The sequence below is a fragment of the Streptomyces sp. NPDC001443 genome, from assembly GCF_053597355.1.
Map to the genome: position 1 here is coordinate 1 of NZ_JBSFIA010000039.1, position 55,114 is coordinate 55,114.

General features: G+C 72.2%; 51 protein-coding genes. 29 read left to right on the top strand and 22 right to left on the bottom strand.

Features of this window, described 5'->3' with window-relative positions:
* Positions 1-59: 59 nt before the first annotated feature.
* From ACWC24_RS32100 to ACWC24_RS32110, 3 genes are all read right to left on the bottom strand, one after another.
* Complete coding sequence (locus tag ACWC24_RS32100) at positions 60-575, bottom strand: hypothetical protein (protein ID WP_450666409.1); 516 nt, start codon at positions 573-575, stop codon at positions 60-62.
* Complete coding sequence (locus tag ACWC24_RS32105; protein ID WP_450666410.1) at positions 559-2,169, bottom strand: multicopper oxidase family protein; 1,611 nt, start codon at positions 2,167-2,169, stop codon at positions 559-561. Before ACWC24_RS32105 ends, ACWC24_RS32100 begins: the two co-directional genes overlap by 17 nt.
* Positions 2,170-2,525: 356 nt before the next feature.
* Positions 2,526-4,511, bottom strand: a complete 1,986-nt coding sequence (locus ACWC24_RS32110; RefSeq protein WP_450666411.1) for a fibronectin type III domain-containing protein — start codon at positions 4,509-4,511, stop codon at positions 2,526-2,528.
* A gap of 235 nt (positions 4,512-4,746) precedes the next feature.
* On the opposite strand from ACWC24_RS32110, the gene ACWC24_RS32115 reads away from it, so the two are divergent.
* The 3 genes from ACWC24_RS32115 (at position 4,747) to ACWC24_RS32125 (ending at position 7,178) form a co-directional block, all read left to right on the top strand.
* Complete coding sequence (locus ACWC24_RS32115) at positions 4,747-5,418, top strand: HEAT repeat domain-containing protein (protein WP_450666412.1); 672 nt, start codon at positions 4,747-4,749, stop codon at positions 5,416-5,418.
* 3 nt (positions 5,419-5,421) lie between these two features.
* Entirely contained in the window at positions 5,422-6,426 is a 1,005-nt protein-coding gene (locus ACWC24_RS32120; RefSeq protein WP_450666413.1) for a HEAT repeat domain-containing protein, read from the top strand.
* 119 nt (positions 6,427-6,545) lie between these two features.
* Positions 6,546-7,178 carry an SMI1/KNR4 family protein gene (locus ACWC24_RS32125; protein ID WP_450666414.1) on the top strand — a complete coding sequence of 211 codons (633 nt, stop codon included), beginning with the start codon at positions 6,546-6,548 and terminating at the stop codon, positions 7,176-7,178.
* 73 nt (positions 7,179-7,251) lie between these two features.
* Here ACWC24_RS32125 and ACWC24_RS32130 read toward each other — a convergent pair whose 3' ends face one another.
* Both ACWC24_RS32130 and ACWC24_RS32135 read right to left on the bottom strand, forming a co-directional pair.
* On the bottom strand, positions 7,252-7,779 hold the full coding sequence (locus ACWC24_RS32130) for an MFS transporter (RefSeq protein ID WP_450666415.1): 528 nt from the start codon (positions 7,777-7,779) through the stop codon (positions 7,252-7,254).
* A gap of 72 nt (positions 7,780-7,851) precedes the next feature.
* Positions 7,852-8,502 (bottom strand): PepSY domain-containing protein, encoded by a 651-nt coding sequence (locus ACWC24_RS32135; RefSeq protein WP_450666416.1) that lies wholly within the window; start codon positions 8,500-8,502, stop codon positions 7,852-7,854.
* A gap of 145 nt (positions 8,503-8,647) precedes the next feature.
* On the opposite strand from ACWC24_RS32135, the gene ACWC24_RS32140 reads away from it, so the two are divergent.
* Complete coding sequence (locus tag ACWC24_RS32140; protein WP_450666417.1) at positions 8,648-9,310, top strand: response regulator transcription factor; 663 nt, start codon at positions 8,648-8,650, stop codon at positions 9,308-9,310.
* Positions 9,307-11,007, top strand: coding sequence for a sensor histidine kinase (locus tag ACWC24_RS32145; RefSeq protein ID WP_450666418.1), 1,701 nt, complete (start codon positions 9,307-9,309; stop codon positions 11,005-11,007). The genes ACWC24_RS32140 and ACWC24_RS32145 overlap by 4 nt, the downstream gene beginning before the upstream one ends.
* Before the next feature lie 27 nt (positions 11,008-11,034).
* Here ACWC24_RS32145 and ACWC24_RS32150 read toward each other — a convergent pair whose 3' ends face one another.
* Positions 11,035-12,426: an SMI1/KNR4 family protein gene (locus ACWC24_RS32150; RefSeq protein ID WP_450666419.1), complete on the bottom strand. Its 1,392-nt coding sequence runs from the start codon at positions 12,424-12,426 to the stop codon at positions 11,035-11,037.
* A gap of 247 nt (positions 12,427-12,673) precedes the next feature.
* Here ACWC24_RS32150 and ACWC24_RS32155 point away from each other — a divergent pair, with 247 nt between their 5' ends.
* On the top strand, positions 12,674-14,536 hold the full coding sequence (locus ACWC24_RS32155) for a glycoside hydrolase family 76 protein (RefSeq protein ID WP_450666420.1): 1,863 nt from the start codon (positions 12,674-12,676) through the stop codon (positions 14,534-14,536).
* A gap of 98 nt (positions 14,537-14,634) precedes the next feature.
* Here the strand turns inward: ACWC24_RS32155 and icmF are convergent, their stop codons facing one another.
* The 3 genes from icmF to ACWC24_RS32170 all read right to left on the bottom strand — a co-directional run bounded on the left by icmF (position 14,635) and on the right by ACWC24_RS32170 (position 19,003).
* Complete coding sequence (gene icmF, locus ACWC24_RS32160) at positions 14,635-17,886, bottom strand: fused isobutyryl-CoA mutase/GTPase IcmF (RefSeq protein WP_450666421.1); 3,252 nt, start codon at positions 17,884-17,886, stop codon at positions 14,635-14,637.
* A gap of 395 nt (positions 17,887-18,281) precedes the next feature.
* A complete protein-coding gene (locus tag ACWC24_RS32165) occupies positions 18,282-18,692 on the bottom strand; it encodes an SRPBCC family protein (RefSeq protein ID WP_450666422.1) in 411 nt (136 codons plus the stop codon).
* Positions 18,689-19,003 (bottom strand): ArsR/SmtB family transcription factor, encoded by a 315-nt coding sequence (locus tag ACWC24_RS32170; RefSeq protein ID WP_384733455.1) that lies wholly within the window; start codon positions 19,001-19,003, stop codon positions 18,689-18,691. The genes ACWC24_RS32165 and ACWC24_RS32170 overlap by 4 nt, the downstream gene beginning before the upstream one ends.
* A gap of 369 nt (positions 19,004-19,372) precedes the next feature.
* Here ACWC24_RS32170 and ACWC24_RS32175 point away from each other — a divergent pair, with 369 nt between their 5' ends.
* The 7 genes from ACWC24_RS32175 to ACWC24_RS32205 all read left to right on the top strand — a co-directional run bounded on the left by ACWC24_RS32175 (position 19,373) and on the right by ACWC24_RS32205 (position 25,656).
* Positions 19,373-19,861, top strand: coding sequence for a sortase (locus tag ACWC24_RS32175; protein ID WP_450666423.1), 489 nt, complete (start codon positions 19,373-19,375; stop codon positions 19,859-19,861).
* Between the two features lie 50 nt (positions 19,862-19,911).
* Positions 19,912-20,601: a class F sortase gene (locus ACWC24_RS32180; RefSeq protein WP_450666424.1), complete on the top strand. Its 690-nt coding sequence runs from the start codon at positions 19,912-19,914 to the stop codon at positions 20,599-20,601.
* Positions 20,602-20,745: 144 nt separating this feature from the next.
* Entirely contained in the window at positions 20,746-21,363 is a 618-nt protein-coding gene (locus ACWC24_RS32185; RefSeq protein WP_450666425.1) for a TOPRIM nucleotidyl transferase/hydrolase domain-containing protein, read from the top strand.
* Between the two features lie 219 nt (positions 21,364-21,582).
* Entirely contained in the window at positions 21,583-23,424 is a 1,842-nt protein-coding gene (locus ACWC24_RS32190; protein ID WP_450666489.1) for a LamG-like jellyroll fold domain-containing protein, read from the top strand.
* A 419-nt stretch (positions 23,425-23,843) separates the two neighbouring features.
* Positions 23,844-24,605, top strand: coding sequence for a sigma factor (locus ACWC24_RS32195; protein ID WP_450666426.1), 762 nt, complete (start codon positions 23,844-23,846; stop codon positions 24,603-24,605).
* Positions 24,606-24,662: 57 nt separating this feature from the next.
* Positions 24,663-24,995, top strand: a complete 333-nt coding sequence (locus ACWC24_RS32200) for a hypothetical protein (RefSeq protein ID WP_450666427.1) — start codon at positions 24,663-24,665, stop codon at positions 24,993-24,995.
* Positions 24,996-25,113: 118 nt separating this feature from the next.
* Positions 25,114-25,656, top strand: a complete 543-nt coding sequence (locus ACWC24_RS32205; protein WP_450666428.1) for a GNAT family N-acetyltransferase — start codon at positions 25,114-25,116, stop codon at positions 25,654-25,656.
* On the opposite strand, the gene ACWC24_RS32210 is transcribed toward ACWC24_RS32205, so the two are convergent.
* Positions 25,595-27,937, bottom strand: a complete 2,343-nt coding sequence (locus ACWC24_RS32210) for an FUSC family protein (protein WP_450666429.1) — start codon at positions 27,935-27,937, stop codon at positions 25,595-25,597. The genes ACWC24_RS32205 and ACWC24_RS32210 overlap by 62 nt on opposite strands.
* A gap of 200 nt (positions 27,938-28,137) precedes the next feature.
* Between ACWC24_RS32210 and ACWC24_RS32215 the strand changes: the two genes are divergently transcribed.
* The gene (locus tag ACWC24_RS32215) at positions 28,138-28,839 is read left to right on the top strand and encodes a DUF899 domain-containing protein (RefSeq protein WP_450666430.1); all 702 of its coding nucleotides are present in this window, start codon (positions 28,138-28,140) and stop codon (positions 28,837-28,839) included.
* A 103-nt stretch (positions 28,840-28,942) separates the two neighbouring features.
* Here the strand turns inward: ACWC24_RS32215 and ACWC24_RS32220 are convergent, their stop codons facing one another.
* Positions 28,943-29,251 carry a hypothetical protein gene (locus ACWC24_RS32220; protein ID WP_450666431.1) on the bottom strand — a complete coding sequence of 103 codons (309 nt, stop codon included), beginning with the start codon at positions 29,249-29,251 and terminating at the stop codon, positions 28,943-28,945.
* 770 nt (positions 29,252-30,021) lie between these two features.
* Between ACWC24_RS32220 and msrA the strand changes: the two genes are divergently transcribed.
* Positions 30,022-30,534, top strand: coding sequence for a peptide-methionine (S)-S-oxide reductase MsrA (gene msrA, locus ACWC24_RS32225; RefSeq protein ID WP_450666432.1), 513 nt, complete (start codon positions 30,022-30,024; stop codon positions 30,532-30,534).
* Positions 30,535-30,602: 68 nt separating this feature from the next.
* Here msrA and ACWC24_RS32230 read toward each other — a convergent pair whose 3' ends face one another.
* The 5 genes from ACWC24_RS32230 to ACWC24_RS32250 form a co-directional block, all read right to left on the bottom strand.
* Entirely contained in the window at positions 30,603-31,118 is a 516-nt protein-coding gene (locus tag ACWC24_RS32230; RefSeq protein WP_450666433.1) for an AMIN-like domain-containing (lipo)protein, read from the bottom strand.
* A 215-nt stretch (positions 31,119-31,333) separates the two neighbouring features.
* Positions 31,334-32,233, bottom strand: coding sequence for a class I SAM-dependent methyltransferase (locus tag ACWC24_RS32235; protein WP_450666490.1), 900 nt, complete (start codon positions 32,231-32,233; stop codon positions 31,334-31,336).
* 130 nt (positions 32,234-32,363) lie between these two features.
* Positions 32,364-32,957, bottom strand: coding sequence for a helix-turn-helix domain-containing protein (locus tag ACWC24_RS32240; protein ID WP_450666434.1), 594 nt, complete (start codon positions 32,955-32,957; stop codon positions 32,364-32,366).
* Between the two features lie 34 nt (positions 32,958-32,991).
* On the bottom strand, positions 32,992-33,636 hold the full coding sequence (locus ACWC24_RS32245) for a dihydrofolate reductase family protein (protein WP_450666435.1): 645 nt from the start codon (positions 33,634-33,636) through the stop codon (positions 32,992-32,994).
* Between the two features lie 127 nt (positions 33,637-33,763).
* Positions 33,764-34,240 (bottom strand): MarR family winged helix-turn-helix transcriptional regulator, encoded by a 477-nt coding sequence (locus ACWC24_RS32250; protein ID WP_450666436.1) that lies wholly within the window; start codon positions 34,238-34,240, stop codon positions 33,764-33,766.
* Positions 34,241-34,297: 57 nt separating this feature from the next.
* Between ACWC24_RS32250 and ACWC24_RS32255 the strand changes: the two genes are divergently transcribed.
* Positions 34,298-35,128, top strand: coding sequence for an alpha/beta fold hydrolase (locus ACWC24_RS32255; protein ID WP_450666437.1), 831 nt, complete (start codon positions 34,298-34,300; stop codon positions 35,126-35,128).
* 181 nt (positions 35,129-35,309) lie between these two features.
* Here the strand turns inward: ACWC24_RS32255 and ACWC24_RS32260 are convergent, their stop codons facing one another.
* The gene (locus ACWC24_RS32260; protein ID WP_450666438.1) at positions 35,310-36,626 is read right to left on the bottom strand and encodes a cytochrome P450; all 1,317 of its coding nucleotides are present in this window, start codon (positions 36,624-36,626) and stop codon (positions 35,310-35,312) included.
* A 37-nt stretch (positions 36,627-36,663) separates the two neighbouring features.
* Positions 36,664-38,019 (bottom strand): glutamine synthetase family protein, encoded by a 1,356-nt coding sequence (locus ACWC24_RS32265; protein ID WP_450666439.1) that lies wholly within the window; start codon positions 38,017-38,019, stop codon positions 36,664-36,666.
* A 337-nt stretch (positions 38,020-38,356) separates the two neighbouring features.
* Here ACWC24_RS32265 and ACWC24_RS32270 point away from each other — a divergent pair, with 337 nt between their 5' ends.
* The 8 genes from ACWC24_RS32270 (at position 38,357) to ACWC24_RS32305 (ending at position 46,421) form a co-directional block, all read left to right on the top strand.
* Positions 38,357-38,545 carry a ferredoxin gene (locus ACWC24_RS32270; protein WP_152890831.1) on the top strand — a complete coding sequence of 63 codons (189 nt, stop codon included), beginning with the start codon at positions 38,357-38,359 and terminating at the stop codon, positions 38,543-38,545.
* Between the two features lie 5 nt (positions 38,546-38,550).
* Positions 38,551-39,759, top strand: a complete 1,209-nt coding sequence (locus ACWC24_RS32275; RefSeq protein WP_450666440.1) for an NAD(P)/FAD-dependent oxidoreductase — start codon at positions 38,551-38,553, stop codon at positions 39,757-39,759.
* A 34-nt stretch (positions 39,760-39,793) separates the two neighbouring features.
* Positions 39,794-40,600, top strand: coding sequence for an acetoacetate decarboxylase family protein (locus tag ACWC24_RS32280; RefSeq protein ID WP_450666441.1), 807 nt, complete (start codon positions 39,794-39,796; stop codon positions 40,598-40,600).
* A gap of 41 nt (positions 40,601-40,641) precedes the next feature.
* The gene (locus ACWC24_RS32285; RefSeq protein ID WP_450666442.1) at positions 40,642-42,105 is read left to right on the top strand and encodes an aldehyde dehydrogenase; all 1,464 of its coding nucleotides are present in this window, start codon (positions 40,642-40,644) and stop codon (positions 42,103-42,105) included.
* Positions 42,098-43,030 carry a 3,4-dihydroxyphenylacetate 2,3-dioxygenase gene (locus ACWC24_RS32290; RefSeq protein ID WP_450666443.1) on the top strand — a complete coding sequence of 311 codons (933 nt, stop codon included), beginning with the start codon at positions 42,098-42,100 and terminating at the stop codon, positions 43,028-43,030. The genes ACWC24_RS32285 and ACWC24_RS32290 overlap by 8 nt, the downstream gene beginning before the upstream one ends.
* 10 nt (positions 43,031-43,040) lie before the next feature.
* On the top strand, positions 43,041-43,889 hold the full coding sequence (locus tag ACWC24_RS32295; protein ID WP_450666444.1) for a fumarylacetoacetate hydrolase family protein: 849 nt from the start codon (positions 43,041-43,043) through the stop codon (positions 43,887-43,889).
* A gap of 104 nt (positions 43,890-43,993) precedes the next feature.
* Positions 43,994-44,632, top strand: coding sequence for a TetR/AcrR family transcriptional regulator (locus tag ACWC24_RS32300; RefSeq protein WP_450666445.1), 639 nt, complete (start codon positions 43,994-43,996; stop codon positions 44,630-44,632).
* Between the two features lie 322 nt (positions 44,633-44,954).
* A complete protein-coding gene (locus ACWC24_RS32305; protein WP_450666446.1) occupies positions 44,955-46,421 on the top strand; it encodes an APC family permease in 1,467 nt (488 codons plus the stop codon).
* Positions 46,422-46,552: 131 nt separating this feature from the next.
* Here the strand turns inward: ACWC24_RS32305 and ACWC24_RS32310 are convergent, their stop codons facing one another.
* The gene (locus ACWC24_RS32310) at positions 46,553-47,263 is read right to left on the bottom strand and encodes a type 1 glutamine amidotransferase (protein ID WP_450666447.1); all 711 of its coding nucleotides are present in this window, start codon (positions 47,261-47,263) and stop codon (positions 46,553-46,555) included.
* A 130-nt stretch (positions 47,264-47,393) separates the two neighbouring features.
* Between ACWC24_RS32310 and ACWC24_RS32315 the strand changes: the two genes are divergently transcribed.
* Positions 47,394-48,884 carry an aldehyde dehydrogenase gene (locus ACWC24_RS32315; protein ID WP_450666448.1) on the top strand — a complete coding sequence of 497 codons (1,491 nt, stop codon included), beginning with the start codon at positions 47,394-47,396 and terminating at the stop codon, positions 48,882-48,884.
* Positions 48,881-49,597, top strand: a complete 717-nt coding sequence (locus ACWC24_RS32320) for a gamma-glutamyl-gamma-aminobutyrate hydrolase family protein (protein ID WP_450666449.1) — start codon at positions 48,881-48,883, stop codon at positions 49,595-49,597. Before ACWC24_RS32315 ends, ACWC24_RS32320 begins: the two co-directional genes overlap by 4 nt.
* A 241-nt stretch (positions 49,598-49,838) precedes the next feature.
* Here the strand turns inward: ACWC24_RS32320 and ACWC24_RS32325 are convergent, their stop codons facing one another.
* Together ACWC24_RS32325 and ACWC24_RS32330 are read right to left on the bottom strand one after the other, a co-directional pair.
* Positions 49,839-50,411, bottom strand: coding sequence for a MarR family winged helix-turn-helix transcriptional regulator (locus ACWC24_RS32325; RefSeq protein ID WP_450666450.1), 573 nt, complete (start codon positions 50,409-50,411; stop codon positions 49,839-49,841).
* 193 nt (positions 50,412-50,604) lie between these two features.
* The gene (locus ACWC24_RS32330; protein WP_450666451.1) at positions 50,605-52,317 is read right to left on the bottom strand and encodes an MFS transporter; all 1,713 of its coding nucleotides are present in this window, start codon (positions 52,315-52,317) and stop codon (positions 50,605-50,607) included.
* A gap of 279 nt (positions 52,318-52,596) precedes the next feature.
* Between ACWC24_RS32330 and ACWC24_RS32335 the strand changes: the two genes are divergently transcribed.
* The 3 genes from ACWC24_RS32335 to ACWC24_RS32345 all read left to right on the top strand — a co-directional run bounded on the left by ACWC24_RS32335 (position 52,597) and on the right by ACWC24_RS32345 (position 54,421).
* On the top strand, positions 52,597-53,388 hold the full coding sequence (locus ACWC24_RS32335) for a TetR/AcrR family transcriptional regulator (RefSeq protein ID WP_450666452.1): 792 nt from the start codon (positions 52,597-52,599) through the stop codon (positions 53,386-53,388).
* A gap of 3 nt (positions 53,389-53,391) precedes the next feature.
* Positions 53,392-53,955: a putative immunity protein gene (locus ACWC24_RS32340; RefSeq protein ID WP_450666453.1), complete on the top strand. Its 564-nt coding sequence runs from the start codon at positions 53,392-53,394 to the stop codon at positions 53,953-53,955.
* 166 nt (positions 53,956-54,121) lie between these two features.
* A complete protein-coding gene (locus tag ACWC24_RS32345; RefSeq protein WP_450666454.1) occupies positions 54,122-54,421 on the top strand; it encodes a hypothetical protein in 300 nt (99 codons plus the stop codon).
* Between the two features lie 10 nt (positions 54,422-54,431).
* Here the strand turns inward: ACWC24_RS32345 and ACWC24_RS32350 are convergent, their stop codons facing one another.
* Positions 54,432-55,043 (bottom strand): hypothetical protein, encoded by a 612-nt coding sequence (locus tag ACWC24_RS32350; protein ID WP_450666455.1) that lies wholly within the window; start codon positions 55,041-55,043, stop codon positions 54,432-54,434.
* Between the last annotated feature and the right edge of the window lie 71 nt (positions 55,044-55,114).

Consider the following 55,114-nt stretch of genomic DNA (forward strand, 5'->3'; position numbering starts at 1 on the left):
GCCAGCCAGGTGACGGGGAGTTGGAGCAGGGCGAGCAGCAGGCCGGTGGGCAGGCCCTGTCATCCCAGCAGGCCGGTCAGCCTGAGCGTCCACACCACCGCCCCGATGACGAGGAGTCCGTCGACGGCCCAGGACCGCCCGCGACCGGACAGGGCACGTACCAGGCACGGCAGCGCGGCGAGCCGCAGGAAGAGCGCCACCGTCGCCAGCGGATCGGCGTTCAGCGGCTCCTCGCGCGGCCCCAGGCTCGTCGCACCGCTGCGTACGGCGACGGCCTGAAGTCCGATCAGCAGCCCCAGCATGAGGACCGCGGACAGGATCTCGGCCGTGCGCTCGGAGACCCACACCCTCCAGACGAGGGCGAGTTGGACCACGGCCGCCGCCAGGAACGGCAGTGACACGGCCAGGCCGTTCGCCAGGTTCTGCTGGAAGACCACCAGGTCCCCGGCGGTCGCGGCGACGCAGAGCAGCGCGCCGAGGCGGCGGTCCGTGAGATACCGGCCGGACCGCGGGTCCGGCACCGCTTCAGCCGCCTCAGCCGCCTCGGCGGGGAGCACCTCAGCCGATGTAGTCATCGTCGTATCCCAGTACCGTCGGGGCGGGGCAGGCCGCGGCGGGCGCCGCGTACACCGGGTGGTGTGCCTCGGCGGGCGGCCCGACCCGGAACTGGGCCATCATGTCGTGGTCCTCGTGCACCAGGTTGTGGCAGTGGATCATGTAACGCCCGGTGTTCGGGCCGAACTTGACCACCATGCGCACGGTCTCGTTCTCGCCGACGTACACGGTGTCCTTGCCGCCGAGCTCCCACGGCCACGGCGCCGCGCCGTTGCGGTCGAGGATCTTGAAGTCGACCAGGTGCACATGGACCGGGTGCCACCAGCCGCCCGACTTGTTCACGAACTCCCAGATCTCGACGTCCCCGAGCCCCGGATCGGCCCAGACGTACTCGTAGTTCGAGGCGATCACGTCCGACCAGGTCTTGCCGTTGACGGTCCACATGCCGTTGGTGCGGATGAACTCGAACCTGCGGGTCTTCGTCGCCATCGCGGCGGTCAGGTCCATCGCCGGAGCGTTCGGGTTCAGCACGTCCGGAATGGAGTTGCCGGACAGGTCGGTGGCATCGCCGGCGACGTCGAAGGCCATCACGTCGCCGGTGGTGTCGAAGTCCTCCGAGTTCGGCACGCCGAGGTTCTTCAGCACCACCCGCTGGCCGACCTTGTACTTGGCGAAGTCGATGATCACCTCGTAGCGTTCGGCGATGCCGTGCCGGTAGCTGGTCACCGAGCGGGGCTGCGGCATCAGGCCCGCGTCGGTGCCGATGAAGACGAACGGATCGCCGGTGCTCAGCGCGAACTTGTAGCCCCGCGAGATCGAGCCGTTCAGGATCCGGAAGCGGTACTTGCGCCGCTCGACCTTCATCACCGGCCAGGGCCGCCCGTTGACCAGGATCACGTCGCCGAAGATCCCGGAGTGGCCGCCGTCGTCGTACAGCAGCTGGCCGTTGCTGTCGAACATGGCGTCGCGGATGATCAGCGGCACGTCGTAGCGGCCGTGCGGGATCGGCAGCGACTGCTCCAGCGCGTCGGTCATCGTGTACATCGCGGCGAGGCCCATGTACGCGTTCTCGGCCGTGTGGTGCACGCCGTGGTCGTGGTACCAGAGGGTGCGCGCGTCCTGGGTGTTCGGGTAGTGGTAGTCCTTGAACTCACCGGTGCGCGTCACGTCGCTGGCGTAGCCGTCGTACTCCGGCAGCGAAGCCGATCCGTGCAGGTGGACCGAGGTCCACGACTCGTAGCCCAGGCGCGGGTGCACCTGGGGCAGCGCGTTGATGTGCCGTACGACGGCCGGCCGGCCCCGGGTGGCCCGGATCGTCGGGCCGCCGAACGACCCGTCGTACGACCAGGTCTCGGTCTTCATGCCGGGCAGGATCTCGGTCATGGCACTGCGCATGGTGACGCTGTAGTAGTCGGTGGTGCTCGACCGCTTGACCGGTACGGCCTCGGGCGGTACCGCGAACGGCACGGTGAACGGCTTCGGGAACTTGCTGATCGCGATGCGGTCCGAAGCCGTCTTGGCGCGGACGACGTGTTCGAGCGGCAGCGCCAGGGCCGCCGACGCGAGGACGCCGTACTTCATCAGGTCACGCCTGGACAGGGCGTTGTCGTGCATGTGTTGGGTTCACCCCCATGGTGGGCCGCCTCGACGGCGGCTCGGGCACCCTGCTCTCCCCCATGGAGTCGCGGATGCCCCGGTCTTCTCGGGTTCTCGGTACTGCGTGGTGCGCCGGTCGTGCTCCTGTGCCGTGGGACGGCTCGCGGTGTTCCTGAATGCACCGCCGAGGAGGGGCGACCGGACAATCGAAAGGGACGGGCGGCCGGCGGAGGGGGGTCCACCGGCCGCCCGGCCGGGACCGGGGTGGCTGTGAAGTAGGGGCTTCCTCCAACCGCGCCGGTCCCGGTGGGCGCCTCGGCGGTCGGCGTTCGCGGGTACGGCGAACGCTCCCCGCCGGGGCGCAGGTCGGACGGCTAGCCGTTCGGCAGGGTCACCTTGTCCAGGACTCCACCGTTGTTGGACGAGATGTAGACCGGGCTCGGGTTCGTGACCGTGCCGAGGCCGGTCCGCAGACGCAGGCTCCAGGTGCCGTTGACGGCACCCGCCGCGGCCGGCTGCACGATCACGTTGGTGGCGAAGACCTGGCCGTTCGGCCCGCCGACGCGCAGCGTCAGCGACGCCCCGGGAATGGACCCGGTGCCTTCGAGCCGCAGGTCTCCGGCCTTCCACTTGGCGAGCGTGACGGCGAGCTTGTCGACCGCGGGCACCGCGGGGGTGACGTCGGCCGACGCGGAGGCGCCCTTGCCGACCGCGTTCACGGCGACGACCGTCACGGTGTACTTCGTGTCGTTCTTCAGCCCGTTCAACAGCAGGCTGGAGGCACTGGCTCCGGCCGTGGTCGTGACGGGCGCGCCGGACGTGGGCGTCGCGGTGATCTCGTAGCCGGTGATCGGCGAGCTGCCCGGGTCCTCGGGCGCCGTCCACCGGACCGTGGCGCTGGCGTTGGAGGCCTGCGCGGTGACCGACTGCGGGGCGCCCGGCGCCCGGGTCGTCCCGAACGTGTACTTCTCCAGCCGGGCCTGTGAGGCGTTGCCGGCCTGGTCGAAGGCCACGAACCGCACGGTCCTGGGTCCGTCGGCCGCCTTCAGCTCGAACGGTCCCCTGTAGAGCGTCGTCGCGGGTCCGGCGGTGCCCGCCTCCAGCGGGTCGGAGCCGTCGAGCGTGTAGTAGATCTGCGAGTCCGGCTCGTCGGCGGTGAGGGTGATCAGGGTGTCGGCCGTGTAGACGCCGCCGGCGGGCGTCGCCGTGACGGTCGGCGGGGTGACGTCGCCGGACACGGTGTCGCCCAGCAGCGCGGGCGGCCAGGACTCACCCGCCTCGCCGAAGGACCTGACCTCGATCCGCTTGCCCTCGATGGAGCCCGGTAGAACCACCGAGGTCGCGTCCGGGTCGTTGACGCGGACGCCGATCTCGCCCTGCACCCCGTTCTTGCTGAGGCGGTCGACGGCGCGCACGGTGTAGCCGAGGATCGGCGCCGTACCCGGGGTCTGCTTCGGCGGGGTCCAGCTCACCAGGGTCGAGTCGCCCTCGGCGCGCACCCCGACACCGGTCGGCGAGGCCGGTCCCTGCTGGACCGCGCCGGCCGGGCAGCCGCCCATCCCGGGCCCGCCCACCTCGCCGAACTCCGAGATCGTCACGCCCTGGGTGTTGCCGTCGGGGTCCTGGTCCTGCCAGGTCGTCACGGTGTACAGACCATCGGCCGCGACGGCCGCCGTCTTCTCGTTCAGGAACTCGTACTTGGCGGTGAAGTTGCCGTCGGCCTTCACCTCCACGCCGGAGGAGTAGCCGCCCTTCGGCGCGTTCGCCAGGGGTCCCGGCACGGCCCGCACGTCGCGCCGGGCCACGTCGGTGTCCCGCAGGGCCGGTTCGATGATCCGGTGCTCCAGGAACGCCGGGTCGACCTCGGGTCCGAGCCGCCCCTGGATCTCCAGGGTGGTCGACGTGGTCAGGGCTCCGCCGGTGATGCCGACGTCGAGGGTCGTGGCGTCGGCTTCCACGGTGCTCCCGAACTTGACCGACACGATGTCGCCGGCCCGGATGTCGGGGGTCACCTGAAGGCCACCACCGGCGCCCCAGCACAGGCCGCCGGGGTGGTTGACCTCGATGGCCGGGTTGCCCGCCGCGATCGAGTCCGCCGACGCCATCTTGCCGGTGGCCGAGCCGATGAGACCGACGTGCGGGCGCTGCACCTCGATGGTCACCTGCTCCCCGGCATGCTTGGAGAAGCCGTCGATCGAGACGAAGTCCCGGTCCGGGAAGATGGTGATGTTGTCCGGGAAGGCCGGAACGGCTGCGTGGGCGGTGACCGGCGCGACCGAGGCACTGATCACCATGCCGGAGATGACGAGACCGGCGGCGGTGGCCTTCCGCCTTCCCCCGCCCCGCGCGAACTTACTCATGACGACTTCCCCTCTTTGGCCGTACCCGGACAGAGCTGCGCCGGGCGGTCGGCATCGATGAGCGGACCCCAGCGTGTCCAACTCCGCGCCGCCCGGGCAGCCTTGTCTTGGGCACCCGGCCATCCCCAATCTGGAGGGGACGTAGCCGCGACGGAGCGTGGTGATCCCGTGGCGCGGCCGTCCTTGACCTTGACACCGTGACAAGGTCTTCACTGTGGCCAGGGAGGTGGTCCCGATGACCATGGCGAAACAGGAGCCGGACGGGTTCCGAGCACTGCGGGGGCTGGAGGACGGCCGCTCGTCGGTGCGGCTGCGGGCGGCACTGGAGATCGGCACGGCCCCGGACCCCCGGTCCGTCGGCAGGCTCGTCGAACGCTGCGCGTTCGAGCCCGAGTTCCAGGTGCGCGAGATGCTGACCTGGGCGCTCACCCGGCACCCGGCGTCGAGTACGGTCCCGGCGCTGCTCGGGGAACTCCGCTCGCCACGGGCACAGGCGCGCAGCCAGGCGCTGCACACCCTGTCCAAGATCAAAGACCGTCGGGCGTGGCCGGCGATCACCCGGGCGCTGCTGTCCGACGCCGACGACGAGGTGGCCCGCAGCGCATGGCGGGCCGCGGTCGCGCTCGTCCCCGAGGGCGAGGAGGCGGAGCTGGCCGGAGCGCTGGCGACGCAGCTCGGGCGCGGCGGACGCGAGACGCAGTTGAGCCTCAGCCGTGCTCTGATCGCGCTCGGCGAGGCGATGCTCCCGGCCCTGCGCGCCGCGGACGGGGATCCCGACCCCCGCGTGCGCCGGCACGCGCGCGCCACGGAACTGCTGGCGCGCGACCCGGACGCCGGTTTCGAGTTCGCGATCGAGGAGACCAAGCGCGTCGCGGTCCTCGGCACGAGCGGCCAGGAGGGCGGATAGGCCGTGCTGATCGGTGACGTGGCACGACGGTCCGGGGTCAGCGCCCGGATGCTCAGGCACTACGAGTCGCTCGGCCTGGTGCGCCCCACGGGGCGCAGCCGGGCCGGCTATCGCGAGTACTCCGACGACGACATCCGGCGCATCTTCCACATCGAGAGCCTGCGGTCGCTGGGACTGTCGCTGCGCGAGGTCGGGCGCGCGCTGGACGATCCCGGCTTCCGGCCCGCGGAGCTCGTGGACGACCTCATCCGCCAGACGCGAGAACGCATCGCGGCGGAGACGGCGTTGCTCACCCGGCTGCGACGGCTCGACGCGGCGGAGCCCGCCGGCTGGGAGGAGGCCCTCCAGATCGTCGCGCTGCTCCAGGCGCTGGCGTCGGAGAGTGCCGGGAAGCGCCAGCGCGCGGCCCTGTCCTCGGCCGCGGAGGTTCCGGTGCCGGTGGAGGCCCTGGTCGAGGCGGCGCTGAGCGAGGCGGACCCGAATGTCGCCGGAGCCCTGCGCTGGGCCCTGGCGCGCTCGGACGCCGACGTGTCGGCGCTGCTGGCGCGGGGCCTCGACGCGCCGGAGGCAGCGGTGCGCGAGCGTGCCGTCCAGGCCCTCGCGGAGATCCCGGACGCCGAGTCGACCGCCCTGCTGCGGGTCGCCCTCGGCAGCTCCGATCTCGTGGTCCGCAGGCATGCGGCCCTGGCGCTCGGGACACGGGGAGTGACCGAGGCCGTTCCGGCACTCGTCGACATGGCCGTCGAGGGGGCGAACGACGTCGACGCGGCCGACGCGCTGGGCGTGCTGGCCGCCCGCCCCGCGCAGGCCGACCGGATCGCCACCGCGCTCGTGGACCGCCTCGCCCACGGCGCCCTCGAACCGGCAGCCCGCCGTCGGCTGACCCAGGCGCTCGCGGACATCCCGGGGAGTACGGCGTCACGGGCCCTGACCGGTCTCACCGAGGACGAGGACCGCGCCGTAGCCCTCACCGCCACCTACGTCCTCACCCTGCGCGACGCACGCTGACGGCCGCCTTCCCGGGGCCGGGTGCGGGCGGGAGCGTACGCCAGAGGACGGTGCCGACGAGGTCCGGGGCCGGGTCGTCCACCTGCGCGCTGCCGGACCGGGAGGGGCAGGATGGCCTCATGGCACAGCAGATCCCGCCCCCGTCCGACTCCTGGCGCCGCATCGACGGCTGGCTGGCGGCACACGCGGCCTCCGACTTCGTACGCCTGGAGCCCCCGGCGGCACCGGACGCGCTGCGGCGGGCGGAGGAAGCACTCGGCACCCCGTTGCCCGGTGATCTCGCCGACTCCCTGCGGTGCCACGACGGCGTGACCGGCTGGACGACCATCCTGCCGGAACAGTCCCCGCTCGCGGTGCGCGGCATCGTGGACCACTGGCAGACCTGCATGGGCGTCGCGAGGGAGAACGACGGTCTGACGCAACGGCCCTGGGACGACGAGCCCTGGTGGCATCCGCTCTGGGTGCCCTGGGCCGAGAGTGCCGACGGCGCGGCCCAGGTGATCGACCAGCGTCCGGGCCCGGACGCGGGGCGCCTGGGGTGGGCGGGCCACAGCGGCGGCGGCGACTTCGCCGACTCCTGGCCCGACCTGGCCACCCTGCTGCACGCGGTCGCGCAGTCGCTCCACGAGGGCACGGAGGTCCGCGGGCTGCGCCCCTACCTCACCGAGCAGGGCCGGGTGTGGTGGGACGACGAGGGCTGCACGGAGCTGAACGGCCACCCGCTGACGGCCGCCCCGGTCGGGCTGCCCTGACCGCCTGACGTCACGGATCACGGACCGGCCGGGAGCGCCGCGACGGCCCGGACCGCCGGGACCCGCCGAGGGGTCAGCGCGGCGGCCGGGCGGTGCGGGACCGTCCGGCCGCGGCGGACAGCGGGCCGAGGGCCAGCAGCACCGCCAGGGCGGCGAAGCCGCCGGTGAGGGAGGTGACGGTGGCGACGGAGGCCACCAGCAGCGGGCCTCCCGCGTCGCCGAGTTCCCGGCCGAGTCCGGCCGCTCCCATGGTCTGGCCCATCCGCTCCTCGGGGGTGCCGCCGGCCAGCGCGGCGAAGCCGATCGGGGTGATCAGCCCGGTACCCGCTCCGATGACCACGGCCGCGGTCAGCACGCCGGTCAGCCCCGGCAGCGTCGCGCAGAGCAGTCCCGCCGCGGTGATCGCGAGTCCCGCGGTGAGCCCGGTGCGGGTGGTCAGGCGTCCGGCGTCCACGGCCCGTCCGGCCCAGGGCTGGACGACGGCCGCGCAGGCGGCCAGGACGGAGACGGCCGCGCCGGTCGCCACGGTGCCCAGACCTGCCGCGGCCCGTCGGGCCGAGCCCGAACTCGTCGACTGTCTGCGCAGGGGCCGCGCGGCCATCGTCCTGGCACAAGCACTGCCCGCCGCCGGGGCCGGGCGTCGGGCCGTCGGCCCGACGCTCGGCTCCCTCCGTCAGTCGTCGTCGCCGTGACCGCCGTGACCCCGGTCGCGGCCGGCGTCGTCACCGCCGTGGTCGTCGCCCGCGTTCAGGTGGTCGTCCCCGCCGACGTGGACACCGTGGTCGTCACCCGGGAGGTCGTCGTCGACGCCCGTGGAGCCACCGCGGTCGTCACCCGGAGCGTCGTCCTGTCCTCGGGTTCCGCGTCCGCGGTCGTCCCCTGACCCGTCACGCCCACCGCGGTCGTCTGCCCCGCCGCGCACTCCGTGGTCGTCGGCTCCGGTGTGCGTGCCGTGGTCGTCACCCGCGCGGTCGTCGCCGCCGCGCCGGTCCAGGACGATGGCGCCGGTACGGACGTCCACGCGCACTTCGCGGCGGACCTGGTCGGCGCCGACGAGGTGCACCTCCCAGAAACCCGGGTGGTCGTCGTCGAGTTCGACCCGGACGACGGTGCCCGGGTACGCCTTGCGCGCGGCGGCCGCCGCCTGGGCGGCCGTCAGGGAGGCCGACGACGGGGACACCGAAGGGGCTGCGGTGGCGGACGGCCGGTCCTCGGGACCGGCCCCGTGCCGGTCGGTGCCGCCCGTGGCGAGCGCCGAGTACCCACCGCCGCCGATGAGTACGGCGGTCACGAGGGCGGTGGCGATGGTCGCGGTGCGCTTCATGTCGAGCCTCCCCGGCCGGACGGCTGCCCGGCCTGTGTGTCGTCTGTGTCCTGCTGTTTGATGACGTCAATGTGCCTGGGGGAAGCTGAAGGGCACCTGAAGCCACCTGAAGATCCCTTCAGGTTCGGTCTGGGAGGCTGGGGTCATGCGCCTGTTGATCGTGGAGGACGAGAGGCGGCTCGCGCTCTCGTTGGCGAAGGGCCTGCGGGCCGAGGGCTTCGCCGTGGACGTCGTCCACGACGGGAACGAGGGTCTGCGGCTGGCCGCCGAGGGCGTCCACGATCTGGTGGTGCTCGACATCATGCTGCCGGGCCTCAACGGCTATCGGGTCTGCGCGGCATTGCGCGCGGCGGGCCACGACGTGCCGATCCTGATGCTCACGGCGAAGGACGGCGAGTACGACGAGGCCGAGGGCTTGGACACCGGCGCCGACGACTACCTGACGAAGCCGTTCTCGTACGTCGTGCTGGTGGCTCGGGTGAAGGCGCTGCTGCGCCGCCGCGGCTCCGCCGGCGCGTCGCCGATCCTGCGCGTCGGGAGCCTCGTCGTCGACACGGCGGCCCGCCGGGTGTGCCGGGACGAGACGGAAGTGACGCTCACCGCGAAGGAGTTCGCCGTGCTGGAACAGCTCGCGACACGGGCCGGACAGGTGGTCGGCAAGCCCGAGATCCTGGAGCACGTCTGGGACTTCGCCTACGACGGCGACCCGAACATCGTCGAGGTGTACGTCAGCACGCTGCGCCGCAAGCTCGGCACGGACACGATCCAGACCGTGCGCGGCGCCGGCTACCGGATGGCGGCCTCGTGAAGCGGCGGCCGTTCGGTTCCGTGAAGGCCACGATGGTGCTGTGGGCCACCGCCGTGGTGACGGTCGCGCTGGTGGCCGCCGGGGTCGCGGTGCTGATGTCGCTGCACACGAACCTCACCGGGCAGGCGCAGAGCGAGGCCAACGACACGGCCCGCAGGATCGCCCTCGGGGTCGCCACCTGGCGTGGGGGTGACGCCCGGCTGACGCTGCCGGAGGGTGCGCGGGAGGGAATCCCGGTGCAGGTGACGGACGAGGGCGGCCGTCTGCTGGCCGTCGGCGGGGGGCTGGAGAGCATCAGCGGCACCGGCGTGACGGCCGTACGCGTGCCACGCGGCGCCGCCTCCCCCACCGCCCCCGCCCCGTCTGCGTCGCCGTCCCCGTCCCCGTCCGTCTCCCCGGCGTCGGACCCGAACCCCGCCACCCAGCTCGGCACCGGAACCGCCGACGACCACGGCCGTGGCCGGGACAGGAACCGCGGGAGCGACGACGGTCCGACCGACAGCGCGTCGGGCAGCCGCGGTTCGGACGACCACGGCACGGACGACGACCACGGTACGGACGACCGCGGCTCCGTCGACGGCTCGACGCCCCGGGCGGACGACCCGGCCATCGGGACCATCGGCGACACCGTCCAGGAGGGCTCCGGGCACGCGGTGGTCGACGGGCGCAGCGCCCCGTACCGGTTCGCCACGGTCAAGGCCACGGATCTCGGCGGCCGGACGGTGCTCGTCCACGCGGGCGCCTCCCTGGCGGCCCGCGAGAGCGCCGTGCGCAGCGCCGCGGTGGCGATGCTGGCGGGACTGCCGCTGGTGCTGCTGGTCGTCGGCGGCGTGACCTGGCTGGTGACCCGGCGCGCGCTGGCGCCCGTGGAGGGCATCCGGCGCGAGATGGCGGCGATCACCGCCTCCGAGGACCTCACCCGGCGGGTACCGGAACCCGCCTCGCACGACGAGGTGGCCCGGCTGGCCCGCACCACCAACGAGACGCTCACCGCGCTGGAGGCCGCCGTCGACCGGCAGCGCCGCTTCGTCGCCGACGCCTCCCACGAGCTGCGCAGCCCCATCGCCTCGCTGCGCACCCAGCTCGAAGTCGGCTCGGCGCACCCGCAGTTGCTGGACGTGCCGGGCGCGGTCAAGGACACCGAGCGGTTGCAGCACCTCGCGGCCGATCTGCTGCTGCTCGCCCGGCTCGACGCCGGTGAACGGCCCGGGCAGGGTCGGGTCGACCTGGGCGAACTGGTCCGCGAGGAGCTGGGTCGCCGCCCCGCCGGCCGCACCCCGGTCTCCCTCCACGCCGACGAGGAACTCCAGGTGGCGGGTTCGCGCGGTCAGTTGACCCGGGTGATCGGCAACCTCCTCGACAACGCCCGGCGTCACGCGCGCGCCGAGGTCGTCGTGCGCGTGACGGCCCGGAACGACCGGATCGTCCTCACGGTCGCGGACGACGGCAGCGGTGTACCGGCCGCCGAACGCGAGCGGATCTTCGAGCGGTTCGTACGACTGGACGACGCGCGCGCCCGCGACGACGGCGGCGCGGGGCTGGGCCTGGCCATCGCCCGCGACGTGGCACACCGCCACGGTGGCACGCTCACCGCGGCCGATTCGCCCTCCGGCGGCGCGCTCTTCGAGTTGAGCCTGCCCGCGGCACCCGCCCCCGCGCACGCCCGCACGACCGCGAAGCGCGCCCAGGAGTCCTGACACGGTCGGCGTCGCACGCGGCGGCGTTCACAGTTCGCCTTCCAGGACCGTCTGGATGATCGGGGGACGGTTCCAGAGGGCCAGGATCTCGTTGGCGAGGGCCACGATCTTCAGCACGTCCTGGGGACCCCGCACGAGGACCGCGGCGGCCGACAGGCTGCGCGGGACGGCTCCCGCGTCGAGCAGGACACGCCATTCGTCCGGGCCGATCTCCAGGAACTCCAGTCCGGTGAGTCCCGCTATCTCCAGAGGGTCGGCGAGCGTGCCGGGACAGGCGCTGAGGGTCCGCAGGCGGGGCAGCCCGACGACCGGTGCGAGGCTCAGCGGCTGCTCCTCCCGGACGCCGACGCACAGGACCTCCAGGCCCGGGTGGGCGGCGGCCTCGATGCTGGGCAGGCGGCGGATGTTGACGTACGCCACCGGCGACGGCCGGTCTCCGCCCGAGCGCCCGCGCCGTTCGCCGCGCCGGTTCGTCACCAGGTCGGTCAGCGAGTTCGCGACCAGGGAAGCCCCGATGTAGTGCTCATGACTGAGGATGACGACCTGCCCCAGGTGTCCGGTCGGGCCGGGGGTGAGGTCGACGGCCAGCCGGTCGCCACCGCCGTTGTCCCCGAAGGCGATCCAGCCGGGTGAACCGACCACGCCCTGCACCGCGGCGTCGGGCGGGGTGTCGACCGCTTCCATCGCCGCGAACTCCCATGGGCAAGGGCGGGACTCCGCGTCGGCGATGTAGAGGTCGTCCAGGCCGAAGAGTTCGCAGCCGACCGCCGTCCAGTGACGTGTCGCGATCTCGTAGTCGTCGTCCCAGTCCTCCCAACGGGACCGTGTCACCCGGTAGATCGCCTTGAGCTCCTCGGGCAGCTTCACGCCGAGGCGTGCCTCCGCGGCGGCGATCTCCGCCTCCGTCGCGCCGATGGCGTCGGGCAGCCGCTCACGGAGCGTCCGCTCCAGCAGTACCGGGTCCGCCGAGGGGGCCGGCACCGCCCCGGGCGCCGGATCGGGCAGAGCGCGCCACGGCTGCGGGAGCGCACCCTCGACCAGCAGGAGCGCCCCCGGGTGCGGGGTGCCTGTACCCGGCTCCACGGCAGGACCGGGCGCGAGCAGGCGCAGCACGGTCCTGCCGCTCGGCGACGTCTCCGCCGAGAACGAGATCTCGTCGACACCGGCGTCCGCGAGCGCTGCCTGCACCCGCTCCGCCGCAGCCAACTCGTCGCGTATGTCCTCGGCCTGGGCTGCGCGCCCGGGCGCCGGCCCGCGTCGCCGCAGCGGCAGACTCCAGCCGTCCCTGCCGATGCTTCCCGCCACGGGGCCGGTGCGGGCGGCCTGCCCGTCGGCGTGGTTGTCCCGCAGCAGTCGCAGCACGGGCGCCCAGGTCGCGAAGTCGTTCAGCGACGGCACCGGTTCGTCTCGATCAACCATGCGCACACCGTACGGGGAGCCACTGACATCGAAGGCGACTGCCGTCCCGCCCTCCGGTCGGCCGTGAATCATGCCCTGAACTGCCTTGCTTCAGAAGCCTGTTGAGGTAATTGACAGGGGCCCGACATGTCGGTTCACTGCCAGGAAGGCAGGTACGGACCAGGATCGGCCCCCGCCCGGCTCGTCGAGGGCCGCCGGCCACGCCCGCCGACCGGCATCCCCCAGCGTGAGATCGAGGCGAGTCCCGATGCCCTTGCGCAATGCCGACATCGTTGTCGGATCACGGTTCCTCGGCTTCCTGGTGGCGGCCGTCCTCGCGTGCGCGACGCTCGTCCCGGCGGCGACGCCCGCGGAAGCCGCCGGCCAGGTGTGCGCCCTGGCCTGCGACACGCTGGACCCGTCGCTGGCCCGGCAGGAGAGCTTTCCGGTGCCGGACAAGAACCTCAACGGCCGCCGCCTGGTACTGCACGTCTCCGACGCGGACGACATGGCGTGGGCCAGCATCGACGAAGGGGTGACCGGCGACTCGGTGTGGCTGGACCGTTCCTGGGACGGCGGCGCCACCTGGGAAGGGCTGCTCGGCAAGGCCTCGATACCGGGGACGTGGACCGGCACCAGAACGCTGATGTACAACCTCACCGACCCGCGCGGCCACCGCCGGGGACTGGTCCGGGCCTGCGGCGACGCGGCCGCCGTCGGCTGCACCGACTGGGCCTACCCCACGGTCTGCGACGTGCTGTGCGACCGTACCGACGCCGCCCGGGCGGCGGGCGACGACCAGCCCGTACCGTCCACCACGCTCTACGGCCGCACCATCCGGCTGCACTTCGACCAGCGGAACTCCATGGCCTGGGCGAGCGTCGAGTCCGGTGCCGGCGGCGACGAGATCTGGCTGGACCGTTCCTGGGACGGCGGCTCGACCTGGCCGGACGGCTCCTCCCTGGGCCGCACCGCAGTCCCGGGCGGTGCGACCGGCACCCGTACGGTCATGTACGCCACCCGCGACCCGCGCGGCCTCCTGTACGGCGGTGCGGTACGCGCCTGCGGCCGTGCGGCCGGACACCAGGAGGGCAGCTGCACCACCTGGGCCAGGCCCGCGCCGACCAGGCCCCGCGCCGCCGCCGACGCGCTGATGTCCGCGTACGACCCCTACAACGGCTGGTGGCCGAGCAGTTGGTGGAACTCCGCCGCCACCCTCACCGCCCTCGTCGACTTCGCCAGGACCACCGGCACCCACGACTACGACTGGGTCGTGGCGCGCACCTACGCGCAGAACAAGGGCGTCTTCGCCGCCGGAGTGCGCAGTTCGGACGCGATCGAGGGCCACTTCATCAGCCGTTCCATCGACGACTCGGGCTGGTGGGCCATCGCCTGGATCGACGCGTACGACTACACCGGCGACTCCCGCTACCTCGACGAGGCCGTCACCATCGCCGGGTACGTCCAGCAGTACTGGGACCCCGGCAGCTGCGGAGGCGGTGTGTGGTGGGACCGGGAACGCACCTACAAGAACGCGGTGACGAACGGTCAGTACCTGTGGCTGGCCAGCGCGTTGCACCAGCGTCTGCCGGGTGACACGGTATGGCTCCAGCGGGCCGGGACCGCCGCCGCCTGGTACCGGTCGAGCGGGCTGATCGGCTCCTCGGGGCTGGTGAACGACGGGTTGACCGCCTCCTGCGCCAACAACGGCGGCACCGTGTGGAGTTACAACCAGGGGCTGGCCATCGGCGCGTTCACCGAACTGTGGCGGACAACCGGGGACAGCGCGTTTCTGACCACCGCGCGGACCCTGGCCGACGCCGCCCTGAGCAGCCCGGCGTTGACCCGGGACGGGGTGCTCACCGAGTCCTGCGACCTCGGCACGGCGTCCTGCGACGACAACCAGAAGCAGTTCAAGGGCGTCTTCATGCGCAACCTCGCCGACCTCGCGCGGGCCACCGGCTCCGCCGCCTACCGGAGTTACATCCAGAAGCAGGCGGACACGCTGTGGGCCCGGGACCGCAGCTCGCTCAACGCCCTCGGTGAGCGCTGGGCCGGTACTTCCCCCAACCAGACCGACTGGCGCACCCAGGCAGGCGCTCTCGCGGCGCTCACGGCCGCGGCGGGCTGACGGCCGGTCCCGGGAGCGACACCCACGCACGCGCTTCACGACAGCACAGCGCCGACGGCCGCCCCGCACGGTGCGGGGCGGCCGTCGGCGGCAGTGGGTCAGACGTTGCGCCGGTACTGGCCGCCGACCTCGAAGAAGGCCTCGGTGACCTGCTGGAGCGAGCACACGCGGGCGGCGTCCATGAGGACCTCGAACACGTTGCGCCCGCCGGTGGCCGCCTCCTTGAGCGCGGCGATGGCGGCCTGCGCCGGGTCGCGGTGCCGGTCCTGGAAGTCGACGACGCGCTCCAGCTGGGACTGCTTCTCCGCCTCCGTGGCCCGGGCGAGTTCGACCGTGGTGGCGGTCTCGTCGGCGGCGCGCGGGTTGCGGAAGGTGTTGACGCCGATGACGGGCAGCGTGCCGTCGTGCTTGCGCTGCTCGTAGAGCATGGACTCGTCCTGGATGCGGCCGCGCTGGTAGCCGGTCTCCATCGCGCCCAGCACGCCGCCGCGTTCGCTGATCCGGTCGAACTCGGCGAGGACCGCCGCCTCGACCAGGTCGGTGAGCTCGTCGATGACGAACGAGCCCTGGAGCGGGTTCTCGTTCATGGCGAGCCCCCACTCCCGGTTGATGATGAGCTGGATGGCCAGCGCGCGCCGGACGGAGTCCTCCGACGGTGTGGTCACCGCCTCGTCGTAGGCGTTGGTGTGCAGGCTGTTGCAGTTGTCGTAGATGGCGATGAGCGCCTGGAGCGTGGTGCGGATGTCGTTGAAGTCCATCTCCTGGGCGTGCAGCGAACGGCCCGAGGTCTGGACGTGGTACTTGAGCTTCTGGCTGCGCTCGTTCGCGCCGTAGCGCTCGCGCATCGCGACCGCCCAGATCCGGCGTGCCACCCGGCCCAGGACCGAGTACTCCGGGTCCATGCCGTTGGAGAAGAAGAAGGACAGGTTGGGGGCGAAGTCGTCGATGTCCATGCCCCGGGCCAGGTAGGCCTCGACATAGGTGAAGCCGTTGGCCAGGGTGAAGGCCAGCTGGCTGATGGGGTTCGCCCCGGCCTCGGCGATGTGGTAGCCGGAGATGGACACCGAGTAGAAGTTGCGCACCTGGTTGGCGATGAACCACTCCTGGATGTCGGCCATCATCCGCAGGCTGAACTCGGTGGAGAACAGGCAGGTGTTCTGGCCCTGGTCCTCCTTGAGGATGTCCGCCTGGACGGTGCCGCGCACGGTCGCCAGGGTGCGCGCCCTGACCTCGGACGCCTCCCGCTCCGACGGCTCGCGGCCCTGATCGGCGCGGAACGCGTCCAGTTGCTGGTCGATCGCGGTGTTGAGGAAGAACGCCAGGATGGTCGGGGCCGGACCGTTGATGGTCATGGACACCGAGGTGGTGGGCGCGACCAGGTCGAAGCCCGCGTAGAGCGCCTTCATGTCCTCCAGGGTGGCCACCGACACCCCGGAGGTGCCGACCTTGCCGTAGACGTCGGGCCGCTCGCCGGGGTCCCGGCCGTACAGCGTCACGGAGTCGAAGGCGGTGGACAGCCGGGTCGCTTGGCTGTCCTTGGACAGATAGTGGAAGCGCCGGTTGGTGCGCTGCGGGTCGCCCTCGCCCGCGAACATCCGGGCCGGGTCCTCGCCCTCGCGCTTGAACGGGAAGACGCCCGCGGTGAACGGGAAGTACCCCGGCAGGTTCTCCCGGCGCAGGAAGCCCAGCAGGTCCCCCGCGTCGGAGTAGCGGGGCAGCGCCACCCGGCGCACCCGGCTGCCGGACAGCGACTCGCGGGTCAGCTCGGTGCGCAGCTCGCGCTCGCGCACGCTGACCACCAGCTCGTCGCCGGAGTACGCCTCCTTGGTCGCCGGCCACTGCTCCAGCAGCGCCCGCGCCTCCGGCGCCAGGTGGTGCCGGGCCTGCTCCAGCAGCCCCTGCACGTCCGCCACCGGCAGCCCGGCCGCGCCCAACTGCGCGCACACGGAGTCGAGATGCTGCACGCGACGCGCCTGCTCGGCCCAGCTCTGCGTCTCGGTGTGATAGCGGCGCACGGTCTCGGCGGTCTCGGCCAGGTAGCGCACGCGGCTCGCCGGTACGATCTGCGCCGCGCCGCTGGAGTGACGTACCGTCACCGCGGGCAGCGCGCCCTCGGCCGTCGTCAGGCCGCGGTCGGCCAGCAGGTCCCGGAGTTGCTGGTAGAGAGCGGTCACACCGTCGTCGTTGAACGTGGCGGCGCTGGTGCCGAAGACCGGCATGTCCTCGGGGCGGGACCCGAACGCCTCACGGTTGCGCACCAGTTGACGGCCGACGTCGCGCAGGGCGTCGGCCGCGCCGCGCCGCTCGAACTTGTTGATCGCGACCACGTCGGCGAAGTCCAGCATGTCGATCTTCTCGAGCTGGGAGGCGGCACCGAACTCGGGCGTCATGACGTACAGCGAGACGTCGACGTACGGCACGATCGCCGCGTCGCCCTGTCCGATGCCCGGTGTCTCCACGATCACCAGGTCGTACCCGGCCGCCTTGCACGCGCCGATGACGTCCGACAACGCCTCCGGGACCTCGCGGACACCCCGGGTGGCCAGGGACCGGAAGTAGATCCGGTCGCCGTCCAGGCTGTTCATCCGGATCCGGTCGCCCAGCAGCGCGCCGCCGCCGCGCCGCCGGCTCGGGTCCACCGCCAGTACCGCCACCCGGAGCCGGTCGTCCTGGTCGGTGCGCAGCCTGCGCACCAGTTCGTCGGTCAGCGACGACTTGCCCGAGCCTCCGGTGCCGGTGATGCCCAGGACCGGAACGCTGCGTGCCGCCGCGGCCTCGCGCAGCACCGCCAGGTCCGCCTCCGGGACGTATCCGGCCTCCAGACCGCTGATCATGCGGGCCAGCGCGTGGCGGTCCCCGGCCAGCACGGCGGACAGCTCACTCGGCGCCTGGCGCCACAGCGCGGTGTCGCACTCCTCGATGATCGAGTTGATCATCCCGGCGAGCCCGAGGCGCTGTCCGTCCTCCGGGGAGAAGATCCGGACCCCGGACCGGGCGAGCCGGGCGATCTCCTCGGGGACGATGACACCCCCGCCGCCGCCGAACACCCGCACATGGCCCGCGCCCGCCTCGCCCAGCAGCTTCACCAAGTACTCGAAGTACTCGATGTGGCCGCCCTGGTAGGAGGAGACGGCCACGCCGTGCGCGTCCTCCTCCAGAGCGGCGTCCACCACTTCCTGCACGGACCGGTTGTGCCCCAGGTGGATCACCTCGGCACCCTGGGCCTGGAGAATCCGCCGCATGATGTTGATGGCCGCGTCATGGCCGTCGAACAGCGCCGACGCGGTGACGAAGCGGACAGGGTGCTTGGCCCGGTACAGCGGAGGCCGGACCGGCTCGGCTATGGACATATGCCCTCCTGAGGAAACTGCAACGCCTGGGTGCGGCGTCCCGGGACCGCGCGGGCACACGGACACACGAGTAGGCCAAGAATCACCGTACGTATAACTACTAGGACTTCCAAGTAAATGCCGATCGCGGCCCGCGGGCAAGGGCGGCCAGGTCCCTGTGACCCACATCACCACAGAAGGGGCGCCGCCACGGCGCCCGGCGGACCGCGGACCGCAGACCGCAGACCGCAGACCGCAGACACACGGAAACAGGCCCTCCCGCACCGCGCTGGTCAGGTACACGGTTCGGCAGGGCCCGGATCACCAGGCTAGCGACGTTCGGCCCGCCGTCGCCTCGGACACGCCCGAGCGACCGGCGGGCACCACCCGCCCGTCGGCTCCCGGCGGGCACGGGGTCAGGCCGTCTCGCCCAGGACGGTGCCGAGGTGGGCCAGGACGCGGGGCCAGCCCTCACCCATGCCCTCGTACGCCTGCCGGCCCATCGGGGAGTCGAGGTCGAAGCCCGCATGGGTGAGGACCAACCGGGTGCCCTCGCCCTCCGGCCGCAGCTCCCAGGTGACGGTGGTGTCGAGCACGCCTTCGGCGAACCGGTAGGCCAGCAGCCGCCGCTCGTCCACCTCGGTCACCTCGCAGGACTGGAGGCCGTAGTTGCCCATGTCGAGGGTGAAGCGATGCCCGACGACGGGCTTGACGTCGCCGGCCGCCCACCAGCGGGCGTGCAGCTCGGGGTCGGTCAGCGCTCGCCACACCTTCGCCGGGGAGTGGGGCAGGAACTTCTCGCACGTGATCGTGTCGTTCTCTGTCATGTGTCGTCTTCCTCGTCCAGAAGATCGGCGAGCGCCTCCAGGCGCTGCTGCCAATACCGTTCAAACGGGTGCAGCCACTCCCCCACCTCGGCCAGCCGGTCCGCCTGGAGGTGGTAGAAGCGGTGCCGGCCGCGCGGCTCCTCGCGCACCAGTCCGGCGCCGCGCAGTACCGCGAGGTGTTCGGAGACCGCGGGCCTGCCGAGCTCGAACATCCCGGCCAACTCGCTCGCGGAGCACGGCCCTTCCCGCAGCCTTTCGAGCAGTCTGCGGCGCACCGGATTGGCCAGGACTGCGAACACGTCGGTCGGCATGCCTCAACGTTACGTCGGAAATCTCCGACGCGTCAACGCGCGCCCCCGGCGGCGTGCCCGCTACGGCGGAACTCGTCGTGGGGGGGGGCGGGCCGAAGGCGCACACCTGCGATCGTGCGCGGAGGCCCGATCGGCGACGAAGGCCGTTAGCCCATCCGCCGCCCCGCGGGCGTACCCGCCTCACCCCCCGGACCGTGCTCCGACGGCCTGCGCAAACGGATCCCCCGAGCGCCGCGGCTTCGCCTGTCCGGGCGACGTGCACGTCAATGGCTCCTGTTGCGGGGCTGACGGGGTATCGATTTCCTCGTCCGTAGAACCCCACCGGGGCACCGCACACCGGCCGACCCCTTGCATTTCTGGAGGACTCCCATGCGAAACAACCCCGTTGGCATCGGTATCGGCCTGCTCTTCGGTGTCCTGGCTCTGGCGGGTCCGGCCGTCGCCGACTCGGGCGGCTCCAGCCTCCGCATCACGGGCGACACCTCACCGGGCTCCACGGTCACCGTCACCGCCAAGGGCTGCGCTCCCGGCGAGACCTTCGGCAAGGGCGAGTCGAAGGCGGCCGGATCGTTCCAGCTCTTCGAGGGCGACCAGGAGGGCGAACTCACCGGCGAGTTCACGATCCCCGACGGGAAGAGCCTCGGCACCGACACCGTCACCGTGAAGTGCCCGCCGCGGACCATGATCACGGATACCTACGAGATCGGCGGCCGGGAGCCGAACGGCGCCGTCGCGGCCGGCTTCGGAGGGGTCGACGGCAACCCCGCGCAGCTGGCCGTGGGTGGTGCGCTGGTCGCCGCGGCCGGCGCCGGGTATCTGGTCAGGATGCGCCGCCGTCCGCACGGCGCCCGCGCCTGACCCCGGCCCCGCCACACCGGCCCGGCAGCGCAGCCGCGAGGACCGCGGGAATGAACCGCATCCGGCCGCAGTCGAGAAACCGAACCGGTACGGGACCCCGGCACCGGTTCGTCCCCCCGGCCACGATTCTGGCCCTGGCGCTGGTGACCGGCAGTGTGCTGGTCATCGGCGCCCTGAACCACGAGCAGTCACCGCCGGAGCCGTCCGCCGAGCAGGCCTTCGCCCCGCCGGAGGCAGGCGGCACCGCCTCGGCGGCACCCCCCGCCGTGGCGCCGCTGCCCCGCGCGCAGCCCGTCCGGATCCGTATCCCCGCCATCCATGTGGACGCCCCCATGACCAAGCTGCACCTCGACAAGTCCGGGGTGCTGCGGCCGCCGCCCGCCAACGACGCCCACCTCGCCGGCTGGTACAGCGAGGGGCCGACGCCGGGTTCGCGGGGCACGGCCGTGACCGTGGGTCATGTGGACACGCCCGGCGGTGACCTTGGCGTCTTCTACGAGCTGGGCGCTCTCGCCAAGGGCGAGACGATCGAGATCAACCGCGCGGACCGGCGCACTGCGGTCTTCACCATCGACGCCGTGGAGGTCTACGACAAGGACAGGTTCCCCGCCAAGAAGGTCTACAGCCGCTCCGAGCGGCCCGCACTCCGCCTGATCACCTGCGCCGGATACGTCAGGGGCGCCGGGTACCAGCGGAACGTCGTGGTCTACGCGACGCTCACCGGGGCGAAACGTTCGTAGCTCCGAGAGCTCCGGTCAAAAGTGAGGTCCGCCCGCCGGGCCTCACTTTTTTCGTGGCTCCGATCCCCCGGGCCGCACGGCGGGGCGTCGGGGGCCGCCGGATAATCCCGTGCCGTGCCGCCGTCGGAGGTGCAGACTCCCACCATGGCGGAGATGGTGGGATTCCGGAACGCGGTGGGCGGCTGGGCGACCGGCGGCCCCGGCGGTCCGGCGACCGATCTCGCGGTGCGCCTGGGGATACGGACGGCGGTGCTGCTGGAGGGGGCGAGCGATCTCGCGGCCGTGGAGGCACTGGCCGCCCGGCGCGGTCGTGACCTGGCCGCCGAGGGGGTGTGCGCCGTGCCGATGGGCGGCGCGATGAACGTCGGCCGTTACGCGGCCCTCCTCGGGCCGCCCGGGCTGGGCCTGCGGCTGACCGGGCTGTGCGACGAGGGCGAGCGGCGCTTCTACGAGCGCGGCCTGGAGCGGGCGGGGGCACCGCACGCGGACTTCTTCGTGTGCGTGAGCGACCTGGAGGACGAGCTGATCCGCGCGCTGGGCACGGCGCGGGTCGAGGAGATCGTCCGCGCCGAGGGCGACCTGCGCGCCTGGCAGACCTTCCGGCACCAGCCCGCGCACCACGGGCGGCCCCCGCACGCGCAGTTGCGGCGTTTCCTCGGCACGAAGAAGGGCCGCAAGATCCGCTACGGCCGCCTGCTGGTCGAGGCCCTCGCCCCCGGACAGGTGCCGGCCCCGCTCGACGACCTCCTCACCAGTCTGTGACCCGGTGACCGCGGAGCACCGGCGTGCGGCCGACCGGGGCCAGCCGACGGTCCGGAACCCCGGGTAGTGGTTCAGACCTGTTCCATGTGTCGCGCATTCAGACCGGCGTCGCCGAATGCTTGCCACCGCCGCGCACGATCAACGCCGACGAAGGAGCGTATCGAGCGCAAGGAGATCGCAGTGAGCAAGCCCACCGACTCAGGACCAGGGCGCCGTACGATGCTGCGGGCGGCGGTCGCCGTCCCCGCGGTCGGAGCCGCCACTTCGCTGCTCGGCACCGAGGCGGCCGGCGCGACGGCATCCGCACCCGCGTCCCGCAATCACCGCTTCGACGAGGCGAGTCCCCGCTTCGCCCTCGCGGTGCTGCCCGACACCCAGTACCTCTTCGACGCCGACAGCGCCGACCCGCAGCCGCTGCGGGCGACGTTCCGCTACCTGGCGTCCGAGCGCGCCGAGGCGAACACAGCGTTCATGACCCACCTCGGGGACGTCACCGAACACGGCACCGAGGAGGAGATCGACCTCGCCGCCGACACCTTCCGGACGATCCACGGCAAGGTGCCCTACAGCGTGCTGGCGGGCAACCACGACATCGCGTCGGGTACCGACGACCAGCGCGGCGACACGGCCTACCTGCGCGCCTTCGGTCCCGGCCGGTTCGCGGGCATGCCGACCTTCGGCGGTGCCTCCCCCGACGGCTACAACAGCTACCACGTCCTTCGGGCGGCGGGCCGGGAGTGGCTGGTCCTGGCCCTCGACTGGCGCGCCTCGGACAAGGGGCTGGCGTGGGCGCAGGGGGTCCTGGACGAGCACCCCACCCTGCCCGTCGTCCTGACCACGCACGACATCGCCTGGGCCGAGGACAGCGGCGAGGCGCACCTGTCCGACAACGGACAACGGCTGTGGGACAGGATCATCCGCGGCAACGACCAGATCTTCCTCGCGCTGGGCGGCCACTACTGGCCTCCGGGGCGCACGGTGCTCACCAACGACGCCGGCCGGGACGTACACGTCCACATCACCAACTACCAGGACCGCTACTACGGTGGCGGCGGCATGATCCGGCTCTACGCCTTCGACACGGTGCGCAACGTCGTCGACGTGCAGACGTTCTCTCCCTGGTTCCTCGGCAAGGCGGCGCAGGACAGGACACCGCTGGAGGCGGAGACCGTCGAACTGACCGGCCCGGCGGACCGGTTCACCCTCGACATCGACTTCGCGAGCCGCTTCGAGGGGTTCGCCCCGGTCACCCCGCCGAAGCCCCGTCCCGCGCAGCGCGTCATGCCCCGGGGGACGGTCGCCTACTGGCGCTTCGACCCGGCCGGCCTGCCCGCCGCCGGCCGTCCCGGTGCCGCGCTGCCCGCGGGGACCGTGGCCCGAGACCTCACCGGCAACGGCAACGACCTGTCGGTGAGCCTGCTGCACGACAGCGCGGCCGACGTGCTGACCTGGTCCGCCGACCATCACACCCAGCAGCCCGCCCACGCCAGCCTGCGCTTCGGCGGCGGGAAGAACCCCGACCGCGGCGCGATCCTCACCACGAAAGCCACGGCTCCGCTCAACAGCCTGAAGTTCCGCGCGGGATTCACGATCGAGACCTTCGTCAAGCTTCCCGACCCGTTCGAGGGCGACCACGCCTGGATGGGCATCCTCAGCTGGGAGGGCCGCAACGGGGACGCGGGCAAGACCACCGGCTGGTCCACGGAGGAGCCGACGTGCAGCCTCAACGTCACACCGGAGCGGTTCCTCCAGTTCGTGCTCTACCCGGACGTGCAGGACGCCGACCCGACCACGTGGAGCCACGCCGTCCCGGTCGGGCGGTGGACCCACATCGCCGTGGTGAACGACGGACGCCGCACGATCATGTACGTGGACGGCTCCAGGATCGCCCGTAACCCGTCCCAGCCGGCCACGGGCATCGAGACGCTGGGCAAGCCCTTCGTCATCGGCGGCACCCAGTTCGCCGAGGCGTTCGGGCAGGGCTTCTACGGCTGGATCGGGGACACCCGCATCGTCGACCGCGCCCTCGCCCCGGCCGACTTCATGCTGTCCGGCAAGTAGCGTCCGGGGAAGGCCTACGGACGCGCCCGGGCACCCGGTCCCCCTCCCCCGCGGCACCGCACCGCCCCCGCTCCGCCCGTGCGGCACGATGCCCGGATGGACTACGAACCGTACCGGAGCGAGTTGCTGACGTTCTGCCACGCGAATATTTACCCAGTGCCCCACCCTTCAGAGTGGAAGTGTGGGGCAGCCTGCCCGTGGCGGCCCGGAGGGTCGCAACGGCATGACCAGGATCGCCTTGCCGGGCGACGGAAGTTGTCCGGCCTACCGCCGGACGGGCGGGAAGTCAGGCCTGCGGAGGCCACGTAAGACCGACCCTCACCGGTCGGCAGAGGCCCGTGAAACAGGAACCCATGGTGGTACTGCGGCGCGGTACGGACCGGAATCACCTGCCCTCGGGCAGGTGAGGGCGTCAACGCATGCTCGGTTCGTTCCACGAGGCCGAGGACCTGGCGCAGGAGACCCTGCTGCGCGCCCGGAAGACCCGCGACCGGTACGCCCCGGCACGTCCTTCGACACGGACCTGGCCGTACCGGATCGCGACCGACGTGTGCCTGATCGCGCTGGAGGGACGGGGGCGGCGTCCGCTGCCGTCCGGGCTGGGGGCGTTCCCCGACCAACGGTTCGACATGGACTTAGAGCTCCGAACAAAAGTGGGGCCCGGCGGGCGGCGCCCGGCACGCGCTCCCCCAGAGGGGGGACCCCCAGCGGCGTTGCCGGAAGGCCCTGGTAGCTCCGCTACAAGGACCTTCCGGCGCCTTGCGATCGCACGCACCGGACACCGCCCGCTGATCGGACCCCACTTCTGTTCGGAGCTCTTACGGGCCGACCTGTGGCTGATCTGGGTGACGGCCGTGCACTGCCCGCCGGCGCGGCAGTGCGCCGTGCTCGTACTGCGCGAGGTGCTGGAAGTCTCGGCCGCCGACGCCATGTTCATGGACCGCGTGTTCCGGATGCGCGGGCCGGGCTGGCGCACGCGGGAACTCACCGCCAACGGACAGCCCGCGCTCGCCGCGTACGCGCCGCGGCCCGACGGCGGCCACCAGCTGCACACGCTCCAGGTCTTCACCGTCACCGGCGGGCGCGTCGCGCACAACGTCGTGTTCGCCGATCCGCGCGTCCTCGGCGCCTTCGACCTGCCGTACGAGATTTCCGTCGACCTTTTCCGCCGGGAGCGATGAGTCGGGACGGTGCCGCCGGTAGGTACCGGTGAGCACTCAACCGAAGGGAACCTCGTCATGAGCGGCGTCGTCATCGAGTTCATCACCCTGGACGGAATCGTCTCGGACCCGGACGGGTCGGCCGGCACACCGCTGGGCGGCTGGGCCTTCCGGCACGGTCCGGAGGCGGTCGCCGGGGACAAGTTCCGGCTCGGGAGCACCCTGGACGACGGGGTCCTGCTGCTCGGACGCGGGACCTGGCAGCTGTTCTCCCGGCTGCTGGCCTTCCCCACCGTCCTGGGCACCGGGCACCGCCTGTTCCCGGCCGGGGCCCCGCACACGGAACTGCGCTGTCTGTCCGCGGAACAGACCGGCGCCGTCCTCACCCGGCACGTGAGGCCTTCTCGCTGACGGTCCCCGCAAGGCCGTCCTCCGTGTCCCACCGGACGACCCCGAGGAAATTCCGATCGTCCGATGACCGCCGCCGGTTATCCTGCCTCGTCCTCGACCGGCCAGAAAGGTCCCCTCCATGAGCAGCCCCACGTCACCCTTTCCCGACCGGATCGAACTCACCGGAGAGGGTCTCGTGCTGCGCGACTGGACGGAGGCGGACGTGGCCGCGATGCCCGCTCTGTTCGACCACCCGGACATCGCCTACTGGACGCCGCTCGTCTCCCCGTTCGACGAGGCGGCCGCCCGCGCCCGGCTCGACCGGGACCGGCAGCTGCGGGCGGAGGGCTCGGTCATGCTGCTCGCCATCACGCTCGACGGCGGCGCGCCGCTCGGCGAGGTGATGCTGCGGCGCGCCCCGGAGGGCACGGAGATCGGCTACGCGGTCGGCCCCGCCCACCGCGGCCAGGGGCTGGCCACGCGAGCGGTCCGGGTGATGGCCGCGTACGCCTTCGGACAACTGGGGGCGCACCAGGTGATCCTGGAGGTGGAGGCGGAGAACACCGCCAGCGTCGCCGTGGCCACGAGAACGGGCTTCGCACTGCTCGACGTACCGTTGATCAAGGGGGAGGAGAAGGGGCGGCCCTTCGTCCTCCAGACGTGGGGTCTGCTTCGCCCCTGACCCCGGCCTCCGTCCCCGCGCGCTGCCGGTCGTGATCAGGTTCGGGGGCGCTGTGCGCGATCCGGGCCAGGTCGCGCGTCAGCGACTCCAGCCACGACACGGTGGCGTAGTAGAGCCTCGGCGCGCCGGGCGGCTCCGCGGCGAACGCGGGGGAAGCCGGGTCGATGAACGGCAGGGGTGCCGTCGGGGTGTCACCGCTGGGATCCAGCGCCGCCGAGACCTGCAGCATCCGTCCGGCCACCCGGTCACCCAGGCCGTCGAGCGACCCGGCCGCCGCCGGGCCGAGCCCGGGGTGCGGCGGCTGTGACAGCCGCTCGGCGCCCCACAGGGTGTGGTGACCGGCCATCAGCGTCGCCTGCCAGTCGACCTCGGGCGTCGCCACCGCGCGCCGCCCGCCGCCGAACGGCGTCGGCTCGCTCTGGAACTGCGCGTAGGCGGACTCCGCGAGGACGACCGCCTGGCGCAGCGAGCGGTGGCCCGGCGCCCCCGGCGGGGCCCCGGTGATCCCGCCCTGCGCCACCGAGGAACTGGTCGCCACCACGATCTCCGCCGCCCTGCGCAGCAGACTCGCCGCCGCGAACCGCAGCTCGTCGTGGGCCCCCCGGGGCCAGGCGAGCAGACCGAAGACGACGCCGATCGCGCTGCCCACCAGGACGTCCAGCACCCGGACCTCCGCCAGCCGCCAGGTCGTGGGCGCGAGCTGTGCGAAGACCAGGGCCACGAGCACGGTGAACAGACCCTGGGCCCAGCCGACCCCTTTGACCGGCCCGAGGGTGAAGCCGATCAGCATCCACACCGGCAGCACGGCGGCGTACACCGCCGTGTCGGTTCCGGCCAGGGTCAACAGGGCCGCGGCCACCAGCGCCCCCGCCAGCGTGCCGGCGAGCGCCCGGCGGATGGTGTGCCAGGTCTCGTCCAGGGTGGTCCGGGTGAGGGTGAGCGTCGCCAGCATGGCCCAGAACCCGTGGGGCAGGGTGTCCACGCCGGCCACGAACCGGGCCGCGGTCAGGGCCATGGCGATGCGCCAGGAGTTCTGGAAGAGCACCGACCGGCGCCCGGCATGGCCGCGCAACCGGTGCCACCACAGCAGCGGAGTCCAGGTCCGGGCGTACCAGAAGCGCCCCGGCGCCACCTTCACCGAGGCCCGTCGCCCGTGTGCCGCGAGATCGGCCGCCGTGCCCATCGCCAGCGCGGCGTCGGCGACCTCCAGCACGGCGGCGTGCCGGCGCAGTACGGCGGGCGGGAAGGCGGCCTCGGGAGCGGGTCCGTCGGCAGAGCCGGAGCCGTCGGCACCGGCAGCGGCGGCACCGCAGACCGCGCCACCTGCACCGGCAGCGGCAGCACCGGCGCCGGCACCGCCGCCGGTGGGGCCCGCGGACGAGGCCGACAGGCGGGCGCGGGCCGCGGCCAGCCCGTCGTACGCCGCCACGGGCGACGGTCCCGCGCGCAGGCAGTCCGCGCTCCGCGTGGCCAGCCGCGCCACCGCGCGCAGCACGGCCGAGTCGTCGGGTCCCGGGCCGCCGCCCGGCGCGGCGGGCAGTTGGGCCAGCCGGTTGAGCAGCGCACGGGTCGCCAGACCGGTGTGGGAGAGGGCACGGTCGTGCACCCCCGGCCCGGCCGGACGTTCCGCCTCCGGCACGCTCACGGCCCGCAGCGCCTGGCCCGCCGCACCGGCCGCCCGGACATCCGCGGCGGTCAGGGCGTACGGAACGGCCGCGAGGAGGGCCGCGCAGTGCGCCGCGGTGTCCGCGGCGCGGGCGGCCCGCTCCCGGTACGGCGGCGGGGCGGGGCCGGGGAGGATCAGCGCCTCGGCGACGGCGAACAGGACCAGCCCCGTCGTCGTCCCGGCCAGCCGCTCGCCGAGCGAGCCGGGGTCGTACGGGGGGAAGGACGGCAGGATGTAGAGCAGTTGCAGGCCCGGCGCCGCACCGGCCGGGCGCGGTCCGCCCACGGCGGCGAACGCCAGTGCGAAGCCGACCACCAGCATGCCGACGACGGCGCTCCAGGTCCGTACCGAGAGGCAGGTGCCGATGACCACCAGGAGCCAGCACACGGGCAGCAGGGCCATGACCACCGCGGCTCGCTGCCGCCCGGTACCGGGGATCCTGGACAGCCCGCCCAGCGCCACGGCGGAGAACAGGGCGTAGGTGGCCGCGACGGGACTGTCGAGGCCGTAGCGGAAGAGGTAGAAGCCGGCCGCGGCGACGAGGGTCAGACGTATCGCCCGACGGCCCGAGGCGGCATAGGCCGCCGGGCTCCACCCGGCACGGGCACCACGCACCCCTACAGGATCACCCACCCCCGACCGCCCGGCACCTTCCGTCGCGGCCGTTCGCGCGTCCGGGCACCGACGCACCCGCGACGTGCCCACGACGTGCCCACGACCGGTCGCCGACCCGATCGCGCCGGCCGATGAGTTCGCGGGCCCGACGGAGTCCACCTCTGCACACCACCGTCAGCGCGCACGATCAGTGAGGAACCATGGAGCCCAGCACACGGACCCAAGCACTGCCGCCCGTCGTCGACGCCGACACCTGGCAGCGCGAACTCGACGCACTGCGGGCCCGGGAGAAGGCCGCGACCCGGGAACTCGACGCGATCGCCGCCCAGCGTCGTCGACTGCCCATGGTGCGGATGCCCGACTACACCCTGGACGGCGCGGACGGGCCGGTGCGGCTGGCCGACCTGTTCGACGGCAAGAGCCAGCTCATCGTCTACAACCACATGTGGTTCGCCGACAAGCAGTGGCAGTGCTCCGGCTGTACGGGGTACACGGCACAGTTCACGCGGCTGGAGTTCCTGGACGCCTACGACGCCCGCTTCGTCGTCGTGACCCAGGGTCCGATCGAGGAGGCACTCGCCTACAAACGGCGGGTCGGGAACAGGATGTCCTGGTACTCCACCGCGAACAGCACGTTCGGCACCGACACGGGAGCACCGCCCGGAGGAGGCTTCGCCGTCAACGTGTTCCTCCGCGACGGCGACACCGTCTACCGCACCTGGCACACCACCGGCCGCGGCACCGAACAGCTCAGCCACACCTTCGCACTCGTCGATCTGCTCCCCTACGGACGACAGGAGGAGTGGCAGGACTCCCCCGACGGCTGGCCGCAGTCACCCACGTACAGCCGGTGGGCCGGCTCGCAGGACATCGCCGCGCTGTACGGCCCTGACTCCGCATAGCCGCCCGGGACGGCATGGACGAAGGTGTGCGGCCCGTCGACACGGTCGCGAGCCGCACACCTTCTCTGTCACCCCTTGCGGGGATCAGCCGCAGATCCGAGGGTCACCAGCCCCAGCCGCCGCCGTAGCCGCCGTAGCCGCCATAACCGCCGTAGCCGCCGTAGCCGCCGTAGCCGCCGTAGCCGCCATAACCGCCGTAGTAACCGCCCCAGCCGCCATAGCCGCGGTAGTGACCGCCCCAGCCGCCATAGCCGTAGTCGTCGTCGCCCCAGTAACCCCAACCCCCACCGTGGCCGTGGTGGCTGCTGTAGCTGGAGACCTGAGTCGGGACGTGCGTCGGGCTCGCCGAAGCGGTTCCCGCCGCCCCGACCGCCGCACCACCGGCCATGAGCAGACCGGCGACAGACATCACGAAGGCGCGCCTCGCGCGTTGTGATCGCATGGAAATTACCTCTCATCGTCTCTCGCGACTCCCCACAGGGAGGACGCGAGGTGGATGGCCGCCGCACATGGCAGAGGATTGCGGCGGTCTCTTGGCTCACCACGCCGTGCCCTAGGGCACGCCCTGACCGGCGACGCCCTCAGGATCGAACCTGAGATATCGCGGACGGACACTACGGCCGGCTCCGCTGTGACGGCGAAGCCTCCCCGACGGGCGTACCGCGCGTCGCGGCTTTCACTCAGAAAGCCTAATCCCATGCGACCACAATCGTCACCTTGGGCGACGAATGAATAATTAAACCTTTTTCAACCGATAAGTCCGATTCAATGCAACAGCGGGGCGGAACACCTGCGGACTGTGGTGCGCCGCGGCCACGCCCTGCCGCCGAGCGGAGAACGCATAGGGCCCGTCCCGCACCGAGTGCGGGACGGGCCCTGTCATGGAGCGCCGGGCAGGCCTTGCACCTGCATTTCCCCGCAGGAAGCGGGGCGTCTTTCCTTGGACCACCAACGCGACACCAGCCGTCCGCGGTTGCGGCGACCAGCTCAAGATCAAGTCTAGCGCATACGGCGGAACTTTCCACACCGCGGTATGACCATACGTCCGTAGGCGAGATGACTGGGCGCCAGGGAATGGTTTGCAGGCCACAGGCGCTGAGGGATGCGGAGAGTGCGGTGTGCCGGCGGCCCGTGAGCAGAACGGGCCGGCCGGGCGGCGCGACAGAGATCGAAGGGGCTGAGATGGCAGCGCAGACGCAGAGGGCCGTGCTGGCGGGAGGATGTTTCTGGGGGATGCAGGACCTGATCCGCCGGTTCCCGGGCGTGACGGCGACCCGGGTGGGCTACACCGGCGGCGACGTGCCGAACGCGACGTACCGCAACCACGGCACCCACGCGGAGGCCATCGAGATCCTCTACGACCCCGAGGTGACCGACTACCGCGCGGTCCTGGAGCTCTTCTTCCAGATCCACGACCCGAGCACCAGGAACCGCCAGGGCAACGACATCGGTCTGAGCTACCGCTCGGCGATCTACTACGTGGACGACGAGCAGAAGCGCGTCGCCGAGGACACCATCGCCGATGTCGACGCCTCCGGACTGTGGCCGGGCAAGGTGGTCACCGAGGTGGAGCCGGTCGGCCCCTTCTGGGAGGCCGAGCCCGAGCACCAGGACTACCTGGAGCGCTACCCCGACGGCTACACCTGCCACTTCCCCCGCCCGGGATGGCGGCTGCCCGCCCGCGCGGAGGGCTGAGCACGGAGCCCGGAGGCCCTGACAGGCGAGGTACCGCCCGCCAGGGCCTCCGGGCACTCAGGGCCTGCTCACCCGCACCGGTTGGCGTGGTTGAAGTCCACGACCACGCGCTCGGGACCGTGCAGCTTGTAGGCCTTGTACGCGGGTTTGGTCTGGAAGGCGGTTCCGAAGGTGACCACTCCTTCGAAGTCGCCGGTCAGGGCGAGACCCTTCAGCTTGGACAACGGGATCTTCGCCAGCCGGGGTCCCCGGTAGACCGACTTGCCCGCGCTGTTGTGGGCGACCGCGGGAGAGAGCCGGATCTCCAGGAAGTACTTCCCCGGGAGGGGGACCTTCTTCCCGGAAGGGTCGTAGCGAAGCTCCTTGACCGCCTTCACGCCGACGGTCGCGGTGTTGCCGCCGAGGTCGATGACGAGCCGGTCGAAGGTGCAGTGCCCGGCCCACCGGGCATTGACGACGCGGGCGGGCGGGGAACTCTTGGCCGCGGTCTGCGGCTGCGTGGCCGCTGAAGCGGGGACCGTGGCGCCTACCGCGGTGAGAAGGACGCCTGCGGCGACGGCCGCACGGGTTGGGTGGTGGTACATGACGCCCCCAGATGCTCCTGGTGAAGGGGACAGACGATTTCACAGTGACAGACATGCGCGGGATGCGAATGGTTGCACTGCCGCCGGAACCAGGTTTTCCCCACCCGACCCGCGGCGCCGGGTCCTGACAGCCGTTCAGCCCTTCCGCGTCGACGCGGGCCGGGCCGTCCGAGACATCCGAGACGTCCGGGACGTCCGGGACGCCCGGCGACGCGTCAGCGGCGGGCGGCCCACACGGTGCGTTCGGTACGCACCGCGAGGTCGTCGCGGCGCAGGATGCCGTGCGGGCCGTCGGGGTCGAGCAGCCGGTCGAGCGCGGCGAGGTCGCCGGGCGAGAGCTCGTCACCGCCCGACGCGCGCAGGCGTCGCAGGCCCGCCAGGGCGTAGCGGCCCACCGCCGGGGAGCGGGAGCTGTCGACGTTGACGGTGACCGTGCGCTCGGCCTCGACGGTGAATCCGGCGGCGGCGAGCCGGGGGCCCCAGTCGGTGCCGCGGTGCGGCACATGCGCCGCGTGGGGGCGTTCGGCGGCGGCATGGCAGCGCTCCAGGAGGCCGGGGGCGTCCTCCGGGGCGTCCGCGGGCAGGAAGCGGGGGAAGCCCGCCAGCTCGACGACGGCGAACAGTCCGCCGGGCGCGAGTGTGTCGTGGACCTGGCGCAGGGTGCGCGCGGGGTCGGCCATGTGGTGCACGGAGGCGGACGCCCACACGAGTTCGGGCGTGCCGAGGTCGGGCCACTCGGTGTCGAGGTCGGCCCGGACGGTCCTCACCCGATCGCCGACCCCCTGCGCGCGGGCCTTCGTGCGCAGGCGGTCCAGGTGGGCGGCCGAGGAGTCGACGGCGGTGACCCGGGCCTCGGGAAAGCAGTCGAGAAGGGCGAAGGTTCCTGCGCCGGTCCCGGCCCCGAGGTCGACGATGCGGCGCGGAGCCTCCTGGACCGGCAGCCACCGGGTGAGGAAGGCGAGGTGCTCGGCGAGAACTTCGGCATCCAGGTCGAGGACTTCCGTCTGGTCGGCGTCGTGCTTGTGCTCGAGCTCGTGCTCGTGCCGATGCGCGTGCCGAGGCTGCTGTTCGTGCGGGTGGGCGGGGTGTGCGCCGGAGTGCGCCGGGTGCGGCATGGGGTGGGTCACACGTTGCACGCTAGGCCGGTCAGGGGCCGTCGGCTCCTCCGGTTTCGCCAAACGCAAGAAGGTTCCTCGTCGCGCTGCCGAAAGCGCAAGCGACCCGCGCCACGGACCGCGGGGCAGGTCACCCGGGAGGACGGTTCGCTCCGGTGCCGTCCTCGTCGCGCTGGTGGCCCCGCCGGGCGTCCCGGTCGAAGATGCCGAGGATCTCGCACGGTCCCCCTTCGGCTCCGATGGCGTGCGGCAGCATGGTGGGGAACTCGGCGGCCTGGTTGGTCTCGACCCGGAAGCGGCGGTTGCCCAGCAGCAGGGTCGCGGTGCCCGACAGGACCACGAGCCATTCCCGGCCCGGGTGCGCGCGCATCCGGGCGGGATTGTCCGGCGGCGGCTCCGTCATGCGCCGGCGTACGACGGTCATGCCCGGATCGGCCTTGACGGGCCAGCGCATCAGCGAATGAGCCGCGTCGATCATGGGGCTGGAGACGACGTCGTCGGTGGCCGTCTCGACCAGTTGGTCGAGGGACGTGTCCAGCGCCCGCGCCAGGGTGACGAGCTGGTCGAGGGCCAGTCGGCGCTGACCGTTCTCGATACGGCTGAGCGTGGACTGGCTGACCCTGGCGCGGGCGGCCAGCTCCTCCAGCGACCAGCCCTGCGCCACCCGCAGCGCGCGGATCCGTTTGCGGACCAGGCTGTCCAGCTCGCCGGCGTCTTGCGTCATGTGCAACATCGTATGCCCCTGGCGCGGCGCCGCCTCAGTCGTCGCGTCGCATGCCGCGGTCGGGAGCGCCCATGTCGCCGGTCCCGGGCGTGCCGTCGGCGAGCCCGTAGCGCAGGTGCACCACGCCCGTCGACCCGGCGACCGGCGGCTGGAGGAGGGTGATGTTCGTGGGCACCGCGCCGCCGTCGAACACCTTCTTCCCGACGCCCAGCACGATCGGGTGCACCCAGAGGTCGAGACGGTCGAAGAGCTTCTCGCGCAGGAGGGTCTGCACCAGGCCGAGGCTCCCGACGACCTTGATCCGCTCGTGCCGTTCGCGGATCTCGCGCACCGCGCCGACGAGATCCGGGCCGAGCTGCGTGGAGCCGTCCCACGAGAGGTCGGGCCTGCCGCGGGAGGCCACGTACTTCGGGACGCCGTTGAAGAGCGTGGCGATCTCGTTGTCCTCGCCGCCCTTCTGGTGCGGCCAGTAGGCGGCGAAGATGTCGTACGTCCGCCGGCCGAGCAGGAGGGCGTCCGTGCCCTCGTACGCGGCACCGACCTGGGCCCCGGTGACCTCGTCCAGCAGGGGCGCCTGCCAGCCGCCGAACGGGAACCCCACCGGGTCCTCGTCGGGGCCGCCCGGCGCCTGCCCTACGAGGTCGAGGGTGGTGAACAGCTCGATGTCGATGAGTCCCATGCCGTACTCCTGACGTGTCGGTCGTCCGGACGCCCCTGTCGTTCCGGTCGTTCCGGTCGTTCCGGTCGTTCCGGTCGAGAGGAAGACCCGGGAACGCCGTCAAACTCATCGGCGCGAGGGCCGCCGGTCAGTCCTCCACGTCGACATGGTCGAAGGTCCGCAGCATCTCCCGCAGCACCCGCACGCAGGCCCGCACCTCGGCGTCGGTGAGGTCGCCGCCGACCTGGCGGTTCAGGGTGTGCTCGCGGTCCAGCACCGCGGTGATGACCGCCCGGCCCTCCTCGGTGAGGCGGATCAGCGACGAGCGCTGGTGCGCCGGGTTGGGGACGCTCCGCACCCACCCGCGCGCCGCCGCGTCGTTGACCATCCGCTGCACGAACTGCCGGCTCAGCGCCTGGATGCGGCTGAGCTGCGGCACCGTCATGTCCCCCTGCCTGCGCAGCAGGTCCAGGACGGAGCGTACGCCGACCGAGGCGCCCTCGATCGCCTCGCCCTGTTCCACCTTGCGCAGGGCGCGCCGGTAGAGGGGACCCACGAGGTCGAAGACCTCGACGAGGCGGTGGCCGAGTTCGTCGGGCGGGAGCGGGCTGCCGGTGTCGTTCACCCCGCCATCATGACACCTTGGTTGCCAAACTCGGGCCAAGATGACACCTTGGTTGTCATGACTGTTGCTTCGGAACTGAAGTACCCGGCCATGAACCACTTCGCGTCGGCCGACGGCGACCTCGCCTACCGCGAGGCGGGCACCGGGGATCTCGTGGTGCTGCTCCACTCGGGCTTTGTCGACCACCGGGTGTTCGACGCCGTGCTGCCGGCCCTCGCGACCGCCCACCGGGTGGTCGCCGCGGACGTCCGTGGACACGGCGCCTCCGCCAACGCCTCGAAGCCGTTCCGCTGGGCGGACGACCTGGCGGACCTGCTGCGCCACCTCGACGCGGGCCCCGCGGTGCTCGTGGGCGTGTCGATGGGCGGCATCGTCGTCACCGACATGCTGGTCGAGCACCCGGAACTGGTCCGCGCCGCCGTCGTGGCCGGCGCCTCGACCGGCGAGTTCGAGGACTCCGACCCCTGGCACCGGGCGATCCAGGCCGAGACCGCCCGCGCGCTGGCCGCCGGTGACATCGAAGGCTGGCTGAAGGCGTTCCTCGGGTACGTCCCCGGACCGCACCGCACCCTGGACGACGTCGACCCGGCCGTCCCGCGGCGACTGCGCGAGATGGCCCTGCACACGCTCGCCAAGCACACCCCCGGCGAACCGAACCTGCACGTGCCGGTCACCGACACCTGGGCCCGGATGCCGCGGGTCGACGTCCCGGTACTCACCCTGAACGGCGCCCTCGACACCCCCGACGTGATCGCCGCGGCCCAGCGTCTGGCCGACACCGTCCGGCAGGGCCGCGCCGTGGTCCTCGAGGGCACCGCGCACTACCCGAACATGGAGAAGCCCGGGGAATTCACCGCGGTCGTCGAGGAGTTCCTGCGCACGCTCTGACCGGCGCGCCCGCCCGCCGCCGCGCACCGCGTCCGCGCGCGCCTGGCGCCGCGCATGCCTGTCGGCGCGCCGTCCCGTACCCGGAAACACGGCTGCTCTCCCCCGGGACGTCCGGGGGAGAGCAGGCGCGTTTCGGCGAGGGTGGGGTCCGGGGCGACAACCGCCCCGGAACGGGTTTCCGTCAGGCGAGGGTGACCTGGACCGGAAGGTGCTTGATGCCGTTGACGAAGTTGGAGCGGACCCGCGGCACGTCCCCGGCGAGCTTGATGTCGGCGAGGCGCGGGATCAGCTCCTCGAACATGATGCGGATCTCGGTGCGGGCGAGCAGGTTGCCCAGGCACAGATGGGGGCTGCCCTTGCCGAAGGTGACGTGGTCGTTGTTCTGCCGGGCGACGTCGAAGTCGTAGGGGTTGCCGAAGACCTCCTCGTCGCGGTTGCCGGAGGCGAACCACATGACGACCTTGTCGCCCTCCTTGACCCGCTTGCCGCCGAGTTCGGTGTCGCGGGTGGCGGTGCGGCGGAAGTGGTAGACGGGCGAGGCCCAGCGCAGGAACTCCTCGACGGCCGTCGGGATCAGCGAGGGGTCGTCCTTGAGGCGGGCGAGCTGCTCGGGGTGCTGGAGCAGGGCGAGCATGGAGTGGCTGATGGTGTGGCGGGTGGTCTCGTTGCCGGCCACCACCAGGAGCAGGAAGTAGTTGTCGAAGTCCTGCGCGGACAGCGGCACCCCGTCGCGCGGCACGGTGTTGACCAGCTTGGAGATCAGGTCGGTGCCCTCGCCGCCGCGCCGCTGCCGGGCGAGTTCGCGGCCGTACTCGAAGACCTCGATCGAGGCGGGCGAACGGAAGGGCAGGTCGCGGTACTTCTCGCTCTCCGCGCTGTGCAGCAGGACGTCGGCGTAGTCCGGGTCGGTGTTGCCGATGATCCGGTTGCCCCAGTCGATGAGCTGCTGGTTGTCCTCCGACGGCACGTCGAGCAGCCGGGCCAGGACGTTGATGGGGAAGTCCGCGGAGACGTCCTCGACGAAGTCGAAGGTGCCCTTGGCGAGCGCCTTGTCGAGGGTGGTGGCGGTCAGGCCGCGCAGGAAGTCGGCGTAGCTGTTGATGACGCTCGCGCCGAACTGCCGCTGGATGACGCTGCGCAGCGCGCGGTGGCGGACGCCGTCCATCTCCAGGATGGAGGCCCGCTTCTTGATCTGGTCGTCGTCGACCTCTTCGAGGTTGACGAACCGGGTCGAGGTGAAGGTGTCGGAGTCGCGGTCGACGCGGGCGATGTCCGCGTGCCGGGTCACGGACCAGAAGCCGGAGTTGGGGGCCTCCTCGGGCTGCCAGTGCACCGGCTCCTCGTGGCGCAGGGTGTGGAACATGCGCCAGGGCGTGATGCCGTCCGCGAAGTTGTCCAGGTCGGCGAGGTTCACCTGGTCGAGCGGGAGGGGCTCGTCGAGGGCGGCGCGCAGCTCTTCGCGCGTGGTGGGGACTGCGGGGACGACGGGATTGGTCATGATGGCGGATCTCCTGGGCGGGGCGTGGGGGGCTGGCTTACAGGTGGTAGGCGTACTCGGTGAACTCCCAGTCGGTGACGTGCCGGCCGAAGCGCTCGGCCTCGTCGCGCTTGTAGGAGAGGAAGGACGCGGTGAAGTCCTTGCCGAGGACGTCGGTGAGGGCGGTGTCCGCCTCCAGCGCGTCGAGCGCGGCGGGCAGGCTCATCGGCAGGGTGGCGGAGCGTTCGGTGTCGTAGCCGTAGCCCTCCAGCGGGGCCGACGGCTCCTCGCCCGCCTGGACGCCGAGCAGCGCGGCGGCGACGGTGCCCGCGATCAGCAGGTAGGGGTTGGCGCTGGCGTCGCCGAGTCGGAGTTCGAGCCGGGCGCCGGAGCCGCGCTCCGGCGGGACGCGGAGCATGGCGCTGCGGTTGTCCAGGCCCCAGTCGATCAGCCAGGGTGCGAGGGTGTCCGGGCCGAAGCGCTTGTACGAGTTCACCGTCGGGTTGGCCAGTGCGGCGAGCGCGGGGGCGTGGGCGAGGATGCCGGCGATCGCGTGCCGGGCGGTGGCGGACAAACCGTGGGCGCCCGCCGGGTCGTCGAAGACGTTGCGGCCCTCGCCGTCCTCGCAGGAGAGGTGGAGGTGGAAGCCCGAACCGCCGGCGTCGCCGAAGGGCTTGGCCATGAAGGTGGCCATTTTGCCTTCCCTGCGGGCCAGTTCCTTCACGGCCGATTTGAAGCGGAACGCTCGGTCGGCGGCGTCCAGGGCCTCGGAGTGGGTCAGGTTGATCTCGTACTGGCCGCCGTCGAACTCGTGGTTGCCGGTGACGACGCCGATGCCCAGGTCGCGCAGCCGGCGCAGGGTGCGCAGCAGATGGTTGTCCGGATCGGCACGCAGTCCGGCGGTGTAGACGGCGCCCGTGGTCTCGGGGGACCGGCGCCAGCCGGTGGGGGTGGCGGGGTCCGCCTCCAGCAGGAAGTACTCCAGCTCGGGGCCGACGACGGGCCGCAGTCCGTGCTCGGCACACCGGTCCAGAACCGTGCGGAGCAGATCGCGGGGTGATTCGGGGACGGGCGCCGAGGTGGCGGGGTCGCGCACCTCGCCGAGACAGGAGGCGACCCCGGGCTCCCAGGGCAGCGCGGTCAGGGTGGACAGGTCGGGGCGTACGGACACGTCCGGCAGGCCGGCGTCGAGGCCTCCGGCGACCGGCACCACGTCGCCCTGAGGGGTGGTGTGGTAGACGGCACGGCAGAAGGCCAGACCGTGCTCGCAGGCCGAGGGCAGGTGGTCCACCAGCACGTCGCGGGCGCGGTCGGTGCCGATCAGGTCGGGGTAGCTGACCCGGACCACGTCGATGCCCTCGGCGGTGAGTCGGTCCAGGTGCCGACGGATGTCTGGAGTGTCTTGGGCGCTCACCGAAATCTCCTGGGCGTATGCGGCTGGAACGGCGGGATGGGAGCGGTCACCGGGCGGGAGGGCGAGAAGCGCCGGCCGCCCCGGGAGGGCTCGTTTGAGTCCGAACGGTAGGGAGGAGAACGGGCCCCCCGCAAGAGGGGGTTCGCAAAAAATTATCCACCTGGACAGCTATTGACCGGGAGCGGTCGGCTTCCTATGTTGTTTGAAGCCAAACGAGTAGGGGACGCGGTTCCGCCGCGGCCCTTTGGCCGAGGGGTCCGGCCGGTCACGGCCGGGCTCCTCACACCCCCTTCACTCTCCCCTCTCCCCGACGCCCCCACCCACTGGAGGACCGGCCATGAAGGTCGTCGTCGACATGAACAAGTGCCAGGACCACGGCCAGTGCGTCTTCGCCGCCCCCGACGTCTTCTCGATGGACGACGACGGCCGCCTGCTGTTCGTCCCGGACCCGGACGACGCGCTGCGCGAAGAGGTCGAGGAAGCCGCGGACGTCTGCCCGCTCCAGGCCATCCGGATCGAGGACTGATCCACATGAGCGGACGCATAGTCGTCGTGGGGGCCTCGATGAGCGGCCTGCGTGCCGCCGAACAGCTGCGCGCGGCCGGCTGGACCGGGACCGTCACCGTGGTGGGCGACGAGCCCCACATGCCCTACAACCGGCCTCCGCTCTCCAAGGAGGTCCTGGCCGGGAAGGCCCCGTTCGAGTCCCTGGCCTTCACCCCGAAGGCCGCCGCGGCGGACGTGGAATGGCGACTGGGCACCAAGGCCGTCGCCGCCCGCCTCGACGAGCGGACCGTCACGCTCGACGACGGTTCCACCCTCGCCTACGACGGGCTGGTCGTCTCCACCGGCATGCGGCCGCGGCGGCTGCGCTGCCCGGGGCCGCTCGCCGGACGGCACACCGTCCGTACGATCGACGACGCCCAGGCGCTGCGGGACGACCTGACCAGGCCGGGCACCCGGGTGGTCGTGGTCGGCGCCGGGTTCATCGGCTGCGAGGTGGCCGCCACCGCGGTCGGCCTCGGTGTCGCCGAGGTGACGGTCGTCGACCCGCTGCCGCTGCCCATGGTCGGACCGCTGGGCGAACTGCTGGCCCGCGCCCTGCTCGCCCGGCACGAGGCACGCGGGGTGCGCTTCGCGCTCGGCGCCCAGGTCGCCGGGTTCGAGGGCGACGAGCGGGTGACCGGCGTCGTGCTCGCCGACGGGACGGTCCTGCCCGCCGACGTGGTCGTGGAGTCGGTCGGCTCCGTCGCCAACGTCGAGTGGCTGGACGGCAACGGCCTCGACCTCTCCGACGGCGTCCTCACCGACGAGCAGCTGCGCGTCGGCGGCCGGCCCGACGTGGTCGCGGTCGGCGACGTGGCCCGCTTCCCCAACGCCCGCTACGACGGCGTACCGCGCCGCGTCGAGCACTGGTCCATCCCCACGGACACCGCGAAGCACGCGGCACGAACTCTGGTGGCCCACCTGACCGGCGCCGATGCCGAGGCCGCGCCGTTCTCGCCGCTGCCCACCTTCTGGAGCGACCAGCACGAGTTCCGGCTCCAGTCCTTCGGGGCCCCCGCCCTCGGCAAGGACGACGTACGGGTGCTGGACGGCGACCCGGACGGCGACGTCCTGGCCGGCTACCACGCCGACGACCGGCTGGTCGGTGTCGTCGCGCTCGGCGGTCACAAGGCCGCCATGGGCGCCGCCCGCTACCGCACCCAGCTCATGAAGCAGCCCGTCCCCACCCCCTGAAGCAGCCCGTCCCACCGCCTAAGGAATCCCCGCCATGTCCCCAGTCCGTGGTTTCTTCCACCCCAAGACCACGAGCGGCGCCTCGTCGCTGATCCCGAACCCGCCGTGGCGCTACTCCGGCGACCTGCTCACCGTCGAGTACCGCACGGACCCCGCGCGCGTACGGGAGCTGCTGCCCGAGCCGCTGGAGCTCGCCGACGAGGACCCGGGCGCGGTCGCGCTGATCTGGGCCGACTGGCAGTCCTGCTCGGCGTCCGGCGACGAGCTGCTGGACCCGGTGCTCTCCCAGTACAAGGAGGCCTTCGCGGTCGTCCGCTGCAAGTACCGGGGCCGGACGTACTCCCGCTGCGTGTACATCTGGGTCGACAAGGACTTCGCGATCGCCCGCGGTCTGCACCAGGGCTACCCGAAGAAGCTCGGCTCGATCCACCAGACCCGCCCGCACCCCTACGGTCCCGCCCCGCGCATCGAGGCCGGCGCCCGCTTCGGCGCCACGCTCGCCGCCGCGGACCGGCGCCTGGCCCAGACGGTGGTCACGCTGCGCGAGCCGTCCGAGACCAACGGCTTCGTCAACGCCCACCCGATGGCCCACCACCGCTGGCTGCCGTCCGTCGAGAAGGGCAAGGGCCTCGCGCTCGACGAGCTGATCGAGACCGGCGCCGCCTCCTTCGAGGCCGGGCAGGCCTGGAAGGGCGACGCCGAGCTGGAGCTCTTCGAGGCGCCCACCGAGGAACTGGCCCGGCTGGAGATCCACGAGCCCATCGCCGCGTACTACCGGCAGGTCGGCGTGGTCTGGGACGGCGGCCGGCTGCTGGAGTCCGGCACCTCCGACGCCGAATAGTCCCTTCCCGTACGCATCAGCACACGACCTGGAGACCGGACATGACCGAGCACACCATCACCGTGGCCGGCGTCGCCGTCGACACCCGGCACTGGATCGGCGGCGAACGCGTCGCCTCCCCCGCCACCTTCACCGACGTCTCACCGATCGACGGCAGCGTCCTCGGCGAGATCTCCCGGGGCACCGCCACCGAGGCCGAGGCGGCGGTGGCCGCCGCCAGGGCCGCCTTCCCCGGCTGGGCCGCCACGCCCCGCGCCGAGCGCGCCCGGCTGCTGCACGCCGTCGCCGACGGCGTGGAGAAGCGCATCGAAGAACTGGCGATCGTCGAGACCCACGACAACGGCGCCCTGCTGCGTTCGCACCGCCGCGGTGTGATGCCGCGCGTCGCCCACAACTTCCGCTTCTTCGCCGACTGGCTGCTGAAGCTGGAGCACGAGGACTTCGAGACCCGCGGCCACACCAACCACGTCTCGTGGGACCCGGCCGGCCCCTCGGTGCTGATCACCCCGTGGAACGCGCCGCTGATGCTGGCCACCTGGAAGATCGCCCCGGCGCTCGCGGCCGGCAACACGGTCGTCCTCAAGCCCGCCGAGTGGACCCCGCTGACCGCCTCCCTGCTGGCCGACATCGCCGCCGAGGCCGGTCTGCCCGCCGGAGTGCTGAACGTCGTACAGGGCCTCGGCTCGGAGATCGGCGACGCCCTCACCTCGCACCCGGACGTGCGCCGGATCAGCTTCACCGGCTCGGTCCCGACCGCCAAGCGGATCTCGCAGTCGGCTGCCGCTCAGCTCACCCCGCTGAGCCTGGAACTCGGCGGCAAGTCGCCGCTGCTGGTCTTCGCCGACGCCGACCTGGACCTCGCCGTGGACCTGGCGGTCGAGCAGTACGACAACGCCGGACAGGTCTGCCTGGCCGCCACCCGCTTCCTGGTCGAGGAGACGGTCGCCGAGGAGTTCACCCGCCGCTTCGTCGAGAAGGCGGGCAGGCTGGTCCAGGGCGACCCGCGCGACGAGGCCACCGACATCGGACCCAACATCCACCCGCGTCAGTTGGAGAAGATCGACGGGTTCGTCCAGCGGGCGCTCGCCGCCGGGGCCCGCGCCGTCATCGGCGGACACCGCGGCGAGGGCCAGTACTACGCGCCGACCCTGCTCACCGACGTGGCCCAGGACTCGCAGATCGTCCAGGAGGAGGTCTTCGGCCCGGTCCTGACCCTCCAGACCTTCACCGACGAGGACGAGGCCGTCCGCCTCGCCAACGACACCCGCTTCGGCCTCGCCGCCACCCTCGCCACCGGCGACCCCGCGCGCGCCGAGCGCGTCACGGCCCGGCTGGTGGCCGGCACCGTCTGGGTCAACTGCTTCTTCGTACGGGACCTCCAGGCACCCTTCGGCGGCTCCCGCCACTCCGGTGTCGGCCGCGAGGGCGGCACCTGGAGCTTCGACTTCTACTGCGACGTCAAGAACACCGTCACCGCGCCGAAGGGATGGCAGGACCATGGGTGAGATCGTCGGGGCGGGCCTGCTCGCCCATGTCCCCACCATCGTGCTCCCCGAGGAGACCCGGCTGGAGCTGAACGAGGGCAAGGAGATCACCCTCGTCACCGGCCTGAACCAGCTCCGCGAGGAGGTGTTCGAGCGCGACGACTACGACACCGTCGTCGTCCTCGACTCGCACTGGGCCACCACCGTCGAGTTCGTCGCCACCGCACAGCACCGCCGGGCCGGCCTGTTCACCTCCGAGGAACTGCCGCGCGGCATGTGCCGGATGCCGTACGACTACCCCGGCGACCCCGAGCTCGCCCACAACATCGCGAAGTTCGCCGACAAGCACGGCACCTGGATCACCGCGATCGAGGACGACTACCTGCCGGTCTACTACGCCACGATCAACCTCTGGAAGTTCCTCGGCGAGGGCCTGCCGGACAAGCGCTGGGTGACCATCGGCGTCTGCCAGACCGGCGACATGGAGGACCACCTGCGCCTGGGGCGCGCCCTGGCCGACGGCATCGCCGCCACGCCCGGCCGCCGCGTCCTGCTGATCGCCTCCGGAGCCCTGTCGCACACCTTCTGGCCGCTGCGCGAGCTGCGCCGGCACGAGTCCAGCGACCCGGCGCACATCTTCACCCCCGAGGCCCGCGCCGCCGACCTGGAGCGCATCGCCTGGTTCAAGGAGGGCCGCCACGACAAGGTGCTCGACACCATGGACGAGTTCTGGAAGTACAAGCCCGAGGCGAGGTTCTTCCACTACCTGATGATGGCCGGCGCCCTCGGCGAACAGGCCTGCACCGCCACGGCCCGCCAGTACGGCGAGTACGAGAACTCCATCGGCACCGGCCAGGTCCACCTCTGGTTCGACCGCCCGGCCGACGGATGGACCGGCGCCGGCCTGCCCGCCCCCCGCGCCCCGCGCACCCCCCACAGCCGCTAGGAGCCACGACATGCCCGAGTACCGCCGCATCCTCCTCGACGGCGCCGCCGTCCAGGTCACCGTCGAGGGCGACGAACTCGTCGCCGGCGACGGCCGCCGCGTCAAGACCGAGGAGGCCCAGCACCTGCCTCCGGTGGTCCCGTCCAAGGTGATCGCCGTCCACCTCAACCACCGCAGCCGCGTGGACGAGTTCGGGATCACGCTGCCCGACACGCCCACCTACTTCCACAAGCCGACCTCGGCGCTCAACTCCCACAAGGGCGCCATCGTGCGGCCCGAGGGCTGCAAGTGGCTCAACTACGAGGGCGAGGTCGCCATCGTCATCGGCAGGACCGCGCGCAACATCTCCCCCGAGGAGGCCGGGGAGTACATCGCGGGCTACACGGTCGCCAACGACTACGGCCTGCACGACTTCCGCGACACCGACGCGGGCTCCATGCTCCGGGTGAAGGGCTCCGACACCCTCTGCCCGCTCGGCCCGGGCCTGGTCACCGACTGGGACTTCCACGGCAAGAGCCTGCGCACCTACGTCAACGGCGAGGTCGTCCAGGACGGCACCACCGACGAGATGCAGTGGGACATGCACTACCTCGTCGCCGACATCGCCCGCACCATCACCCTCTACCCGGGTGACGTGCTGCTGTCCGGCACGCCCGCCAACTCCCGTCCGGTCCAGCCGGGCGACGTCGTCGAGGTCGAGGTGGAGGGCCTCGGCCGCCTCACCAACCACATCGTCACCGGCCCCACCGCCATCCGCGGCGACGTCGGTGCCCAGCCCACCGAGTCCGAGGAAGTGCTGTCGACCGCGCTCGGCGGCGACTGGGAGTTCCGCGGCATCCGGGCGCCCCACAGGGGCTGACCGCTGCCCGTGGACAGCGCCGCACCGGGGAGAGGAGAAGCCCCCCGGTGCGGCGTTCCTATCTGCGACGCCTCCGTTCGAATCCGGCCGATAGGGTCACGACCATGACCGATTCCGCTGACTCCCCCGCCCGCAGGCCGCGCAAGCGCCTGCACTACGGCGAGGGGCGTACGGCGCTGCTGAACGCCGCCGTGCGCGTGGTGGCCGAGGGCGGCCTGCGCAAACTCACCTACCGGGCGGTCGCCGAGGAGGCCGGAGTCACCCACGGTCTGGTGGTGCACCACTTCGGCTCGCGCGACGCACTGATCGAGGAGATGCTCGCCCACACCATCCGCACCTCCCTGGACACCAGCGCCCTGGAGCCCGGGACCGGCAGGATCGCCGACTTCTCCGCCGAACTGTCCGACATGGTCGAGGCGGACCCGGGCATCCAGGCGTTCCAGTACGAACTGCTGCTGGAGGCCCGGCGCAGGCCGGAACTGCTGCCGCAGATCCGCACCCTGTACGACCAGTACTTCCGCGCGACCCGGCGCGAACTCGACCGGATACTGCCCGACGATGCCAACCCTGCGCTGTCCCGGCTGGTCTTCGCCGCCCTGGACGGCCTCGTGCTGCACCAGCTCGTCCTCGGCGAGCCCGAGGTCACCGACGCCGCCCTGGAGGAACTGCGGGCGCTGCTGAGGCTCCTCGCGGGAGCCGGCGGCACGGACGTGACGGATATGACGGACATGACGGACGCATGACCCGCTGACCCGCTCGCCCGCTCGCCCGCTCGCCCGCTCGCCCGCTGACCAGCCGACCCGCGGGCCGGCACGGGCATCACCGTACGGAGCAGCCCCGGACCTGGCGTCCGGGGCCCTTCGTCGTGCGCACGGCCATCGGCCTCGCGAGGCGGTGCGCCTCCGGTCGGAGCCCCGCACCAGGTCACAGATCCATAAGCAGCCCGCGGCGGCTCGAAATTCGTCGCCGGAACTCTTGCCAAGCGCAGGGTTCCAGCCCAGGATGAGGCAACTCGTTTGGCCTGAAACGAAACACCCCTTCCCGTTCCCCAGTAGGTGATTTCGCGTGGACAGTCAAGCAGCGGTCGAGGCGCGGACCGCACAGGAGCCCACCAAGGCCGGCGGCCTCAAGCCCAACTCCCTCGGTGTGTTGGGCATCGTCTTCTTCGTTCTCTCGGCCCAGGCGCCGCTGACCGGCATCGCCGGCGCCGTACCCATCGCCGTGGGCATCGGAAACGGGGCCGGCACCCCCGCCGCGTACCTCGGAGCCGGAGCCGTCGTCCTGCTGTTCTCCGTCGGCTTCGTCGCCATGGGGCGGCACGTCGTGGACACGGGCGCCTTCTACACGTACATCGGCAAGGGACTGGGCCGCACGACCGGCTCGGGCAGCGCGGGGGTCGCCCTCTTCGCCTACTGCGCCATCCAGGCCGCCATGTACGGGCTGTACGGGGCGACGGTGAGCGGCCTGGTCGAGCACTACACAGGCACCCATGTGGCCTGGTGGATCTGGACCCTGATCACCATGGTCGTCGTCCAGATCCTCGGCGCCGCCGGGATCGAGATGGGCGCCAAGGTCCTGGCCGTCTTCGTGCTCGCCGAGTTCAGCATCCTGATCGCCTTCGCCCTCGTGACCTTCTTCAAGGGCGGTGGCCCCGAGGGGCTCGGCCTCACCGACAGCTTCTCCCCCTCGGCGGCGCTCCAGGGCGCTCCGGGCGTGGCGGTGATGTTCGCCATCGCGTCGATGTTCGGCTTCGAGGCCACCGCGATCTACGGCGAGGAGGCCCGCGAGCCCCGTCGTACCGTCCCGCGCGCCACCTACCTCGCGGTCGCGGTGGTCACCGGCTTCTTCGCCTTCACGTCGTGGATGCTGATCTCCGCGCACGGGGCGTCGAAGGCCACGGACGCGGCGGGCAAGGCGCTGGCCTCCGGGGACGCCACCGGATTCGTCTTCGCGCCGATCACGGACCTGTTCGGCGCCTGGACCGCCGACGTCCTGCCGGTCCTGCTGGCCACCTCGCTCTTCGCGGGCATCCTGGCGTTCCACAACTCCGCGAACCGGTACCTGTTCTCCCTCGGCCGCGAGGGCCTGCTGCCCCACGGGCTGACCGCGCTCAACACCCGCCACTCGCCCTGGGTCGCCGGCATCACCCAGACCGTGCTGGCGTTCCTGCTGGTCATCCCCTTCGCCCTGATGGGCAAGGACCCGGTGCTGACCCTCTTCTCCTGGTTCAGCGGTGTCGCCGTGCTGGGGATGATGCTGCTCTACTTCCTGACCTCGGTCTCCGTGGTCGTCTTCTTCCGCCGCTCGGGCGCCGACACCCGGCCGTGGAACACGCTGATCGCCCCCTCCCTGGGCGCGCTCGGCATCGCCGGCGCGATCTGGCTCATCATCGCCAACTTCGCGACGCTCATCGGCGGTGACGCGACCACCGCGCACTGGCTGGAGGCGGCCGTGCCGGTGGTCCTGCTCGCGGGCATCGTCGCCTCCCGCGTGACACGGGAGGGACGGGAGACCGCGGTGGCGGCCGACTGACCCACGCCCCGCTCCCTCGCCCCGGTACGGCCCGGTTCCCCCTGGCCGTACCGGGGCTCTCGCATTCCTCGCGCCGCCGAACCGCCTCCGGCGCCCCCCTGCGCCTCAGGAGGCGAAGGGGAGCGCCGCTGTCAGTGTTCGGCGCCCGCCACCCGGTCCAGGAAGGCGTCGACGAGGTGACGGGCGTTCACCCGCGCCCGCTCCTGCATGTCCTGGCTGCGGGCGAACAGCTCGTCCGGGTCGACGCCCTCCCGCAGGCACTGCTCCCGTCCGCCGAGGTCGATCCAGCCGCGCACCATCGACGTGGTGATCTCCGGGTGGAACTGCACGCCGAGGGAGCGCCCCACCCGGAAGGCCTGTACGCACACGTCGGTGCGGGCCAGTTCCTCGGCGCCGTCGGGCAGGAGGCAGTGGTCGAAGTGCCACTGGAACCACGGGCCGGCCGGGACCAGGGAGGCGTCGTCCGTGTCGACCTCCACCCAGCCGATCTCGGGACGCCCGGCGGCGGCCACCGAACCGCCGAGGGCCGTGGTGAGCGCCTGGGCGCCGAAGCAGACGCCCAGGACGGGTATGCCGAGCCGGTGGGCCTCGCGCAGCAGGGCGAGCTCGCCGCCGATCCAGCCGCCCACCGAGGACGCGTCGTAGACCGACCAGGGGGCGCCGAGCGACACGATCAGGTCCCACCCCTCCGCCCGGGGGAAGTCGAACCGTACGTCGGGTGTGTGATGGCGGTCCGCCGGTACGACGGTCACCGCGGTGAGCTCGTACCCCCGCTCGGCGAGGCGGGCCCCGACCAGCCCGGGCTCCGTCACATGGTCGTGCAGGACGACGAGTGCGCGCACGTATGAACCCTCCTTCACCTGGCCCGACATCGTGGCCGGACCGATCCCGTGAGCTGCCGCCACGCTCTTGCGGCGACTCGTCCGGCGATCGTATCGTTTGAATCCAAACCAGATTGTGGAGGTCTCCCGAATGCCGGACATCACCCACGAGGAGTGGCTGCGCCGCGCCGAGTCCTGGAAGGTCTCGGGCGCCCATCACATCGACGGCGCCGACGAGCCCGGGAGCGGAGCGACCTTCACCGTCGTCTCCCCGCGCGACGGCCGGATCCTGGCCGAGGTCGCCGACGGCGGCACCGCCGAGGTGGACGCGGCCGTCGCGGCCGCCCGGCGCGCCTTCGACACCGGGCCGTGGCCTCGGCTGGCCCCCGCCGAACGCGGCCGGGTGCTGCTGCGGATCGCCGACCTGCTCGAGGAGCGGCGCGAGGAACTGGCGCTCACCGTGAGCCTGGAGATGGGCAAGCCGGTCACCGAGGCGTACGCCATCGAACTGCGCGCCGTCATCGCCACCTTCCGCTGGTACGGCCAGCTCGCCGACAAGCTCACCGACGAGTCCCCGCACACCCCGCAGGACGCCCTCGCGCTCGTCACCCGGGAAGCGACCGGCGTGGTCGGCGCGGTCGTGCCCTGGAACTTCCCGCTGACGCTGGCCGGCTGGAAGGTCGCCCCGGCGCTCGCCGCGGGCTGCACGGTCGTCCTCAAGCCCTCCGAGAACACCCCGCTGTCCGCACTCCTGCTGGGCCGCATCGCCACCGAGGCCGGACTGCCCCCGGGCGCGCTCAACGTCGTGGCCGGCGACGGGCCGGTGGCCGGCCGCGCCCTCGGCCTGCACCCCGACGTCGACGTGCTCGCCTTCACCGGCTCGACGGCCGTCGGCCGCCACTTCCTGCACTACGCCGCGGACTCCAACCTCAAGCGCGTCTGGCTGGAACTGGGCGGCAAGTCGCCCAACATCATCCTGCCCGACGCCCCCGATCTGGCGAAGGCGGCCGCCACCGCCGCCTGGGGCATCTTCTTCAACCAGGGCGAGATGTGCACCGCCCCCTCCCGGCTGCTGGTCCACTCCTCCGTCGCCGAGCAGGTCACCGACGCCATCGTGGCGCGAGCCGACGCACTGCGCGTCGGCGACCCCCTCGACCCCGCCACCGAGATGGGCGCCCTGGTGAGCGCGGGCCACCTCGGCCGGGTCCTCGACCACGTCGGCACGGGGCTCGACGAGGGCGCCCGGCTGCGCGCCGGCGGCGAACGCACGCTGACCGGGACCGGCGGCAGCTATCTGCGGCCCACCGTCTTCGACCGGGTGCAGCCCGGTATGCGGCTGTCCCGTGAGGAGATCTTCGGCCCCGTCCTGTCGGTGCTGACCTTCGACGACCTCGACGAGGCGGTGGCCCTGGCCAACGCCACCGAGTACGGGCTCGCGGCGGGCCTGTGGACCTCCGACCTGTCCACCGCGCACCGGGTCTCACGCGCCCTGAAGGCCGGCACGGTCTGGGTCAACTGCTACGAGGAGGGCGACCTCAGTGTCCCGTTCGGCGGCATGAAGCAGTCCGGCAACGGCCGCGACAAGTCCGTGCACGCCCTGGAGAAGTACACCGAACTCAAGACGACCTGGATCCAGCTGTGACCGCACCCGTACGACCGCTGATCGCGATCCCCGCCCGTTTCTCGGCCACCACCTCCGCGCTGCGCTACGCCGCCGAGGTCAACGCCCGCGCCCTGGTGGAGGCCGTGTGGCGGGCCGGCGGCGAACCGGTGAGCGTCCACCCCGCCGCCACGGACGTCGCGGCCCGCCTCGACCGCTTCGACGGCGTCCTGCTGCCCGGCGGCGGCGACCTCGCCCCGCACCGCTACGGCGCCACCGACACCCACGACACGGTGTACGACGTCGACGACGTCCAGGACGCCTTCGACCTGGAGGTCGCCCGCCGCACGCTGGAGGCGGGTCTTCCGCTGCTGGCGATCTGCCGGGGACTCCAGGTCGTCAATGTCGCCCTGGGCGGCACCCTGGAACAGGACATGGGCGGACCGGAGAAGGAGCACCGGCACCTGGTGCACCCGGTGGCCCTCCTGCGCGGCACCCTGCTCGAACAGGCCGTGGGCGCCGACAAGGCCGAGGCCTCCTGCTACCACCACCAGCGGGTGGACCGCCTGGGCGAAGGGCTCGCCGTCACCGCACGGGCCGCGGACGGCACCGTGGAAGGACTGGAACTCCCCGGCTCCGCCGGGTGGTTCACCGCCGTCCAGTGGCACCCCGAGGACACCGCGCACGAAGACCCCGCTCAGCAGGGCCTCTTCGAAGCCCTCGTGGGCGCCGCCGCCCGCGCGGGGCGTCCCTGACGCTCCGTCGTCCCCCGACGGGACCGAGGCCGGACTGCCGTCGCACCGGCCCGAGGAGCGACGGCACGGCCCGCCCGGCATCGCCCGGGCTCCGGCCGTTCAGGCCTCTCCCGTCGATCGGGCCTCTCCCGCCGTTCGGGCCTCTCCCGCCGTTCGGGCCTCTCCCGCCGTTCGGGCCTCTCCCGCCGTTCAGGCCTCTCCCGTCGTTCGGGCTTTCCCCTTCGAGGCCTTCCCGCCGTGTTCAGGCCTTCGGGCGGCGTCCGCTGCGGCGCGGGGCCGGCTCGGCGCCGTCGAGGAGGGTGAGGCGCCGCTCCTCACCGGACTCCTCGACCTGGAGCACCACCTGGCGCAGGCCGTCCGCGATGTTCCGGCACTCGTCGTCGCTCAACCGCGAGGCCACGAACGCCTCTTCCTCGTTGAACTGCGGGAACAGCCGCTGCATCAGCGCCTCCCCCTCCTCCGTGAGGCTGAGCAGGACGAGTCTTCCGTCGGAGGGGTGACCCGTGCGACCGACCAGCCCGCGGCCCTCCAGCGTGCGCACGACCCCGGTCAGCGTCCCCTTGGAGATACCCGCCTCCTCGGCCACGTGCCGGGTCTCCGACTCGCCCCAGATCCAGACCACCCAGAGCACCACGAACGCCGTCCAGGTCAGATCCTGGCCGCGCAGCACCGAGTTCTCCAGGTGCTGCCGTACCGCGGAGGCCGCGCGGTAGATGTTCGCGACGACGGCCATCTGTTCACGGTGGACACGAATGCCGCCCAGCTTGGCCTGGGCCAGCTTCTCGGCTTCGCTGATGGATCGCTGTCCCGGCACGGGCACGCTCCTTCGTGGGAGGAGGACGTCGCGTCGCGAGCGTCGTTCGAGTCCAAATTGTACGCAGCACGGATCGAACGCCCCGTGCGGGATCACGAACTCGCGGTGACACCGGAAGAGGGACGGCCGGGCACCCCCTGGTACGGGGATACCCGGCCGTCCGGTCCGACGCCGCCGGTGCGCGGGCCCGGGCTCAGTGCCCGGCGCCCCCCTCCGGGCGGGCCTGACGCGGCAGGAGGAACGACAGCAGGAAGGTCAGCGCGAGCATCCCGTCGACGATCCACAACACGGACTTCATGACGGAGCCGAACCCGCTCTCGAAGGCCGACGACGCGGTGGCCTGGAGCGCCGCGGGAATCCGGGCGCCGGCCTCGGGCGAGGTCACGGCGGAGCGTGTGTCCTTCTCCAGGCGGTCGCAGGACGCGGGCGTCGCGGCCGGGTCCTTGGCGACGGCACGGTCCGAGGCGCAGGTACGCAGGTCCGCGACGACCCGGTCCTGGGCGGCGGGCGCCACCTGAGCCGCGGTCAGCTGCCGCCGCAGGCCCTCGGACCGGTGGTCGACACCGTCGGCGATCGCGCCGCCCAGCAGGCCGAAGAAGACGGTGCCGAGGAGGGCCACGCCGAAGGCACCGCCGAGCTGCTGCATCGCGGTCATCGTGCCGGAGGCCGAACCCGTCTCGTGCTGCTCGACGCTGGCGAGCACGATGTCGAAGAACGGCGCCATGAGCAGACCCATGCCGATACCGGTGACGAGCAGCGACGGCAGGAGCTGCCAGGGGCCGACGCCGCTGCCCACCGTGTCGAGGGTCAGCCACACGCCGAACACGCCGAGCGCCATGACCAGAGTGCCGCCCTGGAGCACGGTCCGTCCGAACTTGGCGACGCCCTGGGCGACGCCGAAGCCGACGATCATGCCGCCCGACCAGGGCACCATCACCAGACCCGCCTTGAGCGGCGAGTAACCGAGGCCGATCTGGGTGTAGAGGTTGAAGACGAGCATGAAGCCCTGCATGGTCGAGAAGAAGACCAGGCCGAGGACCATGCCGCCGCTGAAGCCGCGCTTGCGGAAGAGGCTCGGGACGACCAGCGGGTCCAGGCCGGCCTTGCCGCGGCGGGACTCGTACACGGCGAAGGCGACGAAGACGACCGCGGAGGCGCCCATCATCAGGAACGTCCACACCGGCCAGTCGTACTCACGGCCCTGGACCAGCGGGAAGATGATGAGCAGCGCGGCCAGCGAGACCAGCAGCATGCCGGGGATGTCGAGGCGCGGCTTGCTCTCGGACCGGCCCTTGGGCAGGTAGCGCAGGGCACCGGCGATGGCCGCGGCGCCCAGCGGCAGGTTGATCAGGAAGATCATCCGCCAGCCGGTGCCGAAGTAGTCGGCGTCCACGAGCCAGCCCGCCAGGATCGGACCGCACACCGCGGACAGTCCCATGACCGGGCCGAACATGCCGAAGGCCTTCTGCGACTCCTTCGGCGGGAACATCTCCTTGATCATGCCGAGGCCCTGAGGCAGCATCACCGCGCCGAACAGCCCCTGCACGACCCGGGCGCCGATCAGCATCTCGGGCGACACGGACACCGCGCACAGCAGCGAGCCCACGGTGAACCCGGCGGCCCCCACCAGGAACATCCGGCGACGTCCGTGGATGTCCCCGAGCCGCCCGCCGGTGACGAGCCCGACGGCCATCGAGAGGGTGTAGGCGGCGGCGAGCCACTGCAACGTGGAGGCCCCGCCGCCGAGATCGGCCCGCATGGAGGGGCCGGCGATGTTCGTGACGACGGCGTCGAGGAGATCCATCACCTCGGCCGCGAGGATCACGAAGAGCGCAGCCCAGCGCCACCGGTAGGGCGCTGGCGAGTCGGTGGGCGTCTCGGTGGACGCGACACCGGTGGTGGACATCGGTACTCCTCGCGGGAGGGCCGCGCCGCGGTGACGACCCGCGGGCACGGTGGGACGGATGAAGGGATACGGCTGCCCGGTTCCCCGGCCGGCCCGGACACGGGCGACCCGACAACACGGAGAACGCTGTTCACCTTAACAGAACAGCGCTCACCTGGAGAACAGCGTTCATTAAGATATAGCGCAACTCTCGCGCCGACACAAGATATATCGCGTTTGGCCCAGGTGAACGCCACTCACCCGGGAGAACACTGTTCTCCCGGTGCCTAGACTGTTCTCATGAGCGATGTGGCCGCCGACACCCCCGAACCCCCGCCGCCGTCCCCGTGGGAGCGCGAACGCCCCGCCCGCACCCGTGCCACCCCGGCACGCACGCCGCTGTCACGCGAACGGGTCGTCGAGGCCGCCTTCACCGTGCTGGACCGCCAGGGACTGGACGGCCTGTCGATGCGCCAGGTGGCGGCCGAACTGGGCGTCACGGTCTCCGCCCTCTACGCCCACGTCAGCTCCAAGGAGGACCTCCTGGAACTGATGTACACCCGGCTCTTCGACGGCTTCGAGATGCCCAAGCCCGACCCGCAGCGGTGGCAGGAGCAGGTGCGGGCCTACGCCCGCGCCGGGCGGCAGCGCCTGCTGAGCCACCGGGACATGGCCAGGATCTCCATGGCCCATGTCCCGTTCACCGCCGAACTGCTGCCGCACGTCGAGGCGTTGCTCGCCATCTTCCGTACCGCCGGGCTGCCCGACCGCATCGCCGCGGAGGCCGGTGACCTCATCTCCACCTACATCGACGGGTTCGCCCTGGAGGAGGGCATGTGGCAGGACCGGGCCGCCCGGCACGACAGCGACGGTTCGTCCCTGGCCCGGCCCGACTGGCGCGAGATGGCCGACGAGATGCAGACCTACTTCGCGTCCCTGCCCGAAGCGGACTTCCCCCATCTGCGCGCCCTGGCCGGAATGATGGTGACGGACTCCTCCGACCAGCGGTTCGACATCGGTCTGGAGATCATCCTGCGCGGCCTGGCGAGCTACCTGCCCGACCCGCAGCACCGGCCCGACCCCGAAGGCTGAGCCGTGCCGAGCAAGTCGGACCCCATCGAACTGAGCACGCACGAGCTCCGTGAGATCGCGGGCTACGCAGCCGACAGTGCGCACCGGGTGCTGCCGATCTTCGAAGAGGCACTGCCCGCCGACCCGCGCGCACGCGACGCCGTCGACGCGGCGTACACCTTCGCCCGGGGCGGTCCGCGCACGGCGGCGCTGCGGCGGTGCGCGTGGGCGGCGTTCGCGGCGGCACGAGAGGCCCCCTCGCCCGCCGCGACCGACGCGGCACGGGCCGCCGGCCACGCGGCCGCCGCCGCGTACCTCCATCCGCTGGCCGACGCGCACCAGGTCAAGCACGTTCTCGGCGCCGCCGCGCACGCGGCGCGAGCGGAGGAACTGGCGGCCCCGGACAGCGAGCGGGCGGACGCCGGAACCCTCGACCGGGCACGCCGTCACGCGCCCGCAGCGGTCGTCGCGGTGCTCGGCAGGCTGCCCGTCGCACCTCCCGGAGGCGGTCGCGCGGGAGAACTCCTGCGCGAACTGGACACCGCTCTGCGCACTCCCACTCCCACTCCCACTCCCAAGGGACCCTGAGCCGCGCCGAATCCGGGGGCACGGGCCGGCGGCTGACGTCGGCGACGAGCGCGCGGGGCCTTCCGTCGCGGTCGGCGCGCATCCGCGCGCCCTGTGCGGCGGACCCCGCGAGGTGGAACGATCCTCCCGAACACGGACATCACGACGTGCGACAAGGGGGCCGGACATGGCTGTGGTGATGGCGCTGCACTGGGCGGGGGTCACGCCGGAGCAGTACGACACGGTTCGCGACACGGTCGGCTGGGAGGAGATCCCGGCGGCCGGCGGCCAGGTGCACGTGGCCTGGTTCGACGCCGAGGGACTTCATGTGACCGACGTATGGGAATCGGAGGAGGCGTTCGAGGCCTTCTTCTCCGAACGACTCGCGCCCGCGGTCCAGAAGGCGGGCATCACCGGCGCACCCGAGACCGGCCTCAGCCCGCTGCACCGACGCTTCGTCACTCCCGGCGTCAGCGGTGCCGCATGACTCCTGGCCATCACGACGTCCGGGCCAGCAGGTCGTCGAGGCGGGCGCCCTGCGCCCAGGATCGCAGGGCCCGGCCGTCGAGGAGGAACGTGTTCTCCTGACGGTGGGCCCATCGGATGTCGCGCTCCTGGAACGCCCCGCGGTGCACGACGAGCTGAAGCTGCGGTGCCGCACTGTCGCGGTGGGCGTGGCGGTGCGGCCGGTCCTCGTCCGGCAGGGGCTCGGCGACCGGCCGGAAGGCCACATGGAGCCGATGGCCGGCCGCGTTACGGGCGCACAGGCGCGGCCGGTCCGGTGCGGGCAGCAGCCGTACCCGCCAGCCGTCCCGTCGCAGCATCCGGGCCACTGCCAGGGCCAGGCCCTGGATGTCGAGGGCGAGGAGTTCCTCGGCGGTGTAGTGGCCGTGACGGCGGCGACTGCCCGGTCGCCCGCGCCGGACGCCGATCGCGACGGCACAGAGGATGAGACCTGTTCCGGCGACGGGGACGACGATCCCGGCGGCGCGGTAGCCCACCGCGAGCGCGGCGGTCACCGCGCACACCGCTGCCGTCGTCGCGGCGAGGGCGGGCAGGACATCGCGGAACCCGGGCCCGGTGAGGTTCCGCTCCCGGGTGCGGCTCACGGCGTGCCGCTTTCGGGGGCGTGGCGGTAAGGAGGGCCCGGACGTCCAAGACAGGCGTGCCACAGTGTCCC

What these genes read in the sequence shown, in the direction of transcription:
- ACWC24_RS32100 (WP_450666409.1), bottom strand. Translation starts at nt 575, where the DNA reads ATGACTACATCGGCTGAGGTGCTCCCCGCCGAGGCGGCTGAGGCGGCT.
- ACWC24_RS32105 (WP_450666410.1), bottom strand. Translation starts at nt 2,169, where the DNA reads ATGCACGACAACGCCCTGTCCAGGCGTGACCTGATGAAGTACGGCGTC.
- ACWC24_RS32110 (WP_450666411.1), bottom strand. Translation starts at nt 4,511, where the DNA reads ATGAGTAAGTTCGCGCGGGGCGGGGGAAGGCGGAAGGCCACCGCCGCC.
- ACWC24_RS32115 (WP_450666412.1), top strand. Translation starts at nt 4,747, where the DNA reads ATGACCATGGCGAAACAGGAGCCGGACGGGTTCCGAGCACTGCGGGGG.
- ACWC24_RS32125 (WP_450666414.1), top strand. Translation starts at nt 6,546, where the DNA reads ATGGCACAGCAGATCCCGCCCCCGTCCGACTCCTGGCGCCGCATCGAC.
- ACWC24_RS32130 (WP_450666415.1), bottom strand. Translation starts at nt 7,779, where the DNA reads ATGGCCGCGCGGCCCCTGCGCAGACAGTCGACGAGTTCGGGCTCGGCC.
- ACWC24_RS32135 (WP_450666416.1), bottom strand. Translation starts at nt 8,502, where the DNA reads ATGAAGCGCACCGCGACCATCGCCACCGCCCTCGTGACCGCCGTACTC.
- ACWC24_RS32140 (WP_450666417.1), top strand. Translation starts at nt 8,648, where the DNA reads ATGCGCCTGTTGATCGTGGAGGACGAGAGGCGGCTCGCGCTCTCGTTG.
- ACWC24_RS32150 (WP_450666419.1), bottom strand. Translation starts at nt 12,426, where the DNA reads ATGGTTGATCGAGACGAACCGGTGCCGTCGCTGAACGACTTCGCGACC.
- ACWC24_RS32155 (WP_450666420.1), top strand. Translation starts at nt 12,674, where the DNA reads ATGCCCTTGCGCAATGCCGACATCGTTGTCGGATCACGGTTCCTCGGC.
- icmF (WP_450666421.1), bottom strand. Translation starts at nt 17,886, where the DNA reads ATGTCCATAGCCGAGCCGGTCCGGCCTCCGCTGTACCGGGCCAAGCAC.
- ACWC24_RS32165 (WP_450666422.1), bottom strand. Translation starts at nt 18,692, where the DNA reads ATGACAGAGAACGACACGATCACGTGCGAGAAGTTCCTGCCCCACTCC.
- ACWC24_RS32170 (WP_384733455.1), bottom strand. Translation starts at nt 19,003, where the DNA reads ATGCCGACCGACGTGTTCGCAGTCCTGGCCAATCCGGTGCGCCGCAGA.
- ACWC24_RS32175 (WP_450666423.1), top strand. Translation starts at nt 19,373, where the DNA reads ATGCGAAACAACCCCGTTGGCATCGGTATCGGCCTGCTCTTCGGTGTC.
- ACWC24_RS32180 (WP_450666424.1), top strand. Translation starts at nt 19,912, where the DNA reads ATGAACCGCATCCGGCCGCAGTCGAGAAACCGAACCGGTACGGGACCC.
- ACWC24_RS32185 (WP_450666425.1), top strand. Translation starts at nt 20,746, where the DNA reads ATGGCGGAGATGGTGGGATTCCGGAACGCGGTGGGCGGCTGGGCGACC.
- ACWC24_RS32190 (WP_450666489.1), top strand. Translation starts at nt 21,583, where the DNA reads ATGCTGCGGGCGGCGGTCGCCGTCCCCGCGGTCGGAGCCGCCACTTCG.
- ACWC24_RS32195 (WP_450666426.1), top strand. Translation starts at nt 23,844, where the DNA reads ATGCTCGGTTCGTTCCACGAGGCCGAGGACCTGGCGCAGGAGACCCTG.
- ACWC24_RS32200 (WP_450666427.1), top strand. Translation starts at nt 24,663, where the DNA reads ATGAGCGGCGTCGTCATCGAGTTCATCACCCTGGACGGAATCGTCTCG.
- ACWC24_RS32205 (WP_450666428.1), top strand. Translation starts at nt 25,114, where the DNA reads ATGAGCAGCCCCACGTCACCCTTTCCCGACCGGATCGAACTCACCGGA.
- ACWC24_RS32215 (WP_450666430.1), top strand. Translation starts at nt 28,138, where the DNA reads ATGGAGCCCAGCACACGGACCCAAGCACTGCCGCCCGTCGTCGACGCC.
- msrA (WP_450666432.1), top strand. Translation starts at nt 30,022, where the DNA reads ATGGCAGCGCAGACGCAGAGGGCCGTGCTGGCGGGAGGATGTTTCTGG.
- ACWC24_RS32230 (WP_450666433.1), bottom strand. Translation starts at nt 31,118, where the DNA reads ATGTACCACCACCCAACCCGTGCGGCCGTCGCCGCAGGCGTCCTTCTC.
- ACWC24_RS32235 (WP_450666490.1), bottom strand. Translation starts at nt 32,233, where the DNA reads ATGCCGCACCCGGCGCACTCCGGCGCACACCCCGCCCACCCGCACGAA.
- ACWC24_RS32240 (WP_450666434.1), bottom strand. Translation starts at nt 32,957, where the DNA reads ATGACGCAAGACGCCGGCGAGCTGGACAGCCTGGTCCGCAAACGGATC.
- ACWC24_RS32245 (WP_450666435.1), bottom strand. Translation starts at nt 33,636, where the DNA reads ATGGGACTCATCGACATCGAGCTGTTCACCACCCTCGACCTCGTAGGG.
- ACWC24_RS32255 (WP_450666437.1), top strand. Translation starts at nt 34,298, where the DNA reads ATGACTGTTGCTTCGGAACTGAAGTACCCGGCCATGAACCACTTCGCG.
- ACWC24_RS32260 (WP_450666438.1), bottom strand. Translation starts at nt 36,626, where the DNA reads ATGACCAATCCCGTCGTCCCCGCAGTCCCCACCACGCGCGAAGAGCTG.
- ACWC24_RS32270 (WP_152890831.1), top strand. Translation starts at nt 38,357, where the DNA reads ATGAAGGTCGTCGTCGACATGAACAAGTGCCAGGACCACGGCCAGTGC.
- ACWC24_RS32275 (WP_450666440.1), top strand. Translation starts at nt 38,551, where the DNA reads ATGAGCGGACGCATAGTCGTCGTGGGGGCCTCGATGAGCGGCCTGCGT.
- ACWC24_RS32280 (WP_450666441.1), top strand. Translation starts at nt 39,794, where the DNA reads ATGTCCCCAGTCCGTGGTTTCTTCCACCCCAAGACCACGAGCGGCGCC.
- ACWC24_RS32285 (WP_450666442.1), top strand. Translation starts at nt 40,642, where the DNA reads ATGACCGAGCACACCATCACCGTGGCCGGCGTCGCCGTCGACACCCGG.
- ACWC24_RS32290 (WP_450666443.1), top strand. Translation starts at nt 42,098, where the DNA reads ATGGGTGAGATCGTCGGGGCGGGCCTGCTCGCCCATGTCCCCACCATC.
- ACWC24_RS32295 (WP_450666444.1), top strand. Translation starts at nt 43,041, where the DNA reads ATGCCCGAGTACCGCCGCATCCTCCTCGACGGCGCCGCCGTCCAGGTC.
- ACWC24_RS32300 (WP_450666445.1), top strand. Translation starts at nt 43,994, where the DNA reads ATGACCGATTCCGCTGACTCCCCCGCCCGCAGGCCGCGCAAGCGCCTG.
- ACWC24_RS32315 (WP_450666448.1), top strand. Translation starts at nt 47,394, where the DNA reads ATGCCGGACATCACCCACGAGGAGTGGCTGCGCCGCGCCGAGTCCTGG.
- ACWC24_RS32330 (WP_450666451.1), bottom strand. Translation starts at nt 52,317, where the DNA reads ATGTCCACCACCGGTGTCGCGTCCACCGAGACGCCCACCGACTCGCCA.
- ACWC24_RS32335 (WP_450666452.1), top strand. Translation starts at nt 52,597, where the DNA reads ATGAGCGATGTGGCCGCCGACACCCCCGAACCCCCGCCGCCGTCCCCG.
- ACWC24_RS32345 (WP_450666454.1), top strand. Translation starts at nt 54,122, where the DNA reads ATGGCTGTGGTGATGGCGCTGCACTGGGCGGGGGTCACGCCGGAGCAG.